The sequence below is a fragment of the Streptosporangium sp. G11 genome (genome assembly GCF_051192615.1).
Taxonomy (GTDB): Bacteria; Actinomycetota; Actinomycetes; order Streptosporangiales; family Streptosporangiaceae; genus Streptosporangium.
The window spans coordinates 1-57,099 of record NZ_JBPJUQ010000007.1 but is presented as its reverse complement, the minus strand read 5'-3'; the positions used below and the strand labels follow the sequence as shown (position 1 = coordinate 57,099).

Genomic DNA, 57,099 nt, shown 5'->3' with positions numbered 1-57,099 from the left:
CGGGGCCCGCGCTGGCGGCGGTGTTCGAGGAGGCGGGGGCCGTGGTCGTCCGGCGCGAGCCCGGCTCCAGTCCTCCGCTGGCGGCGCTGCTCGCCGCCGTCCGCGAGGCCGGATCCGAGGTCGTGGTCCTGCCCAACGACAGCGGGACGCGCGAGGTCGCGGCCGCCGCCGCGGAGATCGCCAGGGAGGAGGGCCTGGTGGTCGGCGTCATCCCGACCAGGGCCTCGGTGCAGGGCCTGTCGGCCCTGGCCGTCCACGACCCGCTGCGCCGCTTCGACGACGACGTGGTGGCCATGACCGAGGCCGCCGCGCACACCCGCCACGGGCACGTCTGGGTGGCCGACCGCGAGGTCATGACGAGCGCGGGCCTCACCGCGCCCGGCGACGTCCTGGGAGTGGTCGACGGCGACGCCGCGCTGATCGGCACGGACCTGCGGGAGGTCGCGCTGGAGGTCGTACGCCGCATGGTCTCCTCCAGCAGCGAGCTGGTGACCGTCCTGGAGGGCGCCGACGCCCCCGAGGGGCTCGCCCGCGCTGTACACGACCATCTGGCCGAGACCAGGCCGGACATCGAGGTGGTCCGGTACGAGGGCGGCCAGGGCGGCTACCCGCTGCTGATCGGCGTGGAATGAGCCGGTCCCGGGCGGCCGGGTAGGTCGTGGCGGGTGAATTCTGTCGCCGCGGCACGGTAGAAAACGGGGGTGACGAGCTTCGACGAGCCGCTGACGAAGGCGCTTGACCCCAAGACGGCCAAGCTGCTGGAGAGCGTTCTCGACCTGCGCGCCGTCGGCGATCTGCTGCGGCACTACCCGCGGCGCTACGCCGAGCGGGGCGAGCTGACCGACCTCGACGACCTGCAGGTCGACGACCACGTCACCGTGGTGGGCGAGGTCACCAGGGCCATGCGCAGGCCGATGCGCAACAAGGGCGGCACCTGGCTGGAGGTCGAGGTCGTCGACGCCCGGGGCAGCAAGATCTACCTGTCGTTCTTCGGGAAGACCTCCCACATCGCGGAGACGCGGCTGAAGCCGGGCAGGCGCGGCATGTTCGCCGGGAAGGTCGGCGCCTTCGGCCAGGGCGAGAAACGCAAGTGGCAGCTCTCCCACCCCGAGTTCGAGATGATCGAGGAGAGCGAGACGGGCGCCGAGGAGTTCGCCGCCGCGCTCGTGCCGATCTACCCGGCGGGCAAGGACGTGACGCCCTGGGCCATCCGCAGGGCTCTGGGCGTCGTCCTCGACACGATGGGCGAGCTCGACGACTCGCTCCCCGCGGAGCTGCGCGCCCGGCACGGGCTCCCCGGCCTGTCCGACGCGCTGCTGGCGATCCACCGCCCGCGCGACCACGCCGACGTGGCCAGGGCGCGCAAGCGGCTCAGGTTCGACGAGGCGTTCCTGCTCCAGGCGGTGCTGCTGCAGCGCCGGATGGCCGCGGCCTCCTGGCCCGCCACGCCCCGGCCCGCGATCTCCGGCGGGCTGCTCGCCGACTTCGACGGACGGCTGCCGTTCGAGCTCACCGAGGGGCAGCGCGACGTGGGCGAGGAGATCGCGGCGGACCTGGCCCTGCCCCACCCCATGCACCGGCTGCTCCAGGGCGAGGTCGGCGCGGGCAAGACCATCGTCGCGCTCCGGGCGATGCTCCAGGTGGTCGACGCCGGGGGGCAGGCCGTGCTGCTGGCCCCCACCGAGGTGCTCGCCCAGCAGCACCACCGGTCGATCTCGGCCATGCTCGGAGACCTGGCCACCGGCGGCATGTTCGGCGGCACCGTGGTCGCCCTGCTGACCGGCTCGCTGGGCGCCGCGGCCCGCCGCTCGGCCATGCTCGACGCGGCCTCGGGCGCGGCGGGCATCGTCGTCGGCACCCACGCGGTCCTGCAGGAGCGCGTCCAGTTCGCCGACCTCGGCCTGGTCGTGGTCGACGAGCAGCACCGGTTCGGCGTCGAGCAGCGTGACGCGCTCCGCGAGAAGGCCGGGGGCGGCCGGCCGCACGTGCTCGTCATGACCGCCACGCCCATCCCCCGCACCGTCGCCATGACGGTCTTCGGCGACCTCACGGTCTCCACGCTCTCCCAGCTGCCCTCGGGCCGTGCCCCGATCACCACGCACGTGGTTCCCGCCGCGGAGAAGCCGCACTTCCTCGACCGGGCCTGGACACGGCTGCGCGAGGAGATCGAGCTGGGCCGCCAGGCCTACGTCGTGTGCCCGCGCATCGGTGACCTGGAGGGAGACGAGGGCGACATGTCGAAGGCCGACGACGAGCGCAGGCCGCCGCTGGCGGTGCTCGACGTGGCCGAGACGCTCTCGCAGGGGCCGCTGCACGGGCTCCGTACGGAGGTGCTCCACGGCAAGCTCCCGCCGGAGGAGAAGGAGGCGGTGATGAAGGCCTTCACCAGGGGGGAGATCGACGTGCTGGTGGCGACCACGGTCATCGAGGTCGGCGTCGACGTCCCCAACTCCTCGGTCATGGTGATCATGGACGCCGACCGGTTCGGCGTCTCCCAGCTCCACCAGCTCCGCGGCCGGGTCGGGCGCGGCGGGCTGCCCGGTCTGTGCCTGCTGGTGACCGACTCCCCGGGGGGCACGCCGGCCAGGGCGCGGCTCGACGCCGTGGCGGCCACCCTGGACGGCTTCGAGCTGTCCCGTGTCGACCTGGAACAGCGCAGGGAGGGTGATGTGCTCGGTGTGGCCCAGTCGGGGCGCAGATCGTCGCTGAAGATGCTCAGGCTCCTCCGCGACGAGGACGTCATCCACGCCGCGCGCCTGGACGCCGAGGCGATGCTGGAGGCCGACCCCGAGCTGGCGGGGCATCCCGTGCTCCGTGCGGAGATCGACAGGCTCCTCGCGGACGAGCGCGCGGAATACCTGGAGAAGGCCTGAGGGCGCCGGGTGGCGGTGGCGTGTCCGGGATTTCCTCGGGGCCTCCGGGGCTTTGGGGGCCTCCGGGGTCTTGAGGGCCCGGGGCCCAACTGCGGGGACGGCCTCCCCCCGAATGCCGTCCCCGCTTGGGCCCACTCCCGGGTCAGGTGCCGAGAGCACCGGCGTGCGGAAGGGCTCACGATCACGCCGGTCGGCCTCCCCCTGGGTCACTTGGAGGCCGCAGGAATCATCATGCAAGGGACGGGCACCGGACGGAACGACCCTTACGCTTTCGTCGCCACTCCTTGCCCACTCTTGACCTAGATCACCTACCAGGACCCTTTTGACCTGCGGTTATGTGATGCGTCGCGACACGCCGGGCTGCGCACGACGCCCCCGGGGGCGGGAGCGGGAACGATGGCGCGAACGTCACTGAGAGGATGACCGGGTGAGCCGAGTCATCGCGGGAAGCGCAGGAGGACGGCGGCTGGCCGTGCCGCCGGGGCGGGGAACCCGCCCCACCAGCGACCGGGCCAGGGAGGGGATCTTCTCCACCGTGGGGTCGCTGATCGGCCCGCTGGAGGGGTGCCGGGTGCTCGACCTCTACGCGGGGTCGGGGGCGCTCGGGCTCGAGGCGCTCTCGCGGGGGGCCGATCACGCGCTTCTCGTGGAGTCGGACGCCAGGGCGGTCCGGACGATCAGGCAGAACGTCGCCTCGCTGGGACTGCCGGGGGCCGAGGTCGCCGCCGACAGGGTGGAGCGGCTGCTGGCCAGGGGCCCGGGAGGCGCCGGGGACGCGAGGGCCGCCGGGGACGCAGAGCGCGCGGAAGACGCCGGGAGGCCGTACGACCTCGTCCTCGCCGACCCGCCGTACGCGGTGGGCGCCGAGGAGGTGGAGACGGTGCTCGGGCTGCTGCGCGACCGGGGCTGGCTGGCCGAGGACGCGCTGGTCGCGGTGGAGCGGGAGAGCAGGGGGAAGGGTCTGGTCTGGCCCTCGGGGTACGAAGAGGAGAGGGTCCGTCGTTACGGCGAAGCGTCCGTTTGGTACGGTCGCGCCGCCGGGAATCCTTAGAGCAGGGGGTCCACCTTGCGTCGCGTTGTCTGTCCGGGATCGTTCGATCCCGTCACGAACGGTCATCTGGACATCATCGGCCGGGCTTCCCGGCAGTACGACGAGGTCGTCGTGGCGGTGCTGATCAACATCGAGAAGAAGAGCCTGTTCACGGTGGAGGAGCGCATCCAGACGCTCCAGACCGTCACCAAGGAGTACGGGAACGTCCGCGTGGACAAGTTCCACGGCCTCCTGGTCGACTACTGCAGGCAGCAGGAGATCCCCGCCATCGTGAAGGGTCTGCGCGCGGTCAGCGACTTCGACTACGAGCTGCAGATGGCGCAGCTCAACTACCGGATGTCCGGGGTGGAGACCCTGTTCATGGCCACCGGGCCCGAGGTCTCCTTCCTGTCGTCCAGCCGCATCAAGGAGATCGTCAAGTACGGTGGGAACGTGGCCGGGCTGGTACCTGATCTTGTGCAGGAACTCCTGGTCGAACGGCTCAGGGGCTAGGCCCTGCTATTCTCTTATTTCGGCCTTGCACGACGGCGATGATGCGCCATGCCTAATGAGAGCGAAATGACTCAGCACCTTGACCCCCGCGCCCCATGGGTGATCTCAACCCATGACCTTGGGCGGCGACCAGGGTCGATGCGCCGGATGAATCTCTCTCTCCCGGCACCGGCGAGCATCGGCGTCGACATGATCGGCGTCCCCAAGGACGCCGACGTCGAGCTGGACATCCGGCTTGAGGCGGTCATGGAGGGTGTGCTCGTCACGGGCACTGCGCGAGCCCCGCTGCGGGGGGAGTGCGCACGCTGCCTGGAACCGGTCATCTCACAAACCGAGGTGGACTTCCAGGAGCTGTTCTTCTACTCGGCAGAGGATGCTGCCGAGAGTGACTCGCTTCTCAACGGTGAACTTCTCGACCTCGAACCCGTGTTTCGCGACGCGGTTGTGCTCACACTGCCGTTGAGCCCGGTCTGCAGTGAAGACTGCGCCGGGCTCTGCGTGAAGTGTGGGGTCAGGCTGGCCGATGCCGAGCCTGACCACGGCCACGAGGTGATCGACGCCCGCTGGGCAAAGCTGCAGGGTCTGGTTCCGGAACATAACAACGATCAGGAGAGCTGACGTGGCTGTCCCCAAGCGCAAGATGTCGCGGAGCAATACTCGCTCCCGCAGGTCGCAGTGGAAGGCCGCCGCGGTTTCGCTCGTGAGCTGCCCCCAGTGCCGCTCGCCGAAGCGTCCGCACGTGGCGTGTCCGACCTGCGGCACTTACAACCGCCGTCAGGTGATCGAGCCCTCCGCCTGATCGCATTCTGACCGACGGATGCCGGCCGGGTCCTCCACGGGCCCCGGTCGGCGTCACCGTCTGCACCCCCTGCGATGGCGGTCCGCCCGCGGCTGTGGTGGACGCCGGAGTTCGCGGTAGAACGCGTGCCCCCGGCGCCCACCACATCTTCGGGCATCTTTGGTTCCTTCCTTCGCCATCGCGCATTCGCTGAGAGAACGTGCGAGGAGAAGCCGTGGGTACAAGCGTCAAGCCGGTAGCCGTCGAGTTCGTCAAGGAAGAGCTGGAGCGCGTCCTTCTGGTGCGCCTCGACGTCGCCATCCTGGAGCGGGCCCTGACGCACCGCTCCTACGCGTACGAGAACGGCGGCCTGCCGACCAACGAGCGCCTGGAGTTCCTCGGCGACTCGGTGCTGGGCCTGGTCGTCACCGACACCCTCTACCGCAACCACCCGGACCTGCCCGAGGGGCAGCTGGCCAAGCTCAGGGCCGCGGTGGTCAACATGCGCGCCCTCGCCGACGTGGCCCGCTCGCTGGGCCTGGGCCGCTTCCTGCGGCTCGGCCGGGGCGAGGAGGGGACCGGGGGGCGCGACAAGTCCTCGATCCTCGCCGACACCCTTGAGGCGCTCATCGGCGCGGTTTACGTGAACAGGGGCCTGGACGAGGCGTTCCGCGTCGTCCACCTGCTCTTCGACCCCCTCATCACCCGTTCCGCCTCGCTCGGCGCCGGGCTCGACTGGAAGACCTCCCTGCAGGAGCTCACCGCGTCCGAGTCGCTGGGCGTGCCCGAATACCATGTCGAGGAGAGCGGTCCCGACCACGCCAAGTCCTTCACCGCGGTCGTCCGCGTCGGCGGCGAGGCGTACGGTTCGGGGTCCGGGCGCTCGAAGAAGGAAGCCGAGCAGCAGGCCGCCGAGGCCGCCTGGAACCGCATCCGCGAAGACCGCGAGAGGCGCGAGGCCAGCTGACCGGCTGAGCCGTCGCCCGAGGAGGGACGCATGCCCGAGCTGCCCGAGGTCGAGGTGGTACGCCGCGGCCTGGAGCGTTGGGTCTCCGGCCGGGTCGTCGCCCACGCCGAGGTGCTCCACCCGAGGGCGATCAGGCGGCACGTCCCCGGCGCCACGGAGTTCTCCGCCCGGCTGAAGGGCCGCACGGTCGGTCCCGCCGAGCGCAGGGGCAAATACCTCTGGCTGCCCTTGGACGGCTCCGACGCGATCCTGGCCCACCTCGGGATGAGCGGCCAGCTGCTGGTCGTGGAGCCGGACTCGGAGCCGGAGAGGCACCTGCGCGTCCGGATCGGCTTCACCGACGGCGGTCCCGAGCTGCGCTTCGTCGACCAGCGGACCTTCGGCCACGTGCTGGTGACCGGCATGACGCACGCCGGCGGCCGCGATGTGCCCGAGCCGATCGCGCACATCGCGGCCGACCCGTTCGAGGAGCACTTCGACGACGACGGGTTCGCCCACCGGCTGCGCGCCCGGCAGACCGAGGTCAAGCGGGCACTCCTGGACCAGTCGCTGATCAGCGGTGTCGGCAACATCTACGCCGACGAGGCCCTCTGGCGGGCCAGGCTGCACGGCGCCCGCCCCACCGCGATGCTGACCGGTCCGAAGGTGGCCGAGCTGCTGGCCGCCGCCCGGGGGGTGATGGCCGCCGCCCTGTCCGAGGGCGGCACATCCTTCGACAGTCTTTACGTGAATGTCAATGGGGAGAGCGGTTACTTCGACCGCTCCCTCGCGGTTTACGGTCGGCGCGACGAGCCCTGCTCCCGGTGCGGCGCCCCGATCATCCGCGAATCGTTCATGAACCGTTCCTCCTACAGTTGCCCCCGCTGCCAGCCCCGGCCGACAGGTGGCGCGGCATGACGGAGGTGCGGCTGACGGCCTGGGTCAGAGGCCACGTGCAGGGGGTGGGTTTCCGCTGGTGGACGCGTGCCAGGGCGCTCGAACTCGGCCTGGCCGGGTGGGCGCGCAACACCCAGGACGGCCGGGTCGAGGTGGTCGCGCAGGGTCCTGAGAAGTCGTGCGCGATGCTGCTTGAGCTGCTCAGAAGTGGACGAACACCCGGCCGAGTCGATGGAGTCGTCGAACGCTGGAGCGAAACCAAAGGCAGTGTCGAGGGTTTTGTCGAGCGCTGACCACTTCCCCAAACCGCCCAAAATAAGGTATAGTTGACTGTCGAGAGTGCCTACTGGTGCATCCACCCGGAGCGTTCAACTTGACCGCCTCCCTCACCGGTGCGACTCTTGATAAAGAACCACGCGCACCCCTCCCGCGGCAAAGAAGTGCGCGAACCAGTCTGGTCACTCAGCGTGGAGGACCCTTTACTATGGCGAAGGCTCTACTCGGCCACGTCGGCGGTCCCGACCCTCGTATGGTCTCGGAAATGCGTCGCCTCCAGCAGCGCATCCGTGATCTCGAGGGAGAGCTCACCCGGCTCCAGGCCCAGAACGACGAACTCGCGGCCGGCACCCGCGACGAGGAGTTCAACCGTCTGCAGGATCGCGAGCCGGCTCTCACCTAACGGGGCCGGGACGTAACACACTGTCCAGGGACGCCTCGTCGGGGCGTCCCTTGTCATATCGATACGCACGTCACATCCGTCACGTGCGTCCAATGTGTCGTGCCAGGAAGGCCAGCTGCTCGGGTAAGACCCTGCGGCGGTACGCCGTGTCCTGGCACCCATCGGTGATTCCCCCTTCCGCCGTGGCGCCCAGTGCCTTCAGGCCCTTCAGCATGGTCTGGGTCTGCCGGGCCCATGCGTCGCGTTCGCCACATCCCAGCCAGACCGGGATGCTCACGAGCTCGCGCAGCGGCGCCTGCGCCGCGCTCACCGTCGGCGACGCCGCGACCACCGCCCCCACCTGCTCGGGGCCCAGCTCCGCGGCCAGTCTCAGCGCCCCGGCGCCGCCCGACGACCAGCCCATCAGCCCGATCTTCGTGGTGTCCATCCCGTTCATGTTCAGATAGGGCAGCAGCGTGCCCGGAATGTCGGCGGAGGGCCAGTCGTCGATGGAGGCCACCGCGAAGCGCCCGCCCCCCGCGGCCAGATAGCGGTCGACCGCGTAGACGTCGAACGGCGTGCGCGCGTCGCCCGCGGCCCCGTGAAGCATGATCACCACGGGCAGCCCGTCCCCCGCCCCCGGCGGCAGTCCGACGATCACGCGCCGCCGGTCGACCCGGCTCCGCTGGAGCGTTCCCGGAGAGGTCACCGGAGGCTCGGGGACCGCGCCGCAGACGATCTGGGCGTACGCGTCCCGGATGCCGTCGGGCCCGGCGGCCAGAGCGGCGCCACCGAGGCCGAGCGCGGCCAGCCCGCCGCCCACGAGGAAGGCGCGTCTCCTGAGAAGACTTCTGCCGCCCGATGGGTGTGATGGAGCTCCGTCCCCACCGCGTTCCGCGTCCATGCAGGGCACCATAGGCCGTGCGCGGGCGGGCGCGGGTGAAGAACGGTAGTCTTCCCGCGTGACCGAAGCCATGGGCTGACAAGGGAAGACGCGTTCACCGGCGCCCGGGACGCGGCGCGTGACACGCCGGTCGGCGCGGCCGCGCCGTGGATGGGGGGTTTCGTTGTATCTCAAGACCCTTACCCTGCGCGGGTTCAAATCCTTCGCCTCGGCCACCACGCTCCGGTTCGAGCCGGGCATCACCGCCGTCGTCGGTCCCAACGGCTCCGGCAAGTCCAACGTGGTCGACGCCCTGGCCTGGGTCATGGGCGAGCACAGCGCCAAGTCGCTGCGCGGCGGCAAGATGGAGGACGTCATCTTCGCCGGCACCTCCTCGCGGGCCCCGCTGGGACGCGCCGAGGTCACGCTGACCATCGACAACACCGACGGCATGCTCCCGATCGACTACACCGAGGTGACGATCAGCCGCCTGATGTTCCGGGCGGGCCAGAGCGAGTACGCCATCAACGGCGACACCTGCCGCCTGCTCGACATCCAGGAGCTCCTGTCCGACTCCGGCATCGGCCGCGAGATGCACGTCATCGTCGGGCAGGGCCAGCTCGACCAGGTGCTGCACGCTGGGCCCGAGGAGCGCAGGGCGTTCATCGAGGAGGCCGCGGGCGTCCTGAAGCACCGCAAGCGCAAGGAGAAGGCGCTGCGGAAGCTCGACGCCATGCAGGCCAACATGACGCGGGTCCAGGACCTCACCACCGAGCTGCGCCGCCAGCTCAAACCGCTGGGCCGCCAGGCCGAGATCGCCCGTAAGGCCGCCGTCATCCAGGCCGACCTGCGTGACGCCAGGCTCCGGCTGCTCGCCGACGACGTGCTCACCCTGCGGACCACCCTGGAACGGGAGATGGCCGACGAGGCGGCCGTCCTCACCCGCCGCGCCGCGGTGGAGACCGAGCTGGAGCAGAGCCAGGTCGCCGAGTCCGAGCTGGAGACCGCCGAGGCCGAGGCCCAGCCGCGCCTGGCCGCCGCACAGGAGACGTTCTTTCGCCTCTCCTCCCTTCGCGAGCGTCTCAGGGGCCTGGCCGGGCTCGCCGCCGAGCGGCACCGGCACGCCACCGACACCGCGGTGGAGCGGCGCGGGCGCGACCCCGAGGACTTCGAGCGCGAGGCCGAGGAGGTCCGCGAGCAGGAGCGGGTCCTGGCCGAGCTGCTCGAAGGGGAGCGGGAGTCGCTCGCCGGAGCGGTGGCCCGGCGCGCCGAGACCGAGGCCGCGCTCGCCGCCGAGGAGCGACGGCTGGCCGCGGAGGCCAGGGCCGCCGCCGACCGGCGCGAGGGCCTGGCCAGGCTCAGAGGGCAGGCCGGGGCGGCGCGCAGCCGGGCGGGGGCCGCCGAGGAGGAGATCGGCAGGCTGCGGCGCTCGCTGGAGGAGGCCGAGCAGCGCGCCGAGGAGGCCCAGGCCGAACACGACGGCCAGGAGCGTGCCGAGCCGTCCGCAGATCCCGCCCTCGCCGAGGAGCTGGAGATCGCCCTGGAGACGGTCGAGCAGGCCAGGGAGTCCGTCGAGTCGGCCAGAACCGTGGTCGAGGAGGCCAAGGCGGCCGTCGCGGGCCCGAACTCCGCGCTCGGCGCCGCCAGGGCCGCCCTCGCCGCCGCCCGAAAGGCCGACCAGCAGGCGCAGCGCCAGGTGGCCGCGCTCGAGGCCAGGTTCGAGGCGCTGGAGATGGGCCTGGCCGGTGGTGCCGACGGCGCCGCCGCGCTGCTCGCCGCCGACCTGGCCGGGGTGCTCGGCCCGGTGGCGACCATGCTGTCCGTGCGGCCCGGTGCCGAGGTGGCCGTCGCCGCCGTGCTCGGGGCCGCGGCCGAGGCCGTCGCCGTCGAGTCGCTGCAGAGCGCCGCCGACGCCATCGAGTTCCTCAGGGGCCACGACGGTGGCCACGCCACCCTCGTCATCGCCTCGGGCGGGGCGGGTTCGCCGGGTTCGCCGGGTTCGCCGGGCGAGGTGCCGCTGGCCGGGGCCGAGTGGGCGATCGACCTGGTCACGGTCTCCGCGGAGCTGCGGGCCGCCGCCGCCCACCTGCTCGCGGACGTGCTCGTCGTGGACGACCTGGCGACCGCGAGGAAGGCGGTCGAGCAGCGCCCCGGGCTGCGGGCCGTCACCCGATCCGGCGACCTGCTGGGTGCCCACGCGGCCAAGGGGGGTTCGGCGGGCGGCACCTCCGCGCTGCAGATGCGGGCCGCCCTCGACGAGGCCGCCGCCGACCTGGCCGAGGCCAGGGTCGCCGCCGAGCTGGCGGGAACGGAGCTGGAGGAGACCGCCGAGGCCGAGGCGGAGGCGCAGCTCGCGGTCGAGACCGCCCAGGCGCGGGTCGCCGAGGCACAGACGGGTGTGCAGAACGCGCAGGCCGGGGTCAACGCGGCCCAGGCCGCCCTAGATCGGGTCAGGGCCAGGCAGCGCGACGCGGACCAGAGGGTCGCCGCGGTGGCGAAGCGGCTCGCCCAGCTGGGCGCCGCCGCCAAGGCCGCCCACGACGAGTGCGAGCGCCTGGCCAGGGGCGTACGGGCCGCCGAGGAGGCGCGCGACCGCGACGCGGCCGGTCTCGCCGAGCTGGAGGAGCGGCTCGCCGCGGCCGTCGGCGCCGAGGAGCTGGAGACCGAGCCCACCACCGACCTCCGCGACGAGCTCGCCGAGATCTGCGCGGCGGCCAGGCAGGACGAGATGGAGGTCCGCCTCGCCGTACGGACGGCCGAGGAGCGGGTCAGGGGCATCGAGGGCAGGGCCGACGAGCTGACGCGCGCCGCCGAGCGTGAGCGCGAGGAGCGTTCCAGAGCGGCCGAGCGCCGCGAGTGGCGGCGCAGGCAGGCCCGGACGGCCCAGGCGGTCGTCCGGGGCGCCGAGCTGGCGCTGCGCGCGCTGGAGACCTCCCTGGAGGTCGCCGCCGGCGAGCGTGACGAGGCCGAGCGGGCGCGCGGGCAGATCGACGCCTCTCTCAAGGCGGTCAGGATCCGGGTCCGGGAGCTCTCCGGCGAGCTGGACAAGCTGGTCAACCGGGCACACGGCAGCGAGGTGGCCCGTACCGAGCAGCGGCTCCGCCTGGAGCAGCTGGAGGGGCGGGCGGTGGAGGAGTACGGCGTCGAGGCCGACACCCTCATCGCCGAGTACGGCCCCGACGAGCCGATCCCGACGGCCGACGGCGAGCCCGTCCCCTACGACCGCGACGAGCAGCTCAAGCGGGCCAGGGCGGCCGATCGCCAGATGGCCCAGCTCGGCAAGGTCAACCCGCTCGCGCTCGAGGAGTTCGCGGCGCTCGAGGAGCGGCACTCGTTCCTCACCTCGCAGCTGGAGGACCTCAAGAAGACCCGCCGCGACCTGCTGCTGGTGGTCAAGGAGGTCGACGACCGGGTCGAGCAGGTCTTCGGCGCGGCCTTCGCGGACGTGGCCCGCGAGTTCGAGACGATCTTCACGCGGGTGTTCCCCGGCGGCGAGGGCAGGCTCCTGCTCACCGACCCCGAGAACATGCTGACCACCGGTGTCGAGGTCGAGGCCCGGCCGCCGGGCAAGAAGGTCAAGCGGCTGTCGCTGCTGTCGGGCGGCGAGCGGTCGCTGACCGCGGTGGCGTTCCTCGTGTCCATTTTCAAGGCGCGCCCCTCGCCGTTCTACGTGATGGACGAGGTCGAGGCCGCGCTGGACGACACCAACACCCAGCGCCTGCTGACCCTCTTCGAGGAGCTCAGGCAGACCTCGCAGATCATCATCATCACCCACCAGAAGCGCACCATGGAGATCGCCGACGCGCTGTACGGCGTGTCGATGCGCGGGGACGGCGTCACCCAGGTGATCAGCCAGCGCCTGAGGGAACACGAGTCCGTCTGAGCCATCCGTCGGAGTCGTCGGGGGAGACGGGTGTCCGCGCCGTTCTCGGGTGAGGCGGTTCTCCGGGGGAGGCGGCGGCGAGCGCGTGTCCGGGGGGTCGAGTGGTGACCGTCGGTGAAGGATCGCGAGGCCGTCGGGAGCACCGGGGTGTCGGAGCATCCCGGGGCGTCTGGAAAACTGTGGTCTTGTGGAAGCCTATCTCGGCATAATCGCGATCATCGTCGTCATCGCCGTGCTGGCGGCCGGCGGCATGCTCCTGCTGTTCAGGTCGGGGGGCAAGACCGCGCCGCCGCGGGTCGAACCGCCCGAGGCGCCGTCGATCCCCGAGGAGACGAGGGCCCCTGGCCGGGGCTCGGTCGTGGACGACGACGCGACGACGACCACCGTGCCGCCGCCGGCCAAGCCGGTCGAGCCCGTCGAGGTCACCGTCGTCGCCCCGGTGATCGAGGTTCCGCCGCCGTCCGCCGGACGGATGGTGCGGCTCCGCGCCCGCCTGGCCCGGTCACAGAGCACGCTGGGCAAGGGGCTCCTGGAGCTGCTCTCCCGCGACCGTCTCGACGACGACGCCTGGGACGAGATCGAGGAGACCCTGATCACCGCCGACGTCGGCGTGACGCCGACCCGGGCGATGGTCGACGAGCTGCGCACCCGGGTGAAGGTGCTGGGCAGCCGGACGCCTGAGGAGGCGCGCGCCCTGCTCAGGGAGCAGCTGCTCGTCCAGATCGGCGTCGACATGGACCGCACGCTGCACGTCACGCCGCACGGCGAGCGCCCCGCGGTGGTCCTCGTGGTCGGCGTCAACGGCACCGGCAAGACCACCACCACCGGCAAGCTGGCGCGCGTCCTCATCGGCGACGGTGGCAAGGTCGTGCTGGGCGCCGCCGACACCTTCCGCGCCGCCGCCGCCGACCAGCTGCAGACCTGGGGAGACCGTGTCGGGGCCGCGGTCGTACGCGGCCCCGAGGGCGGCGACCCCGCCTCGGTGGCCTTCGACGCCGTCGCCGAGGGCATCAGGGAGAAGGCCGACGTGGTGATCGTCGACACCGCCGGGCGGCTGCACACCAAGACCGGCCTGATGGACGAGCTCGGCAAGGTCAAGCGCGTCATCGAGAAGAAGGCCACGGTCGATGAGGTCCTGCTCGTCCTCGACGCCACCACGGGTCAGAACGGCATGCGCCAGGCCCAGGTGTTCGCCGAGGTCGTCAACATCACCGGCATCGCCCTGACCAAGCTCGACGGCACCGCCAAGGGCGGCATCATCATCTCCGTCCAGCGCGAGCTGGGCGTCCCGGTCAAGCTGGTCGGCCTCGGTGAGGGGCCCGACGACCTGGCCCCGTTCGACCCCGAGGTCTTCGTGGACGCGCTCCTCGGAGACTGAGTCCCGCTCCCTCCGTTCCCCTCGCCTCGCCCCGCCGTCATCGGCCGGGGCGTCGGCGTGGGTGGGGGCATCGCTCCGGTGCGCCTGGACGGCGTTCTGGGCGTTCCCGGACGGAACGGACGGAACGGGTGGGGCGGGTCAGCGTTGGGACAGGGTGCCGATGGGGATGACCAGCGGGGTGCCGGCCACCGGGTCCTCGATGACCTTGGCGTCCAGCTCGAAGACCTCCGCCAGCAGGGCCTCGGTGAGCACCTCGGCCGGAGGTCCCGCGGCGACGACCCTGCCGTCCCGCATGGCCACCAGGCGGTCGGCGTAGCGGGCGGCGAGGTTCAGGTCGTGCAGGACCATCACCACGGTGCGGTCCAGCTCCCTGTGGAGCCTGCGTACCAGCTCCAGCACCTCGACCTGGTGGGCCAGGTCGAGGAAGGTCGTCGGCTCGTCGAGCAGCAGCAGGTCGGTGCCCTGGGCGAGGGCCATGGAGATCCACGCCCGTTGCCGCTGCCCGCCGGACAGCTCGTCCAGCGGGCGGTCGCCCAGATCGAGCAGGCCGGTCATGGCCAGGGCCTCGGCGACCGTGGACTCGTCGTCGGAGGACCACTGGCGGTACCAGGTCTGGTGCGGGTGCCGTCCCCTGGCGACCAGGTCGGCGACGGTCAGTCCCTCGGGCGCCGAGGGGGCCTGCGGCAGCACGCCCAGGATCCTGGCGACCTCCTTGGAGGGCATCTTGTCGATGCGCTTGCCGTCGAGCAGCACCTCGCCACCTGAGGGCTTGAGCAGCCGCCCCATGGCGCGCAGCAGCGTGGACTTGCCGCACCCGTTCGGGCCGATGATCGTGGTCACCGTCCCGGCCTCGATCCCGAGATCGAGACCGTCGACGACGACGCGATCCCCGTATCCCAGCCTGACGTTGACGGCTTGCAGTCTCACTGGCGGGCCTCTCTGCGCACACGGATGAGGAGATAGATCAGGTAGGGGGCGCCGAGGACCGCGGTGACCACGCCCACCGGCAGCTCGTCCGGGGTGAACGCGGTCCGGGCGACCAGGTCGGCACCGGTGGTGAGGACCGCGCCCACGAGGGCCGAGACGACCAGCGGGGGCTGCGCCACCCCCGCCAGGCGCAGCGCGATCTGCGGGGCGGCCAGGGCGACGAACGCGATCGGCCCGGCCGAGGCGGTCGCCGTCGCCGCGAGCAGCACGGCCGCGAGGATCATCACGCCCCTGGCGAGGTTCATCCGTACGCCCAGGCCGGTCACGGTGTCGTCGCCGAAGCGCAGCGCGCCGAGCGAGCGGGTGCCGAGCAGCGTCGCCGGGACGAGGACGGCGAGCGCGATCGCGACCGGCACCACGTGCTCCCAGCCCCGGCCGTGCAGCGATCCGCTGATCCAGACCATGGCCCGGCTGCTGTCGTTGACGTCGCCGACGGTCAGCAGCCAGTACTTGAGGTTGGTGCAGACCGCCGAGACCCCGATGCCGACCAGGACGAGCCGGTAGCCGTCCAGGCCGTTGCGCCAGGCCAGCAGGTAGACGGCCAGCGCGCCGGCCAGGCCGCCGAGCAGGCCCACGAGCGGGATGCCCACCTCGGCGAGGGGGCCGCTGGTGCCGCCCCAGGTGTTTCCCGCCGCCACGATGACCGCGACCACGGTCACGCTGGCGCCGGTGGTGACGCCCAGGATGTCGGGGCTGGCCAGCGGGTTGCGGGCGATGGCCTGGGTGATCGCCCCGGCCAGGGCGAGCGCCGCGCCGACGAGGGCGCCGGTCAGCGCGCGGGGGAGCCGGAGCTCCATGATCACGAAATGGTCGGACCCGTCGCCGGTGATCGCGCGGAAGACCTCGAGGACGCTCATCGGGATGTCGCCGAGGCGCATGCTGAGCGCCATGAACAGCGTCGTGGCGGCCAGCAGGACCAGTGCCGCGACGGCGGAGCGCGGCCGGAGCGGCCAGGAGGCGGGGCCGACGCGCAGCGCCCGCCTCCCGGAGGGCGCGGTGGGGGACTTCGGGGAGGGCGCGGTGGAGGTGGTCACAGCCGCACCGGCTTCCTGCGTCGTACCAAAACGATGAAGAACGGCGCTCCGGCGAGGGCGAGGACCACGCCCACCTCCAGCTCGCCGGGGAAGGCGACCACGCGGCCGATCACGTCGGCGAGCAGCAGGGCGGCGGCGCCCGCCAGGCCCGAGTACGGCAGCAGCCACCGGTGGTCGGGGCCCGAGAGCGGCCGGGTCAGGTGCGGCACGATCAGGCCGATGAAGGCCAGCGAGCCGCAGGCCGCCACGGAGGCGCCGCTGAGCAGGGTGATGGCGGCGATGCCGACGACGCGGGTCAGGGTGATGTTCTGGCCGAGCGCGCGGGCGACGTCCTCGCCCAGGGAGAGCGCGTTGAGACCGGGCGCGTTGACCAGGGCCAGGACCAGGCCGGCAGCGATGAAGGGGAGCACCTGCCAGGCCACGTCCGCGCCCCTGGCCGCGATGGAGCCCGACTGCCAGAAGCGGAAGACGTCCATGGCCTGCTCGTCCAGCAGGACCAGCGCCGAGGTGAGCCCGTACAGGAACGCGCTGACCGCGGTGCCCGCGAGGGCCAGGGTCACCGGCGTGGGACCGCCCCTGCCGCCCGCCATGCCGAGGGCGAACACCCCCGCGCTGGCGAGGAGAGCCCCGGCGAGACCGAACCAGATGTAGCCGTACGGGCTGCTGACGCCCAGCACGATGATGCTGAGGACCATCGCGAACGCCGCCCCCTGGGTGACGCCGAGCAGCCCGGGGTCGGCCAGCGGGTTGCGGGTGTGGCCCTGCATGAGGGCGCCCGCGACGCCGAGGGCGATCCCGGCCATGACGCCGATGACGGTCCTGGGGATCCGCAGCGACCGGACGACGATGTCGTTCTCGGTGCCGGTGGGGCCGGCGAGCGCGTGCCAGACGTCGGCGGGAGGGACCGGTTTGGCGCCGACGGCGAGGCTCAGCACGACCGCCAGCGCGAGGACGGCGAGTAATCCGGTCAGGATGAAAAGACGGCGCCAGTGGGTCTTTTTCAGGCCCGCGCCGGGGGCGGGCCGTGAGACGGCCACCGTATTGATCACCTGACCTCCTCTTTCTTGCCTGGGCCGGTACGAGTATGCCAGGTTAGGTATGGCTAAGCTAAATAAGGTTGGCCATAATTTGGTGAAGGGATCCATGAACATGAGAGCGTTGCGCGCCCTGGCCCTCGGGGTGGCGGGAGTGGTGCTGTCCGGCGGCCTCGCCGCCTGTGGTTCGGCCACCTCCGCCCCCGCCGGGGAGACCTCCGGCACCGCGGGCGCGTCCGCCCCCGCGGTGAGCGACGCGGCGGCCTATCCCCGGACGGTGAAGCACGTCATGGGCGAGACCGAGATCCCGGCCCGGCCCAAGCGGGTCGTGGCCCTCGACCAGAGTTTCGTCGACGCGGTGCTGACCCTGGAAACCGACGTCGTGGGCTTCACCAGCTACCGGACGATGAAGGAGAAGCTTCCCGAGTATCTGGCCCCGGTCCTCGGCCACGCCAAGGAGGCGACGTCGGTCGGCACCCTGGAGCAGCCGAGCCTGGAGCGGATCGTCGCCCTCAAGCCCGACCTGATCGTCTCCGCCAAGATCCGCCACGAGGCGCTGTACGACAAGCTGTCGCAGATCGCGCCGACGGTCTTCAGCGAGACCACCGGGGCCATCTGGAAGGACAACCTCAAGCTCGTGGGCGAGGCTCTGGGCAAGGAGGACCTCGCCGAGCGGAAGATCAAGGAGTATCAGGACCGCGCCGCCAAGATCGGCGAGTCCATCAAGGCCAAGGACGGCGAACTGCCCACCGTCTCCGTCGCCCGGTTCGCCGGTGAGCCGACCGTCCGCCTGTACGTGGAGAACTCCTACTCGGGCCTGGTGCTGAAGGACGTCGGCTTCCCGCGCCCCGAGGACCAGCCGACCGTCACCGACACCGTCATGGTTCCGATCAGCCAGGAGAACATCTCCCAGCTGGACGCCGAGCACATCTTCGTCTCGGTCTACGAGGACCCGGCGGTCGAGCCGGTCAAGGAGAAGTTCGAGGCCAACCCGCTCTGGGGCAGGCTCAAGGGCGTCAAGCACGACGTCAGCGACGCCACCTGGATGACCGCCGTCGGCATCCAGGGAGCGCACTCCATCCTCGACGACCTCGCCGCCTTCTTCGAGGTCGACCCGGCGAAGGCCGCCTGACCTCAGCCTGGAACTCCTGTCCGACACCTTTGCCCGGTGTCCTTGCCGGACACTCCTGCGCGGCACCTCTGCCCGGTGTTTTTGCGGGACACTCTTGCCCGGCACTTTTGCCCGGTGTCTCTGTCCGGCGCCTGGCCGGTGTCTCTGTCCGGCGCCCCTGCCCGGCGCGATGATCGACGGCGGGCCCGCGAGCCGCGATGAGCATCGCTTGTCGCGGCCGGGCCGTCGCAAGACCCCACGACCGTTCCCGACAGGCCGATCCGGTCTTTTACCTGGCCGTACGGGAAGCCGTACCGGAATTCGTACGGGAAGGAAGATGGTTGGGGATGCCCAGGTGAACCGCGGGGGTGTGCCCGCCCGTCTCTTAGGAAGAGATTAAGTCCCCAATGCGTGGGAAGCGGGGAGACGTGGAGATGGGTGTCGGAGTTTCTCAGGGCGCGGGCCTCGACCCGGCGGGCGGCCTCGGCCGTCCGCCGGCGGGTTTCCGGGACATGGCGATCGGCCTTTTTCGTGACCCCAAATGGGGCACCACCTGGGGTTATGTGATGATGGACACATCTTCTACCGATTCAGGAGAACGATGTTACGATACTGAGACTTGTCCGGCTGTAGAGCGTGTCGCACCCGCCGTTGGCACAGCCAAAGATCAATCCCCTGACCATGTAGAGCTTTTAACGGCCTCCTTACGAGGTGCCTGCGAGCATCAGGTACGCCGTCAGAAGAGGTGCGTCGTATCTTTGCCGGGCGGTAATGGGGGGAAAAGCACGAGGGGGGTCCAATGATCACGATGACGGAAGAGCAACGCCAGGACTGGTTCGAGCGTGACGTCGTGCCGGTCACCAGCCAGCTCTACGCGTCCGCGATGCGTCTGACCCGTAACACCGCCGACGCCGAGGACCTGGTCCAGGAGACCGTCACCAAGGCCTTCACCTCGTACCACCAGTTTCGCGAGGGAACCAACCTCAAGGCGTGGCTGCACCGCATTCTGACCAACAACTTCATCAACGACTACCGCAAGAAGCAGCGCTCGCCCAAGCTCTCGGCCACCGAGGAGATCGAGGACTGGCAGCTCGCCGCCGCCGAGTCCCACATGTCCAGCGGTCTCAAGTCCGCCGAGACCGAGGCGCTGGAGCAGCTGCCCGACAGCGCGGTCATGAACGCCCTGCGATCCCTGCCCGAGGACTTCCGGGTGGCCGTCTATCTGGCCGACGTCGAGGGCTTCGCCTACAAGGAGATCGCCGAGCGGATGGGCACCCCCATAGGCACGGTCATGTCCCGCCTCCACCGGGGCCGGCGCCAGCTCCGCACCATGCTCGAAGGCTACGCCCGCGAGGAGGGTGGCCTCCGCGTGTCCGAGGAGGTCCAGGCCGCCTGACCCCCCTCCCCCCGGCCCCTCACGTACGGCCCCGCCCGTCTCCCGGGTGCGGGCCGTACGCGCGCCCGGGGTCTTCGCGCGTCGGCGGAGGATGTCAGTCCAGCGCCATGTGGAGCCTGACCCTCAGCTCGCCGTCCACGCCGCGCACCTGCACCAGGTCACAGAGCTGGCGGCTGATCCAGAGCCCGTAGCCGCGCGGCGACCCGGGCTCGGGCGGGAGATATCCGGGCAGCGGGACGTCCAGGTCGCCGCCGCCGGAGTCGGCGATCTCGCACACGATCTCGCCGCCGACCGCCCAGATGGTCGCCCGGCCGTGTCCCGCCCCGTGCTCCACGCTGTTGGCCGCCATCTCCGAGACGCTCAGCACGAGTGAGGCGATCAGGTCGCGCCTCATGCCCACCCGGCGCGCGTGGTCGGTGACGAGGGCGCGCAGCCGCCCCAGCTCCTCCAGGGTGAAGTCGGTGGCCACCGCGGACGGCGGTGGGCCGGGGAGGGGGAGGTCGTCTCCCGGCAGCGCGAACCGCTCCGGGGAGATGTAGCGGTCACTGCGCCGCAGACCGGCGCCGCTCAGCTCCGTGGGATGGGTATGGAGGACGTGGTCGAGCGCCAGCGTCTCGTCGTACAGGCACCACAGGCTGACCGGGATTCCAGCGAAGGCGGCGTTGAGCACCGACTCGTAGCGGATCCACTCGCGGGCCTGCCGCTCGGTCCAGCCCGACCACACCGGCTCCCCGATGACCAGCGCCCGCTCCCGCTGCCGGACGTAGTCGTGGAAGGCGGCGAGGGTCCGCGTCGGGTGGGTGTACCACTTCCCGGCGAGGTGGCGGTCGATGAGGCGGGTGTCGGCGCCGAAGGCGTCACCGATCAGGTCGAGCCCACGCTCGCCCGTGACGACCAGGACCCGCCGGTCCTCACGGAGGGCGCCGGCGATCAGGGGCTGGACGAGGCGCAGGAAACCGGAATCGGAACCGTACGCGACAGCCGTGTGCGCGAACGGCCCGCCGGAGTCGAGAAACGCCCGCTCGGGCTGCACGGGGATGACCGTAACAAGCCCCCGGCTTCAACACAACAGAGTCAGTTCGCGACATCGTGTCAACCGGAGGCGATCAGCGCGACCGCGGCGAGGGTGAAACCGATTCCCACCACCTGGACCGTGTTGAGCCGTTCTCCCAGGAAATGGCGGGCGAGCAGCAGGGTGCTCGCCGGGTAGAGCGAGACCAGGACGGCGACGAGGCTGAGCATCCCGCGCTGCTGGGCGAGCATGAAGAGCACGTTGGCGGCCATGTCGAGCATTCCGGCCGCGAAGATGACGCGCAACGTGCCGGGCCCGGGGCGCAGGGTGCGGCGGGTGGCCAGGGCCAGCAGGGCGATGGAGGCGACCGAGATCAGGCGTGCCCCGAGCAGCGGCCACATGCCACCGTCCGCCGGAGCCTGGGCGATGATGACGAAGAAGCCGCCGAAACCCGCGCCCGCGGCGAGCGCGGCCAGGATCGGGCCGTACCCCCGGGTGGCCCTCCTGTCCGAGGACCCGCGGCTCACCAGCAGGACCGCCAGCAGCGCGAGGACCACCCCGCCCAGCGCGACCGGCTCGGGTCGCTCCCCGACGGCCAGCCCGAACAGCACAGGCAGCGCCGCCGAGACCGTCGCGGTGATCGGCGCCACCACCGACATCACGCCGGTGGCCAGCGCCCGGTAGAACAGCACGACCCCCGCCGTGCCGCAGAGCCCGGAGACCGCGCCCCAGGCGAGGGCCGCGAACGAGGGGGCCTCGGGCAGGAACGGCAGCAGCGCGACGATCAGGGCCAGCCCGGCGAGCTGGGAGAGGACCACCACCGCGAGCACCCGCGACCTGCGGGTGGCCAGACCGCCGAGGAAGTCGGCGGTGCCGTACACCACCGCGCAGGCCGTCGCCAGCATCACAGCCGTCACGTTCCACCCCGGTTCAATAGACTGTTCTAATAGAACAATATATGTGGTGCAATGGAGTGCAAAGCAAGTTCACTACACTGAACTCATGGACCCAGAGACGATCACCGCCGCGGTCGCCAACAACGTGCGGGCCCAGCGGGCGCACCGGCAGATGACCCTCGACGAGCTCGCCGCGCGCTCGGGAGTGAGCCGGGGCATGCTCGTCCAGGTCGAGCAGGGCAGGACGAACCCGAGCATCAGCACGCTCACCCGCATCGCCGACGCCCTCGGGGTGACGGTCGCGCGAATGGTGGAGGTCTCCGACACCCCCGTGGTCCGGGTGGTCAGCGGCTCCGACGTCGTCACCTTCCCGCACGGGGAGTCCAGCACCGCGCGCCTGCTGGTCGGCACCGACGCGCCCGCCATCCTGGAGTTGTGGGACTGGCGGCTGGCCCCCGGCGACCACCACGACGGCGACGCCCACCCCCCGGGCACGCGCGAGATGCTGACCGTCCTCGAAGGGCGGCTCACCCTCTCGGTGTACGGCAAGAGCCACGTCGCGGAGACGGGCGACGCGGTCGTGTTCAGCGCCGACCGTCCGCACAAGTACGCCAACGAGGGGGACACGCCGCTGCGGTTCATGATGGTCGTGACGGAACCCCGGGAGACGCCCGACCGCTCCTGAGGCTCCCGGGCGGGCACCTGACCCCGCGGCGCCACGGCCCGCTCCCTGTGCGTCATTCTGTTTTCAAAGTTTCAACTGCCGCATCGGATGAGAGATGGCCCCAGGGTGCGCATCTCGCCGGATGTGGCATGAAGTGGCGCGTCGGTACGGGCAACCGGTGATCGATGTCCCATCCTGGTGAAATACCTGGCCATGATCTTGCGGGGGGACCCGGCCGGGCCGCTCGCCGTCCCCGCGGCGCTTTCGGGGGGAAGCATGCGGGGGTGGCGGGTGTGGGCCGTGCCGGTGGTGCTGCTTCTCACGCTCTGGGAGCGCACGTCCCCGATCGCCCTGGTGGGCTCGGTGGAACCGGCGACAGTGGTGTTCCCCGCCATCGCGGGGCCCGCCGGGTTCGAGCGACCGGTGCCGTCCGGCAGCCCCGGGCCCCAGGCGCCCGTACCGGCCACGCCCGGCGTGCCCGTGCCCACGGCCGGCGCCTCCGGCGCCGGCGAACCCTCGCCGTACGCTCCCGGAGAGCCCGTCCCCACGACCGTTCCCGGGCTTCGACCCGGTGAGGCACGGCCGCGCGGGGCGTGGGAGGACCTTCCCGTCTCTCCCCGGGCGCGCCGGATCAACTGCGTGCGGATCAAGTGCGTGGCGCTGACCTTCGACGACGGGCCGGGGGCCTACACCGGACCGTTGCTCGACATCCTCGCCGGGCACCGGGCCAGGGCGACGTTCTTCGTCGTCGGGCGCATGGTCTCCGGGAGTGGCGTGGGCATCCTCCGCAGGATGGTGGCCGAGGGGCACGAGCTGGGCAACCACACCTGGGCCCACCCGCGGCTGCCCCTGCTGTCGCAGGCCGGGATCAGGGAGGAACTGGGCCGTACCCAGTGGATCGTCAAGCAGGTGACCGGGGTGACGATGATCCTCATGCGCCCGCCGTACGGGCTGACCGACGACAGGGTCGCCGCCGAGAGCCGCCAGCTGGGGCTCGCCCAGATCATGTGGGACGTCGACACGCTCGACTGGCGCGACCAGGACTCCGAGATCGTCGCCCAGCGCGGGGCCGAGGCCGAACCGGGCTCCGTCGTGTTGATGCACGACATCCACGCCACCACGGTCCAGGCCGTCCCCCGGCTGCTGGACCGGCTCGCCGCCAGGGGCTTCAGGTTCGTGACGCTGTCCGAGCTGTACGGTGGGCGCCCCGAGCCGGGGAGGAAGTACTACGGCAGCCCATGACGGCCACGCCGCCGCCGGAGAGCGGTGAGGGAACCGCTGGGAGAAGCGGTGAGGGAACCGCTGGGGGAACCGGTGAGAGGCCTGGTGGGGGAACCGGTGAGAGGCCGGGCGGGAGAACCGGCGGAAGGAGCGGTGAAAGGTCCGGCGGAGGAGGCGTGAACCTTCCGCGCCCGTTTCCCGACTGTTCTGGGCGAGGAGGCAGGGTGACTGACGAACTACTGGTGGTCCGGTGCCGGCTCGGCGAGCGCGAGGCGTTCGCGGAGTTGGTCCGGGCCTGGCACGATCCGGTGTGGAACTACGTACGGCGCATGCTGGGCCCCTCGCGGGCCGACGACGTGGCCCAGGAGGTCTGGGTGGCCGTGGTGCGCGGGCTGCCGCGCCTGAAGGAGCCGGGCAGGTTCGCGCCCTGGCTGTTCACGATCGCCAGGCGCGCGGTGGCCGACCGGCTCCGCGAGGAGTACGCCAGGCCCGAGATCCCCATGGGGGAGGAGCGGGCGTCCGCCGATCCCGCCGACGCCCTCGTGGACCGTGCCGACCTGCTTGCGGGCCTGTCGGAGCTGCCGGTCAGGGAGCGGGAGGTCCTCGTGCTGTTCTATCTGCAGGACCTCTCCCTGGAGGACTGCGCGCAGGTATGCGCCGTCCCCGTCGGCACGGTCAAGTCACGCCTGTCCCGCGCGCGGCGCATGCTGCGCGCCCAGCTCACGGAGAAGGGATACCGAGCATGAACCCCGATGACATGATCGGCAGGCTGGCCGGGCCGCTGTCGCTGCGCCGCCGGGTCGGCAACGTCGTGGCGCTGCTGGGCGGTCTGGGCGGGGCGCTGTTCACCGGCCTGCTGTGGGCCACGGAGCCCGCCCTGCCGGGCCGCACCCACCTGGCCTTCGGCGCGCTGGTCGCGCTCGGCCTGAGCTGGGCCGGTTACGGGGCCTGGGCGCTGACCCGAAGGACGCCGCTGTTCGCCCTCGACCGGGTGATCGCCGCCTGGCTGGCGGTGGCCGCGACGGGCCTGCTGACGGCGGGGACGGCCGCGATCGCGGCCGCCAGGGGCACCTGGGCCGGTACGGCGGGGGTCGCCGTCGCCGCGACGCTGGTCGTGCTCGCTGTGGCGGTCCTGTTCAGGGCCCGTGCCGACCGCGCCGCCCTGCTGCGGCGCAAGCGGGAACTCGGCGGCTGAGGGCCCTCGCGAGGCGGGACGCGAGGGCGGTGAGGCGGGACGCGGAAGCGAGGATCGAGCCGCCGTGTGAGAGTCCCTGACGCCCGGCTGATCGTCCCGGCGTTTCCGGGTGGCCATCCGGTACGGCTCCGTCCCCCTGAGGGAGCCGTACCGGAAGGGATGTCAGGTGAGCAGCACTACGAGCGTGGTGAAGGCCACCCACGAGAGCAGCAGGGCCGGTTGCATCCGGCCGGTCATGATCTGCATGGTGATGATCCCCCTTCCGGTATGGAATCCTGTCCGGCCTCCCTTGGAGGGGGGTGAAAATCACTGGTTCCTGGTGATCACACCGCAGGCGACGCGCCCGCCGGAGTCTCCCGCCTTGAGGGTTTCCGCGTCCGGGCCGGTGCCACCGCCCGGGTGGCTGTAGCGGTCGGGGATGTTGGAGTGGTTGTCCGGCAGGGCGTGGACGATGACGGAGCTGCCGTCGCCGTCGAAGAGCTGTTCCACCCGGAAGCGGTCGGTCACGACGGTCGCCTCGCCGGTGCCGTCCTCGGCGACGAGGAGGTTGGGCAGGTCGCCGGAGTGCCCGCTGTGCCTGGCCGGGTGGATGGTGAAGTGCGCGCCCGCGCTGGAGAAGGGGCTGCGGGTGACCGGGTCGATCGCCCTGGGGTCGCAGACGCCCTTCATGTGGATGTGGAAGCCGTGATAACCGGCGGGCAGGCCGGTGACGGAGACGGAGAGCCTGGACTTGTCGTCCGGCCCGTGGTCGATGCGCAGGAAGCCGACGTTCCTCCCGGCCGTGTCCTTGATGACGGCCTTGGCCGAAGGTCGGGACCACGATGCCGACCCCGGCATCCGTGACACCTGCGAGATCTGCGAGATCTGCGAGTTTTGAGAGGTTTGTGACATCTGTGACATCGCCTGGGCGGCCGGAACGGTTCCGGCTCCGGCCAGCACCGTGCCGAGCGAGACGGCCATGGCGAGACAGGTTCTGTGAAGCATGAGATATCCCCCGTACGAGTCCTGGGCTCCCCTGCCGTGACGGGGAACGGCCAGTACAGGGTTCCTACCCCAGGACAGAGCGGGTGCCGGGGCCACCACGCCGTCTCGCCACGCAAAGTCGTGGCGTGCGAACCCTTGTCCGGCGCGAAACCGGATTGACCACGTCGTCCGGACGAAGTCATCTCATGCGACGCCGGATCAGGCGATGCCGTTTTACGCGGTGCCGGGTCGGATGACGCCGGATCAGGCGATGCCGTTTTACGCGATACGAGATCGGACGACGCCGTCCCAGGCGAAGCCGGATCGGATTACGCCGTCTCACGCGATGCCGGATCGGACGACGCCGTCTTACGCGACGCCGAACCGAACAAAACCGTCCCGCCGGGTGTGCCCGGCGGGACGGTGGAGCGGTGAGGATCAGTTGGTGCGCTTGGCGCGGGCGGTGGTCCTGGCGCGGGTCGAGGCGTCGAGGACGACCTTGCGGATGCGCACGGTCTCCGGCGTGATCTCCACGCACTCGTCCTCGCGGATGAACTCCAGCGCCTGCTCCAGCGAGAGCTGGCGCGGCGGGATCAGCGTCTCCGTCGTGTCGCTCGTCGAGGAGCGCATGTTGGTGAGCTTCTTCTCCTTGGTGATGTTCACGTCCATGTCGTCGGCGCGCGAGTTCTCACCAACGATCATGCCCTCGTAGACCTCGGTGGTCGGCTGGACGAACAGGACACCGCGCTCCTGCAGGTTCAGCATGGCGAACGGGGTCACCGGGCCCGACCGGTCGGCGACCAGCGAGCCGTTGTTGCGGGTGCGCAGCTCGCCGAACCACGGCTCGTAGTCCTCGAACACGTGGTTCACGATGCCGGTGCCGCGGGTCTCGGTCAGGAACTCGGTACGGAAGCCGATCAGGCCCCGGGCCGGGACCACGAACTCCATGCGGATCCAGCCGGTGCCGTGGTTGGTCATGTGCTCCATGCGGCCCTTGCGGACGGCGAGCAGCTGGGTGATCGCCCCGAGGTATTCCTCCGGGCAGTCGATGGTCACCCGCTCGACCGGCTCGTGGATCTTGCCGTCGATGAGCTTGGTGACGACCTGCGGCTTGCCGACGGTCAGCTCGTAGCCCTCGCGGCGCATCTGCTCGACCAGGATGGCCAGCGCCAGCTCGCCACGTCCCTGCACCTCCCACGCGTCGGGACGTTCGGTCGGCAGGACGCGCAGCGACACGTTGCCGACGAGCTCCTTCTCGAGCCGGTCCTTGACCATGCGGGCGGTGACCTTGGAGCCCTTGACCCTGCCGACCAGCGGCGAGGTGTTGGTGCCGACGGTCATGGAGATCGCGGGCTCGTCGACCGTGATGAGGGGCAGCGGGCGCGGGTCCTCGGGGTCGGCGAGGGTCTCGCCGATCATGATGTCCGGGATGCCGGCGATCGCGATGATGTCGCCGGGGCCCGCCTCCTCGGCGGGCTTGCGCTCCAGCGCGTCGGTCATCAGCAGCTCGGTGATCTTCACCCGCTGGATGCTGCCGTCGGTGCGGCACCAGGCGACCTGCTGGCCCTTCTTGATGGTGCCCTGGTGGACGCGGCAGAGCGCGATCCGGCCCAGGTAGGACGAGGCGTCCAGGTTGGTGACGTGCGCCTGCAGGGGGGCCGTCGGGTCGTACACCGGGGCCGGGATCGTGTTCTTGATGACCTCGAACAGCGGCTCCAGGTCCTCGGAGTCCGGCATCCCGGCGTCCTCGGGGCGGTTGAGCGAGGCGCGTCCGGCCTTGGCCGAGGCGTAGACGATCGGGAAGTCGATCTGCTCCTCGGTGGCGTCCAGGTCGATGAAGAGCTCGTAGACCTCGTCCACGACCTCCTTGATCCGGGAGTCGGGGCGGTCGACCTTGTTGATGCACAGGATGACCGGCATCTTGGCGGCGAACGCCTTGCGCAGCACGAACCGGGTCTGCGGCAACGGCCCCTCGGAGGCGTCGACCAGCAGCACGACACCGTCGACCATGGACAGGCCCCGCTCGACCTCACCGCCGAAGTCGGCGTGGCCCGGGGTGTCGATGATGTTGAGCGTCATGCCGCCGTGCTTGACGGCGGTGTTCTTCGCGAGAATGGTGATCCCCTTCTCGCGTTCGAGGTCGTTGGAGTCCATGACACGGTCATCCACGTCCTGGTTGACGCGGAAGGCGCCCGACTGCCAGAGCATGGCATCCACGAGAGTGGTCTTGCCGTGGTCGACGTGCGCGATGATCGCGATGTTCCGCAGGTCGTCGCGGCTGTTCAAAGGCATGATGGAGTCTCACTCTGTGATCGTGGAGGCTGACCGCGGACTGTGCGGCCCTCCCATTTTAGTTGATCCGGACAATCGCTCTCACGCCTCCGGCGTATGAAGGGCGCCAATTCACCCTCCGGACACCCTCCGGCACCCCCGCCGGGGCCTGCGACCTGTACGGCGGACGGGGTCGTGCCCGGGGCACAACCGGGGCGCAACCGGGCGTGCGGCACTCCCTAAGCTCGGATCCATGCCTCTCGCACCGTCGTTTCCCGTAATGCTCAAAACCCGGGACAATCTGCGGATAGACGCCGCCCACACCCCCTCGCGCGGCACGGACGACCTCGGGATCGTCCTGGCCCACGGCTTCACCGGGTCGCTCAGGGAACGCGCCACGCGCCGCATCGCCCACGTGCTCAGCGGGTTCGGCGGGGTGCTGGCGTTCGACTTCAGGGGACACGGCCGCTCGGAGGGCTGGTCGACCGTGGGAGACCTGGAGATCTTCGACGTGGAGGCGGCGGTACGGCACGCGCGGGCGATCGGTTACCGGAGGGTCGTGACCGTCGGGTTCTCCATGGGCGGGGCGGTGGCCGTACGGCACTCGGGGGTGCTGGGCGGCACGGACGCGGTGGTGTCGGTGAGCGCGCCCGCCCGGTGGTACTACCGGGGGACCAGGCCGATGCGACAGGTGCACTGGGCGATCGAGAGGCCGGTCGGGCGCCTGGCCGCGCGCCTGGGCAAGCGCACCAGGATCACGAAGGGCGTGTGGGACCCGCTGCCGCTGGCGCCGTACGAGGCGGCCGCGAAGATCTCACCGGTGCCGCTGCTGGTCGTGCACGGCGACGCGGACCGGTTCTTCCCCCTCGACCACGCGCACCAGATCTACGAGGCCGCGCACGAGCCGAAGGAGCTGTGGATCGAGCCCGGCTTCGGCCACGCGGAGTCGGCGGCCACGCCGGATCTGGTCCGCCGCATCGGGCGATGGGCCGCGGTCGGGTCCTGCCCGCCGGAGGATGTCTATCCTCGTGAAGATTGACCATATGGCGATGTCGATGTGACGGCGGCGGGCAGAGGCGAGGGGCGGGACGCATGCGGAGCATCTATGTTGCGGGTCTTGGGCGGGGAGACGGCAGGCAGATCGTCGAGCTCGGCCTGATGGAGCTGCTGACCGGGCGGGTCGATCGCACGGGGGTGTTCCGGCCGATCACCGGGGGCGGGGAGGACCGCACCCTGGAGCTGCTCAAGACCAGATACCGCCCCGCCGCCTCGGCGGTCGGGGTGACCGCCGAGGACGCCGCGGAGATCTACGCCGAGCGGGGCGCCGAGGAGCTCATCGGCCGCCTGGTCGCCCGCTTCCACACCCTGGAGCGCGAGTGCGACGCCCTGCTGGTGCTCGGCAGCTCCTTCGACACCGACGACCTGCCGCGCGAGCTGGCCTTCAACGCCCGCCTGGCCGCCGAGTTCGGCGCCCCGGTGATCGTGGTGGTGGGCGCGCACGGCGACGCCGCCGAGGAGATCGCGACGGAGATGCGTACCGGCTACCAGGTCTTCTCCGACCTGGGCTGCACGGTGCTCGCGGTGATCGCCAACCGGGTGCCCGAGGGCACGGTCATCGAGTGCGACCTGCCGGTGCCCTGCTACGCCGTGCCCGAGCATCCGTCGCTGTCGGCGCCGACCGTCGGGCAGGTCATGCGGGCCGTGGACGCCGAACTGATCCAGGGCGAGGACGGCCTGCTCCGCGACGTGCTCGGGTTCGTGTTCGGCGGGGCCACGCTCCCGGTGTTCCTGGAGCACCTCGCCGACGGAGCGCTCGTGATCACGCCGGGCGACCGCGCGGACCTGCTGCTGGTCTCGCTGGCCGTTGAGGCGGCCGGTACGGCGAGGCCCGCCGGGGTCGTCCTCACCGTGGGGGAGAGGCCCACCGAGGCCGTACGGGAGCTCACAGCCCGTCTGGCGCCCGGCGTGCCGGTGCTCGCGGCCGAGCAGGACAGCTTCACCGTGGCGACCACCCTGGCCGGGCTGGAGGGGCGGCTCACCGCCGACAACCCCCGCAAGATCGAGACGGCCCTCGGCCACTTCGAGACCCACGTGGACGCGGCCGGTCTGGCCGACCGGATCGAGCTGACCCGCTCCGAGCGGGTCACCCCGATGATGTTCGAGCACACCCTGCTGGAACGGGCACGGGCCGACAGGCGGCACATCGTGCTGCCCGAGGGCGAGGAGGACCGCATCCTGCGGGCGGCCGAGATCCTCCTGCGGCGCGGCATCGTCGACATCACCCTCCTCGGCAGGGAGGACGTGGTGCGGCGGCGGATCGGCGACCTCGGCCTCGACCTGTCGGGCGTGACCGTCGTCGACCCGCTGACCTCGCCGCTGCGGGAGTCGTTCGCCGAGGAGTACGCCGCGCTGAGGGCGCACAAGGGCATGACCTCCGAGCTGGCCGTGGACGCGGTCGCCGACGTCAACTTCTTCGGCACGATGATGTTGCACCGGGGCCTCGTGCACGGCATGGTCTCCGGGGCCGCGCACACCACGGCCGCCACGATCCTGCCCGCCTTCCAGATCATCAAGACGGTCCCCGACACCTCGATCGTCTCCTCGGTGTTCTTCATGTGCCTGGCCGACCGGGTGCTCGTCTACGGCGACTGCGCGATCAACCCCGACCCCGGCGCCGAGATGCTCGCCGACATCGCGATCTCCTCGGCCCGTACGGCGAAGCGGTTCGGCGTCGAGCCGAGGATCGCGATGCTGTCCTACTCCACCGGGGAGTCGGGCAGCGGCGCCGACGTCGACAAGGTCCGCGCCGCCACCGCCCTGGTCGCCGAGCGGGCGCCCGACCTGCTGGTCGAGGGGCCCATCCAGTACGACGCGGCGGTGGACGCCAGGGTCGCGGCCGCCAAACTGCCCGGGTCGCGGGTCGCCGGCCGGGCGACCGTGCTGATCTTCCCGGACCTGAACACCGGCAACAACACCTACAAGGCCGTGCAGCGCTCGGCCGGTGCCGTCGCGGTCGGGCCGGTCCTGCAGGGGCTGCGCAAGCCGGTCAACGACCTGTCGCGCGGGGCCCTGGTCACCGACATCGTGAGTACCGTCGCCATCACCGCCGTACAGGCGCAGGAGGTCACCCCATGAGCGAGCGAGTCGCGCGGACGACCGGGACCTCCGGCCGGGACGGCGACCCGGATCGGAGAGCCGGTACGGCCCGGGATGGCGGCCCGGACCGGAGCGTCGGCGAGGACCGAGAGGTCGACCCGGACCGGAGGGCCGGCGAGGCCCGGGAGGGGGAGCCGGGCCGGGGGGAACTTCCCGGCCGGGTGCTGGTCCTCAACTCCGGGTCCTCCTCGCTGAAGTACCGGCTCCTGTCCGGCGCCGAGCGGCTGTCCTCGGGGATGGTGGAGCGCATCGGCGAGCCCGGCTCCCCGGTACCCGACCATCGGGCGGCACTGAAGGTCGTCGCCGACCGGCTGGCCGCCGACGGCCTGGGACTCGACTCCCCGGAGCTGACCGCGATCGGGCACCGGGTGGTGCACGGGGGCACGGCCTTCACCCGGCCCACGTTGATCACCGACGAGGTGGTCAGGGGGATCGAGGAGCTCATCCCGCTCGCGCCCCTGCACAACCCCGCCAACCTGGCGGGCATCGAGGTCGCCAGAAGGCTGCGCCCCGACCTGCCGCAGGTCGCCGTCTTCGACACCGCCTTCCACGCCACGATCCCCCCGGCCGCCTCGACGTACGCGATCGACCGCGAGGTGGCCGAGCGGCTGGGCGTGCGGCGCTACGGCTTCCACGGGACCTCGCACGCGTACGTCTCCCGCCAGGCCGCCCTCCTCGCGGGCGGGCCCGGGGCCAACGTGATCGTCCTGCACCTCGGCAACGGCGCCAGCGCCTCGGCGGTGTCCGCCGGGCGGTGCGTGGACACCTCCATGGGCATGACCCCGCTTGAGGGCCTCGTCATGGGGACCCGCAGCGGCGACCTGGACCCGGCGGTGGTCCTCTACCTGGCGCGCACGGGAGGCATGTCCCTCGACGAGATCGACACGCTGCTCAACCGGCGCAGCGGCATGCTCGGCCTCTGCGGCGACAACGACATGCGCGCGGTGACGGAGCGGGTGGCCGAGGGCGACCCGGACGCCGAGCTGGCCATGTCGGTCTACTGCCACCGGCTCCGCAAGTACGTCGGCGCCTTCTACGCCGTTCTCGGCACGGTCGACGTCATCGCCTTCACCGGCGGTGTCGGGGAGAACTCCGACCTGGTCAGGGGGAGGGCGCTGGCCGGTCTCGGGGCGCTCGGCATCGTCGTCGACCCGGTGCGCAACGCGCGGGGCGACACGCTCATCTCCGCCGACGCCGGGGCCGTGAAGATCGCGGTGATCCCCACGGACGAGGAGTTCGAGATCGCCCGGCAAACTCTTATGGCCGTTTCCAGAACCAATCGCGGATAGAACACGTCTACCAAGCAGTGGATGGATGAAATCCGCCGGGAGAAGTCCGCGGGACCCGAATCATCGCTCGGCGATCGTCGTGGGACATACTTCTTGTGGTCGGATGGTCGCCCAGCGTCGCGGGGGTGCGCTGGGCGGTCCATCCGGCCGCTCTCAGCCCAGGCGGGCGATCGACTTGTACTCCAGGTAGGCCGACAGTCCCTCCGGGCCCAGCTCGCGGCCGAGGCCGCTGCCCTTGAAACCGCCGAAGGGCGAGCTGTTTTCGATCATGAAAAGGTTGATGCCGTAGGTGCCGGTGCGCACCTGGCGGGCGACCTCCATGCCGTGTTCGGTGTCGGCGGTCCAGACCGTCCCGGCCAGGCCGTAGTCACTGTCGTTGGCGATCCGGATCGCGTCCTTCTCGTCCTCGTACGGGATCACCGCCAGGACCGGCCCGAAGATCTCCTCGCGGGCGATGCGCATCTCGTTGGTGGCCCCCGCGAAGACGGTCGGGGCCACGTACCAGCCGCGGTCGTGGGGGCGCTCCAGGCCGCCGACGACCGGCTTGGCGCCCTCGTCGATGCCGATCTTGATGTAGCTCTCGACCCGCTCCTGCTGCCGCTTGGCGACCATCGGGCCGATGCCGGTCGCCGGGTCGGACGGGTCTCCGACCGGCATGCCCCGTACCATCGCCGAGACCGCGTCCACGACCTCGTCGTAGCGGTTGCGTGAGGCGAGGATGCGGGTCTGGGCGACGCAGGCCTGGCCGTTGTTCATCAGCGAGGCGATCGACAGGAAGCCCATCGCGGAGGGCAGGTCGCAGTCGTCCAGGATGATCGCGGCGGACTTGCCGCCCAGCTCCAGGGTGCACCGCTTGAGCTGCTCACCGCAGATCGCCGCGATGCGCCGCCCGGCGGCGGTGGAACCGGTGAAGGCGACCTTGTCCACGTCCGGGTGGGAGATCAGGTACTCGCTCGTCTCGCGTCCGGCGGTGACGATGTTGACGACGCCGTCGGGGATGCCCGCCTCCTTGACCATCTCGGCCAGCAGGTAGGAGTCGAGCGGGGTCTCGGGCGCGGGCTTGACCACGATCGTGCATCCCGCGACGAGGGCGGGGGCCAGCTTGATCATGATGACGAACTGCGGGACGTTCCACGGGACCACGGCGGCCACCACGCCCACCGGCTCGCGGCGGACGGTCACGGTGCCGAACGTGCCGGGACGCTCCTCCTCGACGGGGAAGGTCTTGCCCAGCTCGGCGTAGTACTGGAGCATGCCGAGCGGCTGCGGGGCCTGTGCCAGCTGGGAGAAGGTGATCGGGGAGCCCATCTCCAGGGTGATGAGTTCGGCCATCTCGCCCTGGCGGGCCGCGTAGATCTCGGCGAGCCTGCCGACGACGGCCGCGCGCTCGGCCATCGTCATCCGGGGCCACGGGCCGTGGTCGAACGCCTGGCGGGCGGCGGCCACCGCCCGGTCCATGTCGGCGGGGGTGCCGTCGGGGACCCGGCCGACGACCTCCTCGGTGTGAGGAGAGACGACGTCGATGATGCCGGTCCCGGCGGGGGCCACCCAGTCGCCTCCGATGAAGAGCGTGTCGTGCTGGCGCATGATGTATTGCCTCCTGGTGGGCGGGCCAGAGTCGCGATTCTCGGACGGTTTCATCCGTTTCCATCCGCTGGGAAGGGCGCCACGCGCCCCACCGCTGCTTGAGACCGAATCATGTTCTGTCGCTGATGACAAGGGCGGTCGGCGTCTTCGTCACATGTCTTCGTCGGCGGCTTCACCGCATGGCTTTGTTGCATGTCCTCGTCGCCCGGGAAGAGACGTCTTCGTCCCGCGGGAGGGGGCTCCGGGAGAGGTCTCCGCCCCTGGGGTGGATCGGTCTTCTTTCCGTGCGCGGGGGCCTCTGGTTCCCCGGATTGCTCCCTGGATTGTTCCCTGGGGCGTTCCCCGGGTGGGGAGGTCTTCGTCCCGTGAGGGGAGGGGTGCTTCCTGTGCGAGGATTTGCCCGAGTGGCCAGGGTGACATGTCTCGCAGTACCTGTTTAAATCACCCTAAAGAGGTAGATAGGTCATCAATGGTGCGCGAGTTCCTCCGTTCCGGTGGCGAGCTCCAAGATCGCCTTCTATAGTTTCGCTCCGTCTATGAGGGGGCTCCGGAGGTGAGCGAAGCGTGAGGCCGACTCGCGCAGCCGCATTGGCTGCCGTACTCACCGTGCTACTCCTGTCACCGGCCGTCGCCGGGGCCACTCCCCTCCGGACGGCCAAGCCCAACCCCGAGGCCGAGCTCAAGAAGCTGACCCAGGAGGCCGCCGCGCTCAACAAGAGCTACCGCGGCCAGGTGCAGAGCCTGGAGGAGACCCGGGTTCAGGCCAGCAAGGCCACGACCAATGCCAAGAGCCTCAGGCGCGCCCTGGCCAACGCCGAGACCGACGTCGTGCGCTTCGCCCAGACCGCCTACATGGGCGGCGCCCTCGACGACGGCAACCTGCTGAGCTTCCAGGGCAACGCCAACCTGGCCCTCGGCCAGGCCGCCACCATGTCCTACCTGGCCAGCCGCCGCGCCACCCAGCTCAACCGGGTCAAGGACCTCATCAAGAAGGCCAAGGCCGCGGAGAAGTCCGCCGACGCGAAGATCGTCAAGCTCAAGAAGGACATCGTCGACCTCAAGCGGCAACGGGTCAGGATCGAGAAGCTCCTGGCCAAGTACGGCTTCCAGACCCCTTCGGGCAGCGGCGGCCTGACCCCTAGAACGATCAGCATGCGCAACCTCGTGCTGCAGAACTTCCCCATGCCGTACGGCTACGGCTGCCTGCGCCCCGGTGACCCCGGCGACCACGGCAGCGGCCGGGCCTGCGACTTCATGATGAGCACCGGCGGCAGCGTCCCCACGGAGGACGCCATGGACCGCGGCAACCGCCTCGCCCAGTGGGCCATCGACAACGGCAACCGCCTCGGGGTCATGTACATCATCTGGCAGCAGAAGTACTACGACGTCCGCACCGGCGCCGGATGGAAAATGATGTCCAACCGAGGCGGCAACACCGCCAACCACATCGACCACGTCCACATCTCGATGTTCTAGCTGCAAGGCTTCCGACCCGCGGTGATCTCGTCGGGCGGGACTCTCAGGGCACATCCGGGGCACTTCGGCCCGTCGTCCACGCGTCTTCGATGACCTGCCTCATGCGGTCCTCGGTGGAGGGCATCAGGTACGTGTGGGTCCGCAGGGTGAACCCGGGGTCGGCGTGCCCGAGGAAGTCGGCCACGGCCTTGATGGACACGCCCGCTCCAGGAGCACCGAGGCGAAGTGGTGGCGGAGCATGTGGAAGCCGTTCTCGCGGGTTGTCGGGATGCCCGCCTTGATCAGGGTCGGCTTTCAGACGAAGCGGCTGAACTCGGTCCGGTTGACCAGGCTGTGCAGCTTGGTCGTGAAGATCAGCTCTGCCGGGTGCGGCGGTCCTTCCGGCATCCTCCAGGGCAACGTGATCCCGACCGGCGGGAAGGCCGGTTGGTGATCGGAGAGCCGCAGGGCAAGGCTCTCCGGCAGGGGGCGGAGTTCCTCTTGCGTTGGCTTCCGGACCCGTCGCGCCGGCGCACCTGCCACCGGTCGCCGCTGCCGTACTCGGGGTGGGGTCCGACGGTTTAATGGCGACCCATAGACACATCAGTCTTCGGCGAGCGCCGCGTGGATGGACGAGACCGCGCTCGCGCCGTCACCGACGGCCCTGGCAACGCGTTTCGTCGAGCCCGAACGGATGTCGCCGACCGCGAACACCCGGGGTGCGCTCGTCTGGAACGGCAGCAGCGGACCGGCCGATCCGGCGGGCAGCTGGACATCGGTGAGGACGAAGCCGTCGTCTGCCTTGGCCACGCCGGTCAGCCAGTCCGACACCGGATCGGCGCCGACGAAGCAGAAAAGCCCGTGGCTGGCCAGCCGTTCCGGCCGCTCGCCCGGCCGCTCGACCATGATCGATGTGAGGATGCCGTCGCCGGCCAGTTCGCGGACCGTGCTGCCGGTGTGGATCCGAATTTGGGAATGGGCACGGATTCGGTTGGTCAGGTAGGACGACATGCGGGCTCCGAGGTCGTGGCCGCGGATGACCAGATCCACCGTCGCGCCCCGGGCGGCGAGGGACAGGGCCGCCTGTCCCGCCGAGTTGGCGCCCCCGACCACGGTCACCGGCTGACGTTCGTAGCCTCGGACGTCCGACTCGGTGGCCGAGTACCGGATGAAGCCGGACTTCTCGAACGCCGCCCATCGGGGGATGTCGAGACGCCGGTATCGGGCCCCGGTGGCGGCGATCACCGCGCGGGATCGGATGCGTACCCCGTCCTCCAGCACGACGGCCGGTCGTCGATCGTCGGAGAGATCGAGACCCGTCACCGCGCACGGCGAGTGAATCCGTACGCCGAACTTGAGTGCCTGGACCATGGCCAGGCGGGTCAGGTCCACGCCGCTGACCCCGTCGGGGAAGCCCAGGTAGTTCTCGATGCGGGCGCTCTTGGCGGCCTGTCCACCGAGCCCGCTTCGGTCCAGGAGGACGGTGACGAGCCCCTCGGACGCCCCGTACACGGCAGCGGCCAAGCCCGCCGGACCGGCGCCGACGACGACGAGGTCGACCGGACGTCCGTCGGCCCGGTAGGTGAGGCCGAGCGCCCGCGCGACCGTCCCGGGCGTCGCCCGCCGCACCACCGAGCCGTGGCTCACCGCGGCCGGAAGGTCGTCCGCTGACAGGCCCGCCGACGTCATCAGCGCGCGCCCGGTGGGTGTGGTCGCGCTGCGCCAGGTGTGCGGCAGGAGCATCTGCTCCACGTAGGTACGCAGTTCCAGGGTCTCCGCGGTGTCCGGCTGACCGATGATCTCCAGGGCGCCGCCGGCGGCCGAGCGGATGACATCGCGTCGTTCACGGAACGCCGCGAGCAGCACCCCGGCGATGTCGTCCTGTTCGGCGAGGGCCTGGCGCAACCGCTCGGCCCCGATTCGCACGACCGTCCCGGCGGACACCACCCGAGCGGTCAGGTAGACGTGCTGACCGGTCAGCAGGTTGAGCTCGCCGAGGAAGTCGCCGGGGACGCCCTGATAGATCACCTGTTCGGGCTCGATCGCCGTCGCGGTCCTGACGATGTCCACTTCCGCCGTCAGGAGAAGGAAGAAGTCGTAGGAGTCGTCACCGGAGGCGTACAGGTCCAGGCCGAGTTCGGCGGGCTCCTCCTCCCCGTAGCCGGCGAGCCGGCGGAACTGCTCGTCGTTCAGCACCGGCCCGCGCTGCGCCGCACGGTCACCGTGCGACATCGGGTGCCCGCTTCTTCCGAGTGATGGTCAGCACGTACAGGAGCAGACCGGCCGAGGTGAGGACGAAGCCGGCCCAGACGGTGGACAGGGTTCCCCAGCCTGCTTCGAGGGTGATCGCGCCGCCGATCGCGCCGAGAGAGTTGGCGAGGTTGAGGGCGGCCAGGTTGAGCGCGCCCATCAGGGTCGGGGCATCCGGCGCGAAGCCGGTCAGCCTGACCTGGATGGTGGGGATCGCGAGCATCATGGTCGCGCCGACGCCGAACAGGCAGGGCAGCAGGATCAGCAGGTCGCCGCCGGCCACGCCGATCACCACCAGGAGCGCAAGGACGCCGCCGTAGCCCCAGATCAGACCACGGTGCTCGTATCGGTCGGCGACGCGTCCCCCGAGATGGTTGCCGACGGCCATGCCGAGGCCGAAGACGGCGAGTGCGATCGGGATGAGCGCGGCGTCCCGCAGCGCCGCGTCGGTGACGAAGAGGCCGATGAACGTGTAGACGGCGAAGATGCTGGAGATGCCGAGCGCCGCGACGGTGACCATCAGCCAGACGTTGAGCCGGCGCAGGCCGTTCAGCTCGTTCCTGACGGGACTGCCGTGCAGGTCGTCGGTACGGGGCAACCAGGCCATCAGCGCGGCGCCGGCCAGCAGGCCGACGGCGACCACGGTCCAGTACATGGCGCGCCATCCGGCGTGCTGGCCGACGAAGGTACCGAGCGGCGACCCGGCGATGGTGGCAACGGTAAGTCCTCCCATCACGTTGGCGAACGCCTTGCCGCCCTTGCCCGGCCCGTACACATACGCGGCGACGACGGCCCCGGCGCCGAAGAACGCGCCTTGCACACTGCCGGCGACGAATCGGAAGACGACGAGCGCCGCGATGTTCGGCGCCAGAGCGGACAGCACGTTGCCCACCAGGAAGAGCACGACCAGGCCGAGCAGCAGCGTACGCCGGTTGACCCGGGCGGCGAGCAGGGTGATCACCGGAGAGCCGATCACCACCCCGAAGGCATAGGCGGTGATCGCGTGCGTGGCGACCGGGACCGACACGCCCAGATCAGCGGCGAAGAGCTGGATGATGCCGTTGCTGCCGAACTCGCCGGTGCCGATCGCGAAAGTGCCCAGCGCCAGCGCGAACAGAGTCAGCTTCGGGTTGCCGACGGGCGACTCGGCGGAGGTGTGCCGTTTCTCCTCGGCGGCGCACTGGCTTTCATACGCGTGAGTATGCATCGACGCCTTCTCCGAGGCGTCAGCGCGCGGCACGTTTGATGAGGTCGGCCGTCACGGTGGGCTGCGAGATCATCGCGACATGGGAGGCAGCGACCTCGCGGGCCTGTGACCCGGCCCGCTGCGCCATGAACCGCTGTGCCTCGGCCGGAAGCACATTGTCATTTCTGGCTACGAGGTAGTAGGAGGGAATGGTCTTCCAGGCCGGGGTGCCGGACGGCTCTCCCAGCGTGCGCGTGTCGGCGGGCCGCTGACCTGCCTGCATCAAGTCGGTGGCCGACTTCGGCACGTCGCCGGCGAAGACGTCGTGGAAGAACGCTTTCTTGATGTATCCGTCGACGAGGCCCTCACCGTAGGGGCGGAAGTCCAGCGCTGTTTCGTTGAGCTTGCTTCCCGGAAACCTGGTTTGTAGTTCCAGCAGCGACTCACCCTCGTCGGGGGCGAACGCGGCCACGTAGACCAGCGCTTTCACACTCGGGTTGCCGACCGCGGCGTTCGTGACGACGATTCCGCCGTAGGAATGCGCGGCCAAGACGATCGGACCGTTGAGTGTGGCGAGGATGCTCGCCAGGTAGGCGGAGTCAAAGGCCACGCCGCGCAGCGGGTTCGCCGGGGCGATGACCGGATAGCCGTCGCGGACGAGCCGGGCGGCGACGTCGTTCCAGCCGGAGGCGTCGGCGAACGCGCCGTGCACAAGGACCACCGTGGGCTTGGGCCTGGCCCCCGGTCGGGGATGCGCCTGGGCCTGGGACGTTCCCAGCAGGGCACTGGTCGCGACCGCGGCGGATCCGGCCAGCATCGCTCTACGAGTCGTCGTCATGATATGGACCTTTCAACGTGTGGTGTTCGCACCTCGATTGCAGATCAATGTAGAACCCGGACAGTTGACGATCACTGAACGAGCGACTCAGTCGTCGTCAAGTACGCCGACGTAGCTTTCGGGCATGAGACCGGCAAAAAGCGAAAGCACCCGAAGGTGGGGCCTACGGATTCACCTGCTCTTTTATGTTCTGGCCAATCTGGCTCAGGTCGTGGTGTGGCGGGTCTACGACCCGGAACACTTCTTCTGGCCTATGTGGTCGATAGTCTTCTGGGGCATCGGACTGGCCTTCCATTTCTGGGGTGTCTACTCGCCGCCCACATCGAAAACCGGTCAGTGAGAGCCGCGTCGTTCCTCCTCAAGTTCGTGCGCGCCCCTACGACGGTCGGCGCGGTGGCGCCGAGCGGCCCGGCGCCGGCCAGGGTGGCGGCGGTGCCCCGGACCGGCTCTCCGGTCGTGGTGGAACTCGGCACCGGCACCGGCGCCTTCACCGACGCCATTCAGCGGCGCCTGGCGGGACGCGGCCAGCACATCGCCGTCGGGATCAATCCACGGTTCGCGCAGCAGCCGGCCGCACTCCATCCGGCGGTCGACATCGTGAACACGGACGCGGCCGACCTCGCCGCGGTGCTGGCGCAGCGTGGGCTCAGCCAGACCGATGTCGTGGTCAGCGGCCTTCCGTGGGCGGCGTTCACCGAGAACCAGCAGCGTGACGTGTTGGCCGCGGTGGTCGCCGTCCTGCCGCCGCACGGCGTGTTCACCACGTTCGCGTACGTGCGCGCCCGGTGGGCCCCACCCGCCCGCGCTGCCGCGATCCTTGCGGTCGCGCTTCAAGGAGGTCGCCATCAGTCGGACGGTGTGGGCCGGCCTCCCGCCCGCGCTGGTCTACTTGTCGTCCCAGCGTGGCCCCTGGCGCCTACTGAGCGGTCAGGTCGTCGAGCGGTCGCTCGGCGCGGAGGGCGAACAGATGTGCCTCGCGTTCGACGGACAACGTTCGAGCCCGTTCGGTGGCGGCTCGGACGGCGGCGGAAGGCGCGCCCGCAGCAGGAGCAGCAGCCCCTCGGCGTAACGCCGGCCGTATATGTCGAGGAACGGGTTGGCCTGGTCGAAGACCTCGGCGGCCTCGTCCAGGTTCCCGGCCGCCGGCCACGTCCCGCCGAGCGGCCCGTACCAGACGGCCAGGCCTGAAGGCGGATCGGGCAGCGCCGAGCCGACGTGGCCCGCCCGCATCCCGTCCAGCGCGGTGAGCAGCGTCAGGGCGGACAGTGTCGGCTCCGCCAGACCCGCCGTGCGCGCCACCTGCGCGGCGGCCGACCGCAGACGCCGGGAAGCGGCCTCGTGTGTGGACTTGTTACCCGCGCAACGGCCCGCGCGTACCAGCGCGTCCATCCTGTGGTCCGGATCGGCCGGCGGACCGGCGGCCCACAGATGATGGGCGAGGCGCTCGGCCACCGGATCGTCGTCCGAGGCCGTGCGCTCCAGCGCGTCCGCCACCTGGTCCCCCGATAGGTCGCGACGGTCCGGCAGGCCTCGACGCCCAGCAGCGCGGTAATCGATCACCCAGGCGGCCGGGTCGATCGCCGCGTCCATCCGCCAGGCCGGCTCGGCCGGCATCAGCTGGTGCGACCAGGGGGCATCGGTGAGGAACCGCTGCAGCCCTTGGCGGTCCACGCCCAGCCGGGCCGCCATCGGCTCCATCGATTTACGCGCCCCGTCGGCCAGCAGACCGCGCACACACCGCTCGCCCCATCGCCGCTGATCGACACGGGCGAAACAGGAGAACACCTCAGCGGCGAACATCTCCAGTCGCGCCCGCACGGCATCGAGTTCCTGGGGGTCGTCCTCCCTCACCCCCAAAGCAGGTAATACCGTCTCCTACCCGAGGTAACCAAGTCCCACTAGCCGGCAAAGTTGAATGGCCGAGGCCAGCGCGTAGCCTTTCCTCAACATCCACCCAGTCCGAGGAAGGGCTCGATGGCCGACGCCTCCCCCTCTCGACGAAGCGTCGGAACCGAACCGACGCTCGTCGTACCCGCTGCTGCCACCCCCGTGGCCCGTCAGGGAGATGGCGCCGCTTCGCTGACCGTCCAGGTCCTCGGTCCCCTACGGGTGTGGCGTGACGGCGTCGAGATCGATACCGGACCTCGGCAGCAGACCTACCTGCTGGCCCTGTTGCTGATGCGTGCGGGTCGACCGGTCAGCTCTTCTGAGCTTCTCGACCTCGTCTGGGACGACAACATGCCGACGTCGGCGATGAACATCGTACAAAAATATGTCGGGACGTTGCGACGGCTGCTCGAACCGGACCTGCCCGCGCGGGCGCCCGGCTCCTACCTGCACCGCCGCAGCGGCGGCTACCAGTTCGACGACAGCCGCGTGGCACTCGACCTGGCTGAATTCCGCCGGCTCCTCGGCCTCGCCCGCACCGCACGGAACGGTCACCGGTTCGAGGATGCAGCCGACGCTTACGAAGAGGCGCTATCGCGGTGGCGAGGGTCGGCGGGCGACGGGCTGGCCCTCAGCACCGCCGCCAGCCCGCTGTTCGCCTCGGTCAACCGTGAGCTGCTCGACGCCTGCGTCGAGGCCGCTCACGCCACCGTGCCGCGCGGTCATGCCAAACGCATCTTGCAATCGCTGCGCCTCGCCGCGTGGATCGCACCCATCGACGAGACCATTCAGGCGACGCTCATGACCACGCTGGCAGCGTTGGGACAGCAGGCGGAGGCCCTGTCGGTGTTCGACACGGTGCGAGCACGGCTGGCCGACGATCTGGGCATCGATCCCGGTCCAGTGCTCCGCGAGGCGCACCGGCACGTTCTCCAACAAGCCGAGGCTGTCTTCACACCACGCGTCACCGGCCTTCATCCGGAAGTAGCGCACTCCACGAGCGGAGCGCGAAAACCTTCCGGCAGCCGGTCCGATCGTCTTGTGGGTCGACAAGAGGAACTTGCCCTCCTCCGCCGTGTCGTCGACTCGGCCACCTTCGCCCGAGCGCAGATCGTACTCGTCGAGGGTCCACCAGGAGTGGGCAAGAGCCGGTTGCTTGCCGAAGTCACCGACGAGGCCGCCGCGAACGGTGCCTTCACCCTCTGGGGTCGATGCCACGACGGCGAAGGCGCCCCGTCGATGTGGCCTTGGGTCCAGATTGTCGAGGCCCTGATTGCGGCACTGCCGGAGGACGACCGGGCACGTTGGACCGCCGAACTCGGCGACCTGCTGCAGCACCCCGCACGCGATGCCGAAGTCCTGGCGCGGCCAGATGCCGGAGCGCAATTCCGTCTGTACAGCAACGTCGTCGCACTGTTCAGCGCAGCCGCTGCACGCCAGCCCTTGGTCGTTGTCGTGGATGACCTTCACTGGGCAGACCAGGCCTCGCTTCAGCTGTTCGCACACCTAGCCGAATCGCTCCCGGACAGGATCGTGCTGATGGGCACCTTACGCGGCCATGCACCGACGCCCAGCCAACACCTGCGGCGCATGTTGGCGGCGGTCGCGCGCCAGGACCGCCACCGACGCATCGCTCTTGGTCCCCTCGGCCCATCCGATGTCGCCGAGTTGGTCCACCAAGAGACCGGGCAGTCTCCGAGTCCCGGCGTCGCGCGGAGCATACAGGCCCGCACCGAAGGCAACCCCCTGTTCGTGCGCGAGCTCGCGAGATTCCTGGCCGAGGAGGACCACCTGTCTGACCAAGCGGCAGCCCAAGCCGCCGTCCCGTCGACGGTACGCGACATCGTCCGTGACCGGATGAGCAAGCTCGACGGCGGGGACCGTCGCCTCATCGAAATCGCGGCCCTGATGGGCCGCGACATCGACGCCCGCCTGTTGGCGAGCGCATCCGACCTCGACCCGTCGCAGTGTCTCACTCGCCTGGATACCCTTGAAGCGCTCGGCCTGGTCGAGGTGACCTCCGGCTCCCTGGGTGACTGGCGGTTCGTGCACGATCTCGTCCGCGAGTCAGTGGCCCGCTCGACGTCCCGATCAGATGCAAGCCACTTCCACCTGCACATCGCGGCCGCGCTCGCGCGGACCCAGGAACCGGCCGAGCGTCATGGTGAGGCACTCGCCCACCACCTGTGCTCGGCGGGCCCGCTCGCCGAGCCGGAGCAGACGGCGCAAGCACTCATTGTCGCGGCCCGCATTGCGGCAAGACGATCTGCTTACGAGACTGCGGAGAAGCACCTCGACACCGCGGCCCAAATCGCGCGCAGCGCCGGACTCCTCGGCCTTGAGCTGACCGCGCTCACTGAGCTGACTGCCGTCGCGGGTATCCACGCCGGCTTCGTCGGAGCCACCATGGACCATCTGGACCGCGCCGAGGAGGTCGCGCGGTCACTCGGCCAAGAACAGGAGGCCACCGGCTTCCTCTTCTCCCGGTTCCTGGCTCACGCCCAGGGCATCCAGCTCGACGCTGCTGGGCGCCTCGCGCGCCGGCTGCTGGATCACGGTAAGCGCTCCTCGGACCCTGTCGTCCAGGCTTCCGGCCATCACGCATGGGGAGTCCACCAGTGGAGTTCCGGCAACATCGGTGAGGCTTACCGGAACCTGAGCCGGTCCGATTCGCTCATCCGTGCCCAGCAAGACGCCGAGCCGCTGCGACACCGACTGCAGATGATGACGCCGGTCATGCTAGCGCTGAACACCGCGCTGCACGGCGATTTGGTCGCCGCGCGCCACCTTTTCGACGTGGTGGAGTTCGAGGCTGGCGACGACCCCTATGCCATCAGCATCTGGGGTTCGTTCGCCGTCACGGCGGCTGCCGCTGCGGGAGACTCCGCCTGGGCGCTGGGGGCGGCCGAGACGGCGATCAACGCTGACCCGGACTTCTCCTTCACGTTCTCCGGCAGCTACCCGCGCCTCGCGAGGCACTGGGCGAAAGCCATGTCCGGCGGTGACCCGGTCACGTCGGCCATGGAGATGGAGCGCATCATCGAGGCCAAACTGGTCGACCCACCTCGATCGAACCTGGCCACCTGGTACGCGCTCCTCGCCGAGATCCAGCTGTATGCCGACGGTGTTCCCGCCGCCGTGACCGCGTTGGACAAGGCCGAGATGTTCATCGACACCTACGGCGAACGGTATGCGGAGGGCTTGGTCCTCCTCATCCGCGCGAAGGCACTCCGCGCCGGCGGCGACCTCCCGTCAGCCGTCCGCACCGCCCACCGAGCGCTCATCCTCGCGCAGGAGCGCGGAGCCCACCTCTTCGCAGCGCGCGCCAACGGCTTGCTCGCCGAGCTCCCCTGCAGCGATCACGACGATGTTCTGGGCCTACACGCGGATCACGGCTAGCGCTGCGTTCCTCGACAAAGGTAGCGAATACAAGGTGGAGAACCCGAGGCTGTCGGGGCCTGCCCTTTCCTCCCGGGCCGGCGGGGATCTACGCCTCCGATGGGGAACGTCGCACTAGAAGGTTCGCAGTCTTGTCGGCATGATCTCGCCGACCTGTGGATGTCGTCGCCGGGCACCACCACGAACTATCACCGGGCCGAGCTCATTCGAGCTCGACCCGGTGATCAACCAGCCGAACCCGGCCGCCGTGAAGAACATGACAATGCCGAGCTTTTTGCCCGACCTCGGTGCAGGCCGTCGAGCCGATCACTCCGCCGCGCTCGCTACGGAACAGACGCCCGTCTTCCCCGGTCCCGTACTCGTCGATGTGTTGCCGCGGGATCTTGACGAGTTCGGTGGGATCGGGACCGGGCGCACGTCGTCACGACCACGATGCTTGAGCCCGCGTTCTTCGTGTGCGCTCCCGCTGCCCGTCCAGTGCGTGTCGACCTCTGGCCGGGAGAGATCGACGGTCAGCCGTCCCCGGCTCCTGAGCGGTAGCCGACAGTCCTGGAGCCGTAGACCGATGTACCCCGGTCTCCTCCGGACCGGCCGCGGTCGAGCTGGACTCGCCGGTCGGGAAGACCATGGCGTAGCCCCGTCACGCGAAGGCATGGCGTAATCCATCCGGCACGTCGCCGTCCGCGACCACCGGCCGTTCTACGGCGAAGCTGATGCGAGCCCCTCAACGATCGTCCGTGGCGTCGATCAACTAAATATTCACTGGTCGTCCAGTGACGCCAGCTAGTTTCACCGAAATAGCGCTGTCAAGGAGGAAACATCATGGGTTCCATCGCAGTCAACGTCGTGCTCGTACACGGCGCTTTCGCTGACGGGTCGGGCTGGCAGCCCGTCCATGACCTGCTCAAGCGGGACGGCTATCGGGTCAGCGTCGTCCAGAATCCCACGCTGTCGCTGGACGGAGACGCCGAGGCCACCCGGCTAATCCTGGACCGCCAGGACGGTCCCACCGTGCTCGTCGGACACTCCTACGGTGGCGCGGTCATCAGCGAGGCCGGGAACCACCCCCAGGTGTCGGCGCTGGTCTACGTCGCCGCGTTCGTGCCCGACAAGGGCGAGTCCGTGAACATGCTCATCGCCGACCCGCCGCCGGGCGCGCCGGTGGCGCCGATCCTGCCTCCAGTCGACGGGTTCCTCTTTCTCGACCGGGACAAGTTCCACACCGCCTTCGCAGGCGACCTGCCGGCCGCGCAGGCCGAGTTCCTCGCCGACTCGCAGGTGCCGTGGGGGGTCGGCGCACTCGGCGGCACCATCACCGAAGCCGCCTGGCGCACCAAGCCCAGCTGGTACATGGTCGCCACCGAGGACCGGATGATCCCGCCACCGGCTCAGCGGGCCATGTCCGAGCGCGCGGGCGCCACCGTGGCGGAAGTCGCCGGCAGCCACGCCATCTACATTTCCCAGCCGGAGGCCGTCACCGAGCTGATCAAGAAGGCGGCCGTCGGCGGCTGAGCGGAAGGCCCGCGGGAGGTCCGGTGGACACGCCCGTCCGTGTCCACCGGCTGTCGGGCCTTCTGCGCTCGCCTGCATCCCGAGCGGCCGACGGCGACGACCCGCCCACGCCGGCACATGACCTGCCTCCACACCAGCCCATGCGTAAGCCGAGCCATAAGGAGCATCGGATGCCAACCCGAGTGAACCGGCAGACCGTCGATCTGTCCGCCTATCCAGACCTCATCGTCATGTACCTCGGCATGCGGGTGAACCGCCTGTACGGGATCCGGACCTTCTTCAGCTTCGGCCGGAAGATCAGTGAGTCGGTCGCGGGCAAGCCGGACGGGCTGCTGCTGCACGAGCCCGTGTACTACTCGTTCTTCCCGATGAACATGGGGATGCGCCAGTACTGGCGGGACCTGCCCTCGCTGCTCGACTTCGCCCGGTCCGAGCCGCATCGACAGTGGTGGCTGGACTTCCTGCGGGACTCGGGCGGCACCGGTTTCTGGCACGAGACGTACTCGGTCAAGGGTGGCATGGAGGCCGTCTACGACGACGTGCCCAAGCCGCTCGGGTTCGGACGATTCGCTGGGATCCAGCGCGCTCGCGGACCCATGTTCGGTTCCGCGGCCCGCCTGCGACGCTCCGACGACGGCAGCCCGGTCCTGAGCGAGACGGACCTCTACGACTCCTAGCCGCTCGGGCCATCGTCGATGACCATAGGGGGTATACGTTCGGTTACACCGCCGGTCGGCAGATTCATGAGTACCCGCGAATGTTCGCCCACGTCGCTGGAGCGCCTCCTGGGTGGGCGTGCGGTGACCGCCTGGGCGGTGGAACCCAAGCTCGATGGCGTGGCCCTGGCCGCCCGTTACCGCAAAGGCCGACTGGTACAGCTGGTTACCCGGGGCGACGGGACAACTGATGAGGAGGTGTCCCACGCGATCGGAGACATCACCGGCCTTTCCGCGATCCTGACCGAGCCGATCACGGTCGAGGTCCGGGGTGGTCCTGCCCTCGTACTGTGGAGGTCTGACCCAAGGGGGACGGTCAGGGGAGGGCTTTTGTGGATCTTTGAACCCTGCCGAAGATCAGAAACCACAGGCCGACCGCGACGGTCACGTCCTGTAGGAACTCCTCACATAATGATCTCCCAGGGCGTCGCGACGGCATGGTGTGCCGATAGAGGACATCTACGAACTCGTGCTGTCGGTGGACATTCGTGCTGACGTGACCGACGACGAGCTCGCCGAGCTGCGATGGCATGTGGGGCAGGGGCCACGACCTGAGCGGCTGCCGATCGGCACTGACGGATACGTGGAGACCTATCCACTCGGTGATCCCGAGGACCCCGATTGCGGGTGGGAAGACGCGGAGGCGGAGCCCGTGTTCGCGCAGCGCGGCGCTGCCTGGTGGGTGGGGGGCGCGCTCGTCGCCGAGCTGGTCGCGCGAGAGCGATCGGACGGCTGGGCGCTGACGGTACGCCAGGAACTCCATCCCGACGACTTCTACCGGCTCCGGACACTGCTGGACTGGCTCGGCCGGTGCTCGGCCGGCGCGCATGCCGGCGGTGTCGAATCCTTCGTCGGCTACCTGCGCTTTCATGTGAGTGCTGAGATCGCGCCACTCATTCTCGTGAACGGGCGGATTCGCGTGCCGCAGGACATCGAATCGCATACCCCGCACTGGGAGGACGCCACGTCGTGACCGGCCCGGCCCCTGACATGATGGAGGAGACAGGTGATCACGAAGGATCCGCTGATTCGGGCCTGGATGAGCATGGTGCTCCTGGCTGGCGTTCGTGCTGAGCGTCGCTTTGGTGCTCACAGCCGGAGTCCATATGACCGACCGTGACGATCTGGAGAAGGCGAGGCGATCAGTCACCACGCCGGCCGGGGAAGACGGCACGTCGAATGCGAAGATCATCGACAAGGATCAGCGCGTCGAGGTTGACGAGGAGAGCCCGTTCTGGCCGCTGATCGAGGAGCTTCGAAGTGCCTCCCCTCAGAGCGATCCCACAGCCACGGATTCCAAGCAGGAGTGATCAGACCGGCTGCGAACGATCACCGGCCCCGGAGAGGTTACGGAACGATCATGTTCCTGGCGATCGTTGATCGAGAGATTCTCGCAGGTCAGAGCAGGTGTCTTGCCGGGTGAGCGATCGCTCTCCTGATCCGAAAATCGGACATTCGCCAGGCACGCGGCAGCGAACCTCAGTGGTGATGCGGAGCGGGTCATGCGGGCGGTAATGGTCAGGCGGCGGGTTCGAGGGTGACGCGGTAGCCGAGGGCTTCGAGCTCGCGAATGTGGTTGCGCTTCTTGCGGTCGGGGTTGGTGCGCCGGACACAGAAGTCGGCGCCCAGATCGATGAAGTGCGCCTCAGGGTCGGATAGCAGGTGCCAGATGATGACCAGGATGGAACGGCCGACCGCAACAAGGGCGCGGCTCCCAGCGTCCGACTAAAGCACGGCCTGAACGACCAAGGAGAGACGACGTCAGCGAGCAACCACCCCGATTTTCAGGCCCGAACGGCCTCCTCCGCCAGGGGAGATTGGAGACTAAAGCGGACGTCTTTTAAATCGGCCAGACGGGCCTGAAGGGGACTCTCTGAGAGGGTGGATGACCGTTCATCACGTCGCTCAGATCACCCTCGGTGAGATTGAGAGTGAAGGCGCTGCCTGCTTGTGAGGGTTCCCAGCCGTGGTCAAGGGCCCTCCGTATGGTCGCCGCCACGAGAGCCGGTCGTACGGTCATCGTTCGCTCCCCGAACCAGGCGTCCGGTCGGGAGCAGGGGAGCTCCGCCAGGAGAACCCGCCCTTGCCCCTCAGCCAGCTCCACCGCGTAGGTCAGTGATCCCCAGCTGTTTGCCTGAGAGTACGTGGGCTTGTGGCGGATCCGCCGGCGATAGGCCGTACCGTCGACGCTGATCATCCTGGAGCCCTTCTTGGGAATCGCCACAGAACGGTCTCCTGTCTTGTTCCGTCCCTGCTCCGTGAGAGCACCGAAGGCAGCAACAGGTGATGCGAGATGCTCGCCAACGTAGCCATCGCTCAGTCTCATGATCGAGTGGTTTTCGCACAGCCGAAGCTCTCCAGACCCAAGAACGCAGGGCACATCCAGGGCACATGAGCACGAGAAGCAGCACGAAACGGTGAGAACCAGCGAAAGCCAAAAGCCCAGCTCAGAACACCTTCTAGAAGATCACCGCAGGTCAGTCGTCATGACGGATCAGATCTCGATGTTCTAACGGCCGACTGAGTTTGGTCGGTTTCACCGACACCGTCGATCTGTCGGTGAGACCGCGAATGTGGATCCATGGTCGGTGGGGTGCGCGTCATGAATCCTGCACCGGCTTACGGCAGCAGTGTGAAGTGCCCGCCTTGCACGTTCCGCACCGCTCCGAAGTGACAGTGGTCGATGGTGGCGATTTCCTGGACGCCCAGTCTTTCCGCGACTGCGATCACGGCGGCGTCCACCGCCCCCAGAGGGAAGTTCGCGTACTTCACGACCAGGACTTTCATCCTGGCGATGTCAACGGTGGTCAGTGGCTCCATGGCCAGCTCGCCGTCCACGATGGACTGAAGAAAGTCGGCCTCCGCGACCGGTCCGATCCGTGACTCCAGCAGCCACCGGAGGTTCCGGTATCCGCCAAGTGGCCTATGACAAGATCACATTTCATTGGTCGGGCTACTCGCTCCCGCCTCCGCGTTCCTCGCGGAGGTGAGGCCGTTGGGGGAGATGATGAGGTACTTCCGGCGAGGGTGGGACGAGGACCGGGGAGATGAGTACGCGAGCTGGGGAACGTCCACGTTCTATCTGGCGCTCGACGATGAAGGGTACGCCCATGTGCAGGTCGAGGCTTACGCCGACGGCACGGTGATCGCTTATGACGCGAAGCACGACGAGGACCGGTACGGCGGCCTGACCTACGCTCAGTTGGATCTCGACGAGTTCGTTCCGTACGAGATCGGCGAGCGTGAGTTCTCCAAGGATTTGGGACGCCTACGCCCGATGAATCTACGGGCCGATCAATCGTGGCCGCCCGGTAGATGATGATGTTCTTGTTCCGTCGCTGTTCGCCCTTGCCGAAGCGCCGGTATTCCATGGTGTTCGACCACGCTAATGTCCCGCCATGACCGCAGCGAACGATCTCCTTCATCGGATCGAGACCACTCCGAAGCTGGCCGCCTTGCTGGTCTGGCCTGGTGACTTCGACATCGAGCGGCGTGACCCCGTCGAGGAACTGAGACTGCCTCCGGACTGCCCCTGGCGCCGATTGCCGGAGACGGTGGCGGCGGCACCTACTTCCTGTGTGGAACGCCCGGCACCGCGCGTCCGGTTCTGTACGCCGATTCCGAGGGCCATGCCACCGGGATGGCCGCCGACCTGGTGGAGGCACTCGCCCTGATCGCCGCGTACCCCTACCGGTGCGACCTGCTCGGCGGTCATTCGGCCGAGGAACTGGAAGAAGAACTGCGTCACGACCACCCCGACCACCCCGCCGCCCGCACCGAGCTCCTCAGCCTGCTCGGCGTTGTTCCGCCCGCGGTCGAGGAGGCGGTCACACGCCTATGCCGAGCCGGCGATCGTCCTTGCCTGTGGATCCGCCTCTGACCTCGAACGACACCGGCTGAACCACCTGAGGGAAACGTACGTTCTTGGGGCATGAGACTAAGGATTGTCCTGCTCGTGGCGTTGTTGTCCCTGGCTGCGGCCTGCGGAGGAGCGGAATCGGATATGTCGGCGACCTCCGCCGACGACGGGCCGGCGAAGCCGGTCGCCCTGTGGGGCGCCGAAGGCGGGTTCGTGACAGCGACCACGAACGTGCTGCGTCCGCCGAGAGTGGTGTTGTACAGCGACGGCCTGGTGATCGTTGACGCGAGCAGGCAGCTGAGGCTCACCGATGCCGAGGCGGCCGAGACGGTCGCGTCGATGGAGACGTACCTGACCGGGCAACCGCCGACCGCGACGCCCAGGCCGGGGGCGCCGATGGTGACGGACGTGCCGACCACCGTCCTCGGGGTACGGGGGAAGGACGGAAAGATGCTGGAGGTCCGGGCCCCGGCCCTGGACCAGGTCGCGGGCTTCTACCCGAAGGAGCTCTCGGACGCGAAGAAGCTGATGGAGGGCTTGGCGACCAGGGCCGCCGCCGCGGGCACCGACTACGTCGCCACCCGCGTCCGGATGGTCGCCGAAGGGGCCGCGTCGGCGGAGGGCAAGCCGGCGCCGTGGCCCGCGGGGGTCCCGGAGCCTTCGGGCGTGGTGGACCCGGTTTGGCAGAAGGACGTCGAGGGGGCGGCGGTGAGCGCGATCACCAAGGCGGTGCCTGCCGGGCAGGACCACGGCCGGTCACTCTTCAAGACCGGTTCGGGGACGCTCTTCGTGCTCTCCTGGCGGTACCTGCTGCCTGACGAATAGCAAGCTCCCATCCGCCGCACAGGTCGGTGGTCCTCGGCTCGGAAAGCCTGCTGGAAGATCACCGCAGGTCGGTCATCATGACGGATCGGATCTCGATGTTCCGAGCCGCCAGGTTCCCGACCTGTGGTGATCTCGACATGGGTCTCTCTCAGGGCACATCAAGATCTTTCCGAAACCCGGGACGATTCTGTCACCGGCGTTCGATTGGATGGGCGTATGACTGCTCACGATGTGGCCCGTCTGCTGCCCGGTGTCTCCGCGCTCCGTGACCTGTGCCGGTCCATGGCGGTGCTGGAGGCCGTCCTGAGCCCGGGCTGGGAGAGCCGTTACCACTCCTTCGACGCGAGCTGGAGCCCGGGGGAGGAGATGGCCTCGATGCGCGACGGCTCGGGAGACGAGTACTCCATCGTCTTCTCGGCGGCGGGTGCGTACATCCGCGGTTTCGACCACGAGGCGGTGATGAGTCCGTACGGCGACGACGGGCCGTGGCCGGGGGTGCTCGACTCGGTCCCCGAGGTCTTTCGCCACTGCGTCGAAGAGCCCGCGTTCTGCGACAAGGACGGCATGCCGGTCGTGACCGCCTGCCTGTGGCGCGAGGCCGGCGACGACCGCTGGCGGGCGGGTGAGATCGAATATCCGGACGGTGGGAGTGATCCCGACGGAGCGGCGTACCTGTTCGGGCTGCTCGTCGAGCCGTCCGCGGAGGCGTTCCGGGGGTTCGCCGAGGGCTATTACGAGGTTCCCGTGGACCTCGACGCGGTACGGCACGTCTATGCCCTGCGTCCGCTGACGCGGGCGGTGGTCACCGCGCTGAACGCCGACCTCACGCTGGAGGATCTCGCCGAGGACCTCGCGGCGTCCCGGTATCCGTCCGCCACCGGCTGAGAAGCCGGAAGACCGCTGCTCGCCGCACTACATGATCACTACTCGAACACGCGGTCAGACCATGTAGACGGGGGCGAGGCCGACGAATATGCGGTAGTCCGTGATCAGGCCGTCGTCGCGGGTGCGCCAGATCGACACGGCCACGACGCTTGCGTCCTTGCCGTCGAGCCGCCGGTAGGTCACCTCGGTCTCGGCGATGATGTCGGCGTCCACCTGCCAGTTCCTGACGATCCGGTGCCGCAGGCCGCCGATGGTGGAGAAGAACGCCCGCAACCCGGTGGCGATGGCCTCACGTCCCGTCATCGGCTCGGCGTTGCCGAACACCAGCGTGGCGTCCTCGGCCAGCAACCGTACGAACTCGTCGGGGTCGAACGAGTCGACTGTCTGGAAAACGCGTCGCACCACGTCGTCGGTCATGCCGATCCTTCCTCACGCGGCCGGGATCACTGGTGGGGACGATACGGGGCGAAGGACGACGCGCAACTATCGCCAAGGTGGGTATCGCGTCGCCGAGGATCTCCGTACAGGGCGGACGGGGCCCGGGCTCGGAAGCGGGTGGTCAGCCGCGTCCGCTCGGCCGCGCCGTCGCCTCCGGGCCCGTGCCGTCCACAGGCGGTCCGTCGGGTTGTCGTGGTGGGGTGCGGTGGTTGAGGAAGGTGCGCCGGTAGGTGTCCGGGGGCACGCCGAGGGCGCGGTGGAAGTGCCGGCGCAGGGTGGCCGCGGTGCCCATGCCGGTGCGGGCGGCGATGTGCTCGATGCTGTCGTCGGTGGTTTCGAGGAGTTCCTGGGCGCGGTGGATGCGCTGGGTGTGCAGCCAGCGCAGGGGGGTGATGCCGGTGGCGGCGGTGAAGTGCCGGGTCAGGTTGCGGGTGCTCATGTTCGCCTGGCGGGCCAGGTCGGGCACGGTCAGCGGCTGGTGCAGCCGCCCGATCGCCCAGTGCAGCAGTGCGGCGAGCGCGTGGCCGGCGTCGGCGGCTGCCGGGACGGCGACGAACTGGGCCTGCCCGCCGGCGCGCTGGGCGGGGACCACCAGGCGGCGGGCCAGCTCGTTGGCGATCGCCGCGCCGTAGTCGGTGGTGACGATGTGCAGGCACAGGTCCATCCCGGCGGCCTTGCCGGCCGAGGTCAGCACGCTTCCCTCGTCGACGTAGAGGACGCCCGGGTCGACCTGGACGCGGGGATGGCGGGCCGCGAGCACGGCGGTGTGCTCCCAGTGCGTGGTGGCGCGGCGGCCGTCCAGCACTCCGGCGGCGGCCAGCACGAACGCCCCGGTGCACAGTGACACGAGCCGGGCGCCGCGGTCATGGGCCGCGCGTACGGCGTCCACCAGGTCGGCAGGCAGGTCGGCCTCGACGTCGCCGCAGGCCGGGACGATGACGGTGTCCGCGTCCGCGATGGCGTCGAGCCCGTGGGGTGTGTCGATGCGCAGCCAGCCGCCGAGCCGGGCCTGGCGCGGGCCACAGACGCGGAAGTCGTACCACGGATCGGCCAGGCCGCGGTCGACGCCGAACACCTCGCAGGCCGCGGCGGCCCCGAACAGCATGGCCCCGTCGTAGAGCGCCAGCACCACAGACTTCACGTCCGAAAGTGTACGCATCTCGTCGTTTCAGCCACTCGTGATCGGCACCCACGGTCGTGATCATGATTGCATGAACAGACGACATCAGGCGATCGCGGTCTTCGGAGCCTACGGACACACCGCCGCCTTCGTCCTTGGCGAACTGCGCCGGCGCGGCCGCACTCCCATCCTGGTCGGCAGGGACGCGGCCAGGCTGCGCTCCGCCGCCCAGGCCCACCCCGGAGCACAGGTCTGGGTCGCGTCCGTCGAGGATCCCGCTTCCCTAGATCACGCGCTGTCAGGCGCGGCGGCGGTCATCAACTGCGCCGGTCCCTTCGCCGACACCGTGCCCCCCGTCGTCGACGCGGCGCTGCGCGCCGGCATCCCCTACCTGGACGTGGCCGCGGGGCAGGCCGTCACCTTGGAGACGTTCCAGCGGTGTGCCAGCCAGGCACGCGACGCCGGGGTGGTGGTCGCCCCGTCGATGGCGTTCTACGGCGGGCTGGGCGATTTGCTGGCCGGCGCGGCGATGGACGACTGGCCGGACGCGGACGACATCACGATCGCGATCGCGCTCGACAGCTGGCGGCCGACGGAGGGAACCCGTAAGACCGTGCGGCGCAACGCCGGCCGGCACCTGGTCTTCACCGGTGACAGGCTCACCCCGCCCACGGGCCCGCCGCGGACGGGCACCTGGCGGTTCCCGCCGCCGCTGGCCTCCAGGAGGTCACCGAGCTCTCCACGGCCGACCAGGTCACCGCCTCCCGCCACCTGCGGGTACCGGAGATCCGCGTCCTCATCAACCAGGCGCCCCTGCGCGACCTGAGCGATCCCGAGACGCCCCCGCCCACGGCGGTGGACGCCGACGGACGCTCGGCACAGACCTTTCTCGTCGACGTGGTCGCGCGCCGGGCTGGTGAGCAGCGCCGCGCGACGGCGTCTGGCCGTGACATCTACGCGGTCACCGCACCCATCGTGGTGGAGGCGGCCGTACGGATTCTCGATGGCCGGGCCCGCAGGGTCGGGGTGGCCGCCGCCGGAGAGCTCTTCGACGCCTCGGACTTCCTGCGGGCGCTGGATCCGGCCCACCTGACCTTCACCACACCTGACCGGCAGACCGTCGGGTAGCGAGGGCGGGCGCGCGTGCGCGGAAACGGTCTCCAGGCCGTGTGTCAGAAGGGTTCGCTGCTCGGGCCGCGACGCGCCGCTTCGGCCGGCTGAGTGTTCGTTGACCTCTGCGGGGGATCTGAGGCATGACCTTCCGCGGAAGGGCTCAAAGGGCGGTCGACCGCTGACCCTCATATCTACCGGCGGCTTTCACGCGGTGGAGTGCGGCGTCGACCGGCTCGAATGCCACCGGGCTGCGGCTGTTCGGTACGAAAAATCGCCGTGCGTCACCAGGCCGCACTCCACGTCATGGCGATCAACGAGTGGCTCCGACCAGAGCTGTGAAACGCGGCCCAGAGGTGTTTCCAGGTCCCTGCCATGTCATTTTTGAGGCGGACTGAGACCCTGACCGCCAATACGTCCTTTTCTGTGAGTGCAGCAGTCTGCCAATTGTGAGATTCGCTGCGGTGCGTCATCGGCATTATGTGGCAGGAAGCCAGGGGATATGGCATTCTTCCTTATTGTCGCGGAGTGGGGGCGGTACGCGGCGCCGCGTGTCTTTTTGTGAGCTGTCGGACAGTGTCGCCGCTATGACCATCTGTGCTTATACGGCTCGACGCCGAGGTCTCGCTCTGTCATTACCGGGCTTTTACCTGTCCTTTTCGATCCTCATGTCACCGTAAGGAAAAGATTTATCGATGTTCGTCCAAGGCTGGCGAGCCGGTATCGCGTTAATGATGCTGGCTGCCACAGCGATGGTCGGCCTCCCGCACAGTGATGCCGAGGCGGATACGCGGCTGGGTTTTCATGACAACTTCAACGGAGCCGTGGACAACGATCCGACCTACGGGCTCAACGACAATCTTGCCTCGCGGCAGTTAGGCTCTCCGCACACGGTTCCCTATCAGCGCGTCTCCGGTGTCTGGTATCCGGCGCCCGAACCGCGGCCCTGGTACTCGCAAGTGGGCCATTCCCGATTTCCGGACAGGCTGTCGCTCTGGCTCGGACACTCGGCGGTGCGTCTGGAGGCTCCCGTCCTGCCGGGCCCGGACGGGAGGGTGATCGCCCAAGTGTCCACCGACCCCGTCGTCGGGGAGGAGCAGAGCGGGAGCTGGGCATCCATGGTGCTCGCTCGAGACAACACAGGCTCTGGATACGTCTCCGATGCGAACAACGCTCTGGCAGTCGTGGTCAGGTCGAACGGCGGAATCCAGATCTTCGACCACGGCCAGATGATCGAGGAGCCCGAGGAGCGGGCGGTCCCGGACGCGAACGGCCGTTTCCGCATCGGCGTGACATCCGTTCCGGGCGAATCCGAGGTCAATGTCACCGTCAATTCCACCACGGTGGAGGTCGGTCTGAGCCGGCCTTTTCCTCACTCCAGCTGGCTCCACCTGGGAGCTTATCTGGCGAATGACAGTATGACCACGACATTCGACGACCTGGACCTTTCCGCGGTCGGCCTGTCGTCGGACACGGTGAGGATTCCCTGGCTGCGTCACTTCGGCTACTATGCGGCCCGGATCACCGAGAATATCGGTAACCATGTGCCGGAAGTGCGCGGCCGGTCTAATTCGAGCTGGGTTAACATCAGTGACTTTGCGCGTTATGCCCCGGAGGTCCTCGACGCCTGTGCACCTCAGTCGTGTGTGATCTACACCGGTCACGAGTTTTTCAAAGGCTGTAACACCGAGAACAGCCCGACCTGTGACCTCTACCCTAATTATCAGGAACGCTGGGACCGTCTGGCCGACATAGTCAGGCCGTACCTCACAAAGGTCGCTGCCTTCTATGTCCAGGACGAACCATTCCACCTTGGCGCTTCCGCTGAGGAAGTGGAAATCTCAGCTAAAACCATCAAACGAACCTTCCCTGACATTCCTGTCATGATGAGCCCTTTCCATCGTGACGACGCTGGTCACGATGGGTACGCGCAAAGCGGTGGCGGATGAGACGAGGCTCCCGAT

The 57,099-nt window shown here is 69.6% G+C and carries 53 protein-coding genes and 1 pseudogene (1 of these 54 only partly in view); 37 read left to right on the top strand and 17 right to left on the bottom strand.

Going from position 1 to position 57,099, the window contains the following annotated elements; genetic code table 11:
* The 10 genes from ACSDR0_RS09725 to ACSDR0_RS09680 all read left to right on the top strand — a co-directional run.
* Positions 1-632, top strand: the end of a protein-coding gene (locus ACSDR0_RS09725; RefSeq protein WP_435288427.1) for a DAK2 domain-containing protein. It extends 955 nt beyond the left edge of the window; the window shows 632 of its 1,587 coding nt (coding positions 956-1,587); the start codon falls outside the window, past its left edge; its stop codon occupies positions 630-632.
* 69 nt (positions 633-701) lie between these two features.
* Entirely contained in the window at positions 702-2,873 is a 2,172-nt protein-coding gene (recG, locus tag ACSDR0_RS09720; RefSeq protein WP_435288426.1) for an ATP-dependent DNA helicase RecG, read from the top strand.
* 427 nt (positions 2,874-3,300) lie between these two features.
* Positions 3,301-3,924, top strand: a complete 624-nt coding sequence (gene rsmD / locus ACSDR0_RS09715; protein WP_435288425.1) for a 16S rRNA (guanine(966)-N(2))-methyltransferase RsmD — start codon at positions 3,301-3,303, stop codon at positions 3,922-3,924.
* Between the two features lie 15 nt (positions 3,925-3,939).
* On the top strand, positions 3,940-4,416 hold the full coding sequence (coaD, locus tag ACSDR0_RS09710; RefSeq protein ID WP_329085210.1) for a pantetheine-phosphate adenylyltransferase: 477 nt from the start codon (positions 3,940-3,942) through the stop codon (positions 4,414-4,416).
* A 66-nt stretch (positions 4,417-4,482) separates the two neighbouring features.
* Entirely contained in the window at positions 4,483-5,034 is a 552-nt protein-coding gene (locus tag ACSDR0_RS09705) for a YceD family protein (RefSeq protein ID WP_435288424.1), read from the top strand.
* 1 nt (position 5,035) lies between these two features.
* Positions 5,036-5,215, top strand: coding sequence for a 50S ribosomal protein L32 (gene rpmF / locus ACSDR0_RS09700; RefSeq protein WP_012894381.1), 180 nt, complete (start codon positions 5,036-5,038; stop codon positions 5,213-5,215).
* Positions 5,216-5,477: 262 nt separating this feature from the next.
* Positions 5,478-6,161 (top strand): ribonuclease III, encoded by a 684-nt coding sequence (rnc, locus tag ACSDR0_RS09695; RefSeq protein WP_435288585.1) that lies wholly within the window; start codon positions 5,478-5,480, stop codon positions 6,159-6,161.
* A gap of 30 nt (positions 6,162-6,191) precedes the next feature.
* The gene (mutM, locus tag ACSDR0_RS09690) at positions 6,192-7,058 is read left to right on the top strand and encodes a bifunctional DNA-formamidopyrimidine glycosylase/DNA-(apurinic or apyrimidinic site) lyase (RefSeq protein ID WP_435288423.1); all 867 of its coding nucleotides are present in this window, start codon (positions 6,192-6,194) and stop codon (positions 7,056-7,058) included.
* Positions 7,055-7,330 (top strand): acylphosphatase, encoded by a 276-nt coding sequence (locus ACSDR0_RS09685; protein WP_435288422.1) that lies wholly within the window; start codon positions 7,055-7,057, stop codon positions 7,328-7,330. Before mutM ends, ACSDR0_RS09685 begins: the two co-directional genes overlap by 4 nt.
* A gap of 191 nt (positions 7,331-7,521) precedes the next feature.
* Positions 7,522-7,716 (top strand): hypothetical protein, encoded by a 195-nt coding sequence (locus ACSDR0_RS09680; protein ID WP_344748163.1) that lies wholly within the window; start codon positions 7,522-7,524, stop codon positions 7,714-7,716.
* 79 nt (positions 7,717-7,795) lie between these two features.
* Here the strand turns inward: ACSDR0_RS09680 and ACSDR0_RS09675 are convergent, their stop codons facing one another.
* On the bottom strand, positions 7,796-8,518 hold the full coding sequence (locus tag ACSDR0_RS09675; RefSeq protein ID WP_435288421.1) for an alpha/beta hydrolase-fold protein: 723 nt from the start codon (positions 8,516-8,518) through the stop codon (positions 7,796-7,798).
* A gap of 244 nt (positions 8,519-8,762) precedes the next feature.
* On the opposite strand from ACSDR0_RS09675, the gene smc reads away from it, so the two are divergent.
* Entirely contained in the window at positions 8,763-12,461 is a 3,699-nt protein-coding gene (smc, locus tag ACSDR0_RS09670; RefSeq protein WP_435288420.1) for a chromosome segregation protein SMC, read from the top strand.
* Positions 12,462-12,648: 187 nt separating this feature from the next.
* Complete coding sequence (gene ftsY / locus ACSDR0_RS09665) at positions 12,649-13,839, top strand: signal recognition particle-docking protein FtsY (protein ID WP_435288419.1); 1,191 nt, start codon at positions 12,649-12,651, stop codon at positions 13,837-13,839.
* 138 nt (positions 13,840-13,977) lie between these two features.
* Here ftsY and ACSDR0_RS09660 read toward each other — a convergent pair whose 3' ends face one another.
* The 3 genes from ACSDR0_RS09660 to ACSDR0_RS09650 are packed head-to-tail and all read right to left on the bottom strand — an operon-like array spanning position 13,978 to position 16,906.
* Positions 13,978-14,766 (bottom strand): ABC transporter ATP-binding protein, encoded by a 789-nt coding sequence (locus ACSDR0_RS09660; protein ID WP_435288418.1) that lies wholly within the window; start codon positions 14,764-14,766, stop codon positions 13,978-13,980.
* Positions 14,763-15,860 (bottom strand): FecCD family ABC transporter permease, encoded by a 1,098-nt coding sequence (locus tag ACSDR0_RS09655; RefSeq protein WP_435288417.1) that lies wholly within the window; start codon positions 15,858-15,860, stop codon positions 14,763-14,765. Before ACSDR0_RS09655 ends, ACSDR0_RS09660 begins: the two co-directional genes overlap by 4 nt.
* On the bottom strand, positions 15,857-16,906 hold the full coding sequence (locus ACSDR0_RS09650) for a FecCD family ABC transporter permease (RefSeq protein ID WP_435288584.1): 1,050 nt from the start codon (positions 16,904-16,906) through the stop codon (positions 15,857-15,859). Before ACSDR0_RS09650 ends, ACSDR0_RS09655 begins: the two co-directional genes overlap by 4 nt.
* 103 nt (positions 16,907-17,009) lie before the next feature.
* Between ACSDR0_RS09650 and ACSDR0_RS09645 the strand changes: the two genes are divergently transcribed.
* Complete coding sequence (locus ACSDR0_RS09645; protein WP_435288416.1) at positions 17,010-18,026, top strand: ABC transporter substrate-binding protein; 1,017 nt, start codon at positions 17,010-17,012, stop codon at positions 18,024-18,026.
* Between the two features lie 778 nt (positions 18,027-18,804).
* Positions 18,805-19,401, top strand: a complete 597-nt coding sequence (locus ACSDR0_RS09640; RefSeq protein ID WP_435288415.1) for a sigma-70 family RNA polymerase sigma factor — start codon at positions 18,805-18,807, stop codon at positions 19,399-19,401.
* 94 nt (positions 19,402-19,495) lie between these two features.
* Here ACSDR0_RS09640 and ACSDR0_RS09635 read toward each other — a convergent pair whose 3' ends face one another.
* Positions 19,496-20,434 carry an anti-sigma factor RsbA family regulatory protein gene (locus tag ACSDR0_RS09635; protein WP_435288414.1) on the bottom strand — a complete coding sequence of 313 codons (939 nt, stop codon included), beginning with the start codon at positions 20,432-20,434 and terminating at the stop codon, positions 19,496-19,498.
* Positions 20,435-20,493: 59 nt separating this feature from the next.
* Positions 20,494-21,330, bottom strand: a complete 837-nt coding sequence (locus tag ACSDR0_RS09630) for an EamA family transporter (protein WP_435288413.1) — start codon at positions 21,328-21,330, stop codon at positions 20,494-20,496.
* 85 nt (positions 21,331-21,415) lie between these two features.
* On the opposite strand from ACSDR0_RS09630, the gene ACSDR0_RS09625 reads away from it, so the two are divergent.
* The 4 genes from ACSDR0_RS09625 to ACSDR0_RS09610 all read left to right on the top strand — a co-directional run bounded on the left by ACSDR0_RS09625 (position 21,416) and on the right by ACSDR0_RS09610 (position 24,389).
* Positions 21,416-21,994, top strand: coding sequence for a helix-turn-helix domain-containing protein (locus tag ACSDR0_RS09625; RefSeq protein ID WP_435288412.1), 579 nt, complete (start codon positions 21,416-21,418; stop codon positions 21,992-21,994).
* A 192-nt stretch (positions 21,995-22,186) separates the two neighbouring features.
* Positions 22,187-23,215: a polysaccharide deacetylase family protein gene (locus ACSDR0_RS09620; protein ID WP_435288411.1), complete on the top strand. Its 1,029-nt coding sequence runs from the start codon at positions 22,187-22,189 to the stop codon at positions 23,213-23,215.
* A gap of 203 nt (positions 23,216-23,418) precedes the next feature.
* The gene (locus tag ACSDR0_RS09615; protein WP_435288410.1) at positions 23,419-23,940 is read left to right on the top strand and encodes an RNA polymerase sigma factor; all 522 of its coding nucleotides are present in this window, start codon (positions 23,419-23,421) and stop codon (positions 23,938-23,940) included.
* On the top strand, positions 23,937-24,389 hold the full coding sequence (locus tag ACSDR0_RS09610; RefSeq protein WP_435288409.1) for a hypothetical protein: 453 nt from the start codon (positions 23,937-23,939) through the stop codon (positions 24,387-24,389). Before ACSDR0_RS09615 ends, ACSDR0_RS09610 begins: the two co-directional genes overlap by 4 nt.
* A gap of 306 nt (positions 24,390-24,695) precedes the next feature.
* Here the strand turns inward: ACSDR0_RS09610 and ACSDR0_RS09605 are convergent, their stop codons facing one another.
* Together ACSDR0_RS09605 and typA are read right to left on the bottom strand one after the other, a co-directional pair.
* Complete coding sequence (locus ACSDR0_RS09605; RefSeq protein WP_435288408.1) at positions 24,696-25,373, bottom strand: superoxide dismutase family protein; 678 nt, start codon at positions 25,371-25,373, stop codon at positions 24,696-24,698.
* Positions 25,374-25,790: 417 nt separating this feature from the next.
* On the bottom strand, positions 25,791-27,644 hold the full coding sequence (gene typA / locus ACSDR0_RS09600) for a translational GTPase TypA (protein ID WP_435288407.1): 1,854 nt from the start codon (positions 27,642-27,644) through the stop codon (positions 25,791-25,793).
* 232 nt (positions 27,645-27,876) lie between these two features.
* On the opposite strand from typA, the gene ACSDR0_RS09595 reads away from it, so the two are divergent.
* Genes ACSDR0_RS09595 through ACSDR0_RS09585 form a run of 3 tightly spaced genes read left to right on the top strand, consistent with a single transcriptional unit; the run spans position 27,877 to position 32,068 of the window.
* Entirely contained in the window at positions 27,877-28,662 is a 786-nt protein-coding gene (locus ACSDR0_RS09595) for an alpha/beta hydrolase (RefSeq protein WP_435288406.1), read from the top strand.
* A 53-nt stretch (positions 28,663-28,715) separates the two neighbouring features.
* Positions 28,716-30,758: a phosphate acetyltransferase gene (gene pta, locus ACSDR0_RS09590; RefSeq protein ID WP_435288405.1), complete on the top strand. Its 2,043-nt coding sequence runs from the start codon at positions 28,716-28,718 to the stop codon at positions 30,756-30,758.
* Positions 30,755-32,068, top strand: a complete 1,314-nt coding sequence (locus ACSDR0_RS09585) for an acetate/propionate family kinase (protein WP_435288404.1) — start codon at positions 30,755-30,757, stop codon at positions 32,066-32,068. The genes pta and ACSDR0_RS09585 overlap by 4 nt, the downstream gene beginning before the upstream one ends.
* Before the next feature lie 153 nt (positions 32,069-32,221).
* On the opposite strand, the gene ACSDR0_RS09580 is transcribed toward ACSDR0_RS09585, so the two are convergent.
* Positions 32,222-33,655 (bottom strand): aldehyde dehydrogenase, encoded by a 1,434-nt coding sequence (locus ACSDR0_RS09580; protein WP_435288403.1) that lies wholly within the window; start codon positions 33,653-33,655, stop codon positions 32,222-32,224.
* Between the two features lie 564 nt (positions 33,656-34,219).
* Here ACSDR0_RS09580 and ACSDR0_RS09575 point away from each other — a divergent pair.
* Positions 34,220-35,131 carry a coiled-coil domain-containing protein gene (locus ACSDR0_RS09575; protein WP_435288402.1) on the top strand — a complete coding sequence of 304 codons (912 nt, stop codon included), beginning with the start codon at positions 34,220-34,222 and terminating at the stop codon, positions 35,129-35,131.
* Positions 35,132-35,174: 43 nt separating this feature from the next.
* Here ACSDR0_RS09575 and ACSDR0_RS09570 read toward each other — a convergent pair whose 3' ends face one another.
* From ACSDR0_RS09570 to ACSDR0_RS09555, 4 genes are all read right to left on the bottom strand, one after another.
* Positions 35,175-35,330, bottom strand: a complete 156-nt coding sequence (locus tag ACSDR0_RS09570; protein WP_435288401.1) for a hypothetical protein — start codon at positions 35,328-35,330, stop codon at positions 35,175-35,177.
* 383 nt (positions 35,331-35,713) lie between these two features.
* Entirely contained in the window at positions 35,714-37,342 is a 1,629-nt protein-coding gene (locus ACSDR0_RS09565) for an FAD-dependent oxidoreductase (protein ID WP_435288400.1), read from the bottom strand.
* On the bottom strand, positions 37,329-38,567 hold the full coding sequence (locus ACSDR0_RS09560; protein ID WP_435288399.1) for an MFS transporter: 1,239 nt from the start codon (positions 38,565-38,567) through the stop codon (positions 37,329-37,331). Before ACSDR0_RS09560 ends, ACSDR0_RS09565 begins: the two co-directional genes overlap by 14 nt.
* Positions 38,568-38,586: 19 nt before the next feature.
* Positions 38,587-39,384 carry an alpha/beta fold hydrolase gene (locus ACSDR0_RS09555; protein WP_435288398.1) on the bottom strand — a complete coding sequence of 266 codons (798 nt, stop codon included), beginning with the start codon at positions 39,382-39,384 and terminating at the stop codon, positions 38,587-38,589.
* 124 nt (positions 39,385-39,508) lie between these two features.
* Between ACSDR0_RS09555 and ACSDR0_RS09550 the strand changes: the two genes are divergently transcribed.
* A complete protein-coding gene (locus ACSDR0_RS09550; protein WP_435288397.1) occupies positions 39,509-39,724 on the top strand; it encodes a 2TM domain-containing protein in 216 nt (71 codons plus the stop codon).
* Positions 39,640-40,572 carry a class I SAM-dependent methyltransferase gene (locus tag ACSDR0_RS09545; RefSeq protein ID WP_435288396.1) on the top strand — a complete coding sequence of 311 codons (933 nt, stop codon included), beginning with the start codon at positions 39,640-39,642 and terminating at the stop codon, positions 40,570-40,572. The genes ACSDR0_RS09550 and ACSDR0_RS09545 overlap by 85 nt, the downstream gene beginning before the upstream one ends.
* A 363-nt stretch (positions 40,573-40,935) precedes the next feature.
* Here the strand turns inward: ACSDR0_RS09545 and ACSDR0_RS09540 are convergent.
* Positions 40,936-41,184 (bottom strand): annotated as a pseudogene (locus tag ACSDR0_RS09540) (transposase); the annotation flags it as partial.
* Positions 41,185-41,358: 174 nt separating this feature from the next.
* On the opposite strand from ACSDR0_RS09540, the gene ACSDR0_RS09535 reads away from it, so the two are divergent.
* The 6 genes from ACSDR0_RS09535 (at position 41,359) to ACSDR0_RS09510 (ending at position 48,208) form a co-directional block, all read left to right on the top strand.
* Entirely contained in the window at positions 41,359-44,670 is a 3,312-nt protein-coding gene (locus tag ACSDR0_RS09535; RefSeq protein WP_435288395.1) for an AAA family ATPase, read from the top strand.
* Between the two features lie 822 nt (positions 44,671-45,492).
* The gene (locus ACSDR0_RS09530; protein WP_435288394.1) at positions 45,493-46,182 is read left to right on the top strand and encodes an alpha/beta fold hydrolase; all 690 of its coding nucleotides are present in this window, start codon (positions 45,493-45,495) and stop codon (positions 46,180-46,182) included.
* 170 nt (positions 46,183-46,352) lie between these two features.
* Positions 46,353-46,859 carry a monooxygenase family protein gene (locus ACSDR0_RS09525; protein WP_435288393.1) on the top strand — a complete coding sequence of 169 codons (507 nt, stop codon included), beginning with the start codon at positions 46,353-46,355 and terminating at the stop codon, positions 46,857-46,859.
* A gap of 18 nt (positions 46,860-46,877) precedes the next feature.
* Positions 46,878-47,393, top strand: a complete 516-nt coding sequence (locus ACSDR0_RS09520; protein ID WP_435288392.1) for a hypothetical protein — start codon at positions 46,878-46,880, stop codon at positions 47,391-47,393.
* Positions 47,341-47,871, top strand: coding sequence for a hypothetical protein (locus ACSDR0_RS09515; RefSeq protein WP_435288592.1), 531 nt, complete (start codon positions 47,341-47,343; stop codon positions 47,869-47,871). The genes ACSDR0_RS09520 and ACSDR0_RS09515 overlap by 53 nt, the downstream gene beginning before the upstream one ends.
* Positions 47,872-48,004: 133 nt before the next feature.
* Positions 48,005-48,208, top strand: coding sequence for a hypothetical protein (locus ACSDR0_RS09510; RefSeq protein ID WP_435288391.1), 204 nt, complete (start codon positions 48,005-48,007; stop codon positions 48,206-48,208).
* 1,309 nt (positions 48,209-49,517) lie between these two features.
* Here ACSDR0_RS09510 and ACSDR0_RS09505 read toward each other — a convergent pair.
* Positions 49,518-49,736 (bottom strand): hypothetical protein, encoded by a 219-nt coding sequence (locus ACSDR0_RS09505; protein WP_435288390.1) that lies wholly within the window; start codon positions 49,734-49,736, stop codon positions 49,518-49,520.
* A gap of 157 nt (positions 49,737-49,893) precedes the next feature.
* Here ACSDR0_RS09505 and ACSDR0_RS09500 point away from each other — a divergent pair, with 157 nt between their 5' ends.
* The 4 genes from ACSDR0_RS09500 to ACSDR0_RS09485 all read left to right on the top strand — a co-directional run bounded on the left by ACSDR0_RS09500 (position 49,894) and on the right by ACSDR0_RS09485 (position 52,467).
* Entirely contained in the window at positions 49,894-50,217 is a 324-nt protein-coding gene (locus ACSDR0_RS09500; RefSeq protein ID WP_435288389.1) for a hypothetical protein, read from the top strand.
* 321 nt (positions 50,218-50,538) lie between these two features.
* The gene (locus ACSDR0_RS09495; protein WP_435288388.1) at positions 50,539-50,778 is read left to right on the top strand and encodes a hypothetical protein; all 240 of its coding nucleotides are present in this window, start codon (positions 50,539-50,541) and stop codon (positions 50,776-50,778) included.
* 51 nt (positions 50,779-50,829) lie between these two features.
* Positions 50,830-51,582 carry a hypothetical protein gene (locus tag ACSDR0_RS09490; RefSeq protein WP_435288387.1) on the top strand — a complete coding sequence of 251 codons (753 nt, stop codon included), beginning with the start codon at positions 50,830-50,832 and terminating at the stop codon, positions 51,580-51,582.
* Positions 51,583-51,798: 216 nt separating this feature from the next.
* The gene (locus tag ACSDR0_RS09485) at positions 51,799-52,467 is read left to right on the top strand and encodes a hypothetical protein (protein WP_435288386.1); all 669 of its coding nucleotides are present in this window, start codon (positions 51,799-51,801) and stop codon (positions 52,465-52,467) included.
* A 54-nt stretch (positions 52,468-52,521) separates the two neighbouring features.
* On the opposite strand, the gene ACSDR0_RS09480 is transcribed toward ACSDR0_RS09485, so the two are convergent.
* Together ACSDR0_RS09480 and ACSDR0_RS09475 are read right to left on the bottom strand one after the other, a co-directional pair.
* A complete protein-coding gene (locus ACSDR0_RS09480) occupies positions 52,522-52,884 on the bottom strand; it encodes a nuclear transport factor 2 family protein (protein ID WP_435288385.1) in 363 nt (120 codons plus the stop codon).
* A gap of 142 nt (positions 52,885-53,026) precedes the next feature.
* Complete coding sequence (locus tag ACSDR0_RS09475; RefSeq protein WP_435288384.1) at positions 53,027-54,046, bottom strand: helix-turn-helix domain-containing protein; 1,020 nt, start codon at positions 54,044-54,046, stop codon at positions 53,027-53,029.
* Between the two features lie 70 nt (positions 54,047-54,116).
* On the opposite strand from ACSDR0_RS09475, the gene ACSDR0_RS09470 reads away from it, so the two are divergent.
* The 3 genes from ACSDR0_RS09470 (at position 54,117) to ACSDR0_RS09460 (ending at position 57,084) form a co-directional block, all read left to right on the top strand.
* The gene (locus ACSDR0_RS09470; protein WP_435288383.1) at positions 54,117-54,851 is read left to right on the top strand and encodes a saccharopine dehydrogenase NADP-binding domain-containing protein; all 735 of its coding nucleotides are present in this window, start codon (positions 54,117-54,119) and stop codon (positions 54,849-54,851) included.
* A gap of 29 nt (positions 54,852-54,880) precedes the next feature.
* Positions 54,881-55,153, top strand: coding sequence for a hypothetical protein (locus tag ACSDR0_RS09465; protein WP_435288382.1), 273 nt, complete (start codon positions 54,881-54,883; stop codon positions 55,151-55,153).
* A 677-nt stretch (positions 55,154-55,830) separates the two neighbouring features.
* Complete coding sequence (locus ACSDR0_RS09460; protein ID WP_435288381.1) at positions 55,831-57,084, top strand: hypothetical protein; 1,254 nt, start codon at positions 55,831-55,833, stop codon at positions 57,082-57,084.
* Positions 57,085-57,099: the final 15 nt, after the last annotated feature.

Coding starts and splice junctions, on each gene's coding strand:
- ACSDR0_RS09595 (WP_435288406.1), top strand. CDS start 27,877: ATGCCTCTCGCACCGTCGTTTCCCGTAATGCTCAAAACCCGGGACAAT.
- ACSDR0_RS09555 (WP_435288398.1), bottom strand. CDS start 39,384: ATGACGACGACTCGTAGAGCGATGCTGGCCGGATCCGCCGCGGTCGCG.
- ACSDR0_RS09705 (WP_435288424.1), top strand. CDS start 4,483: ATGACTCAGCACCTTGACCCCCGCGCCCCATGGGTGATCTCAACCCAT.
- ACSDR0_RS09680 (WP_344748163.1), top strand. CDS start 7,522: ATGGCGAAGGCTCTACTCGGCCACGTCGGCGGTCCCGACCCTCGTATG.
- ACSDR0_RS09510 (WP_435288391.1), top strand. CDS start 48,005: ATGACCGACCGTGACGATCTGGAGAAGGCGAGGCGATCAGTCACCACG.
- ACSDR0_RS09620 (WP_435288411.1), top strand. CDS start 22,187: ATGATCTTGCGGGGGGACCCGGCCGGGCCGCTCGCCGTCCCCGCGGCG.
- ACSDR0_RS09520 (WP_435288392.1), top strand. CDS start 46,878: ATGACCATAGGGGGTATACGTTCGGTTACACCGCCGGTCGGCAGATTC.
- ACSDR0_RS09610 (WP_435288409.1), top strand. CDS start 23,937: ATGAACCCCGATGACATGATCGGCAGGCTGGCCGGGCCGCTGTCGCTG.
- ACSDR0_RS09525 (WP_435288393.1), top strand. CDS start 46,353: ATGCCAACCCGAGTGAACCGGCAGACCGTCGATCTGTCCGCCTATCCA.
- ACSDR0_RS09565 (WP_435288400.1), bottom strand. CDS start 37,342: ATGTCGCACGGTGACCGTGCGGCGCAGCGCGGGCCGGTGCTGAACGAC.
- ACSDR0_RS09605 (WP_435288408.1), bottom strand. CDS start 25,373: ATGCTTCACAGAACCTGTCTCGCCATGGCCGTCTCGCTCGGCACGGTG.
- ACSDR0_RS09530 (WP_435288394.1), top strand. CDS start 45,493: ATGGGTTCCATCGCAGTCAACGTCGTGCTCGTACACGGCGCTTTCGCT.
- ACSDR0_RS09490 (WP_435288387.1), top strand. CDS start 50,830: ATGAGACTAAGGATTGTCCTGCTCGTGGCGTTGTTGTCCCTGGCTGCG.
- ACSDR0_RS09470 (WP_435288383.1), top strand. CDS start 54,117: ATGAACAGACGACATCAGGCGATCGCGGTCTTCGGAGCCTACGGACAC.
- ACSDR0_RS09645 (WP_435288416.1), top strand. CDS start 17,010: ATGAGAGCGTTGCGCGCCCTGGCCCTCGGGGTGGCGGGAGTGGTGCTG.
- ACSDR0_RS09495 (WP_435288388.1), top strand. CDS start 50,539: ATGGCCGCCGACCTGGTGGAGGCACTCGCCCTGATCGCCGCGTACCCC.
- pta (WP_435288405.1), top strand. CDS start 28,716: ATGCGGAGCATCTATGTTGCGGGTCTTGGGCGGGGAGACGGCAGGCAG.
- ACSDR0_RS09640 (WP_435288415.1), top strand. CDS start 18,805: ATGATCACGATGACGGAAGAGCAACGCCAGGACTGGTTCGAGCGTGAC.
- ACSDR0_RS09625 (WP_435288412.1), top strand. CDS start 21,416: ATGGACCCAGAGACGATCACCGCCGCGGTCGCCAACAACGTGCGGGCC.
- ACSDR0_RS09485 (WP_435288386.1), top strand. CDS start 51,799: ATGACTGCTCACGATGTGGCCCGTCTGCTGCCCGGTGTCTCCGCGCTC.
- ACSDR0_RS09560 (WP_435288399.1), bottom strand. CDS start 38,567: ATGCATACTCACGCGTATGAAAGCCAGTGCGCCGCCGAGGAGAAACGG.
- ACSDR0_RS09585 (WP_435288404.1), top strand. CDS start 30,755: ATGAGCGAGCGAGTCGCGCGGACGACCGGGACCTCCGGCCGGGACGGC.
- ACSDR0_RS09550 (WP_435288397.1), top strand. CDS start 39,509: ATGAGACCGGCAAAAAGCGAAAGCACCCGAAGGTGGGGCCTACGGATT.
- ACSDR0_RS09580 (WP_435288403.1), bottom strand. CDS start 33,655: ATGCGCCAGCACGACACGCTCTTCATCGGAGGCGACTGGGTGGCCCCC.
- ACSDR0_RS09460 (WP_435288381.1), top strand. CDS start 55,831: ATGTTCGTCCAAGGCTGGCGAGCCGGTATCGCGTTAATGATGCTGGCT.
- ACSDR0_RS09480 (WP_435288385.1), bottom strand. CDS start 52,884: ATGACCGACGACGTGGTGCGACGCGTTTTCCAGACAGTCGACTCGTTC.
- typA (WP_435288407.1), bottom strand. CDS start 27,644: ATGCCTTTGAACAGCCGCGACGACCTGCGGAACATCGCGATCATCGCG.
- ACSDR0_RS09685 (WP_435288422.1), top strand. CDS start 7,055: ATGACGGAGGTGCGGCTGACGGCCTGGGTCAGAGGCCACGTGCAGGGG.
- ACSDR0_RS09535 (WP_435288395.1), top strand. CDS start 41,359: ATGGCCGACGCCTCCCCCTCTCGACGAAGCGTCGGAACCGAACCGACG.
- mutM (WP_435288423.1), top strand. CDS start 6,192: ATGCCCGAGCTGCCCGAGGTCGAGGTGGTACGCCGCGGCCTGGAGCGT.